48 protein-coding genes, 1 tRNA gene and 1 pseudogene (2 of these 50 cut by a window edge) are annotated in these 57671 nt (G+C 63.8%); 15 read left to right on the top strand and 35 right to left on the bottom strand.

Annotated elements, in window-relative coordinates; translation table 11 throughout:
• Nucleotides 1-1986, bottom strand: the 5' portion of a protein-coding gene (gene carB / locus DMP08_RS01875) for a carbamoyl-phosphate synthase large subunit (protein WP_123191307.1). 1239 nt of this gene lie to the left of the window's left edge; the window shows 1986 of its 3225 coding nt (coding positions 1-1986); the start codon lies at nucleotides 1984-1986; its stop codon lies beyond the left edge, outside the window.
• Nucleotides 1979-3544 carry a glutamine-hydrolyzing carbamoyl-phosphate synthase small subunit gene (gene carA / locus DMP08_RS01880; RefSeq protein WP_123191452.1) on the bottom strand — a complete coding sequence of 522 codons (1566 nt, stop codon included), beginning with the start codon at nucleotides 3542-3544 and terminating at the stop codon, nucleotides 1979-1981. The genes carB and carA overlap by 8 nt, the downstream gene beginning before the upstream one ends.
• 281 nt (nucleotides 3545-3825) lie before the next feature.
• Here carA and DMP08_RS12355 point away from each other — a divergent pair, with 281 nt between their 5' ends.
• Nucleotides 3826-4179, top strand: a complete 354-nt coding sequence (locus DMP08_RS12355) for a hypothetical protein (RefSeq protein ID WP_148042317.1) — start codon at nucleotides 3826-3828, stop codon at nucleotides 4177-4179.
• Here DMP08_RS12355 and DMP08_RS01890 read toward each other — a convergent pair.
• From DMP08_RS01890 to pyrR, 6 genes are all read right to left on the bottom strand, one after another.
• Complete coding sequence (locus DMP08_RS01890; RefSeq protein ID WP_161555397.1) at nucleotides 4097-6730, bottom strand: S8 family serine peptidase; 2634 nt, start codon at nucleotides 6728-6730, stop codon at nucleotides 4097-4099. The two genes, DMP08_RS12355 and DMP08_RS01890, sit on opposite strands and share 83 nt — an antisense overlap.
• Nucleotides 6721-7824, bottom strand: a complete 1104-nt coding sequence (locus DMP08_RS12715) for a S8 family serine peptidase (RefSeq protein ID WP_123191310.1) — start codon at nucleotides 7822-7824, stop codon at nucleotides 6721-6723. The genes DMP08_RS01890 and DMP08_RS12715 overlap by 10 nt, the downstream gene beginning before the upstream one ends.
• A 382-nt stretch (nucleotides 7825-8206) precedes the next feature.
• Nucleotides 8207-9196 (bottom strand): PDDEXK family nuclease, encoded by a 990-nt coding sequence (locus DMP08_RS01900; protein WP_123191311.1) that lies wholly within the window; start codon nucleotides 9194-9196, stop codon nucleotides 8207-8209.
• A gap of 505 nt (nucleotides 9197-9701) precedes the next feature.
• On the bottom strand, nucleotides 9702-10994 hold the full coding sequence (locus DMP08_RS01910; protein ID WP_123191313.1) for a dihydroorotase: 1293 nt from the start codon (nucleotides 10992-10994) through the stop codon (nucleotides 9702-9704).
• On the bottom strand, nucleotides 10978-11922 hold the full coding sequence (locus DMP08_RS01915) for an aspartate carbamoyltransferase catalytic subunit (RefSeq protein ID WP_123191314.1): 945 nt from the start codon (nucleotides 11920-11922) through the stop codon (nucleotides 10978-10980). The genes DMP08_RS01910 and DMP08_RS01915 overlap by 17 nt, the downstream gene beginning before the upstream one ends.
• Nucleotides 11923-11924: 2 nt before the next feature.
• Nucleotides 11925-12512, bottom strand: a complete 588-nt coding sequence (gene pyrR, locus DMP08_RS01920) for a bifunctional pyr operon transcriptional regulator/uracil phosphoribosyltransferase PyrR (RefSeq protein WP_123191315.1) — start codon at nucleotides 12510-12512, stop codon at nucleotides 11925-11927.
• A gap of 482 nt (nucleotides 12513-12994) precedes the next feature.
• Between pyrR and DMP08_RS01925 the strand changes: the two genes are divergently transcribed.
• Nucleotides 12995-14878, top strand: coding sequence for an APC family permease (locus DMP08_RS01925; protein ID WP_123191316.1), 1884 nt, complete (start codon nucleotides 12995-12997; stop codon nucleotides 14876-14878).
• Here DMP08_RS01925 and DMP08_RS01930 read toward each other — a convergent pair.
• Nucleotides 14849-16093 carry a glycosyltransferase family 4 protein gene (locus tag DMP08_RS01930; RefSeq protein WP_161555398.1) on the bottom strand — a complete coding sequence of 415 codons (1245 nt, stop codon included), beginning with the start codon at nucleotides 16091-16093 and terminating at the stop codon, nucleotides 14849-14851. The two genes, DMP08_RS01925 and DMP08_RS01930, sit on opposite strands and share 30 nt — an antisense overlap.
• Nucleotides 16094-16610: 517 nt before the next feature.
• On the opposite strand from DMP08_RS01930, the gene selD reads away from it, so the two are divergent.
• Entirely contained in the window at nucleotides 16611-17666 is a 1056-nt protein-coding gene (gene selD / locus DMP08_RS01935) for a selenide, water dikinase SelD (protein WP_123191318.1), read from the top strand.
• Between the two features lie 41 nt (nucleotides 17667-17707).
• On the opposite strand, the gene DMP08_RS01940 is transcribed toward selD, so the two are convergent.
• Genes DMP08_RS01940 through DMP08_RS01955 form a run of 4 tightly spaced genes read right to left on the bottom strand, consistent with a single transcriptional unit; the run spans nucleotide 17708 to nucleotide 20566 of the window.
• Nucleotides 17708-17947, bottom strand: a complete 240-nt coding sequence (locus DMP08_RS01940; RefSeq protein WP_123191319.1) for a putative Se/S carrier protein — start codon at nucleotides 17945-17947, stop codon at nucleotides 17708-17710.
• Complete coding sequence (locus DMP08_RS01945; protein WP_123191320.1) at nucleotides 17944-19095, bottom strand: aminotransferase class V-fold PLP-dependent enzyme; 1152 nt, start codon at nucleotides 19093-19095, stop codon at nucleotides 17944-17946. The genes DMP08_RS01940 and DMP08_RS01945 overlap by 4 nt, the downstream gene beginning before the upstream one ends.
• Nucleotides 19096-19123: 28 nt before the next feature.
• The gene (gene yedF, locus DMP08_RS01950; RefSeq protein ID WP_123191321.1) at nucleotides 19124-19738 is read right to left on the bottom strand and encodes a sulfurtransferase-like selenium metabolism protein YedF; all 615 of its coding nucleotides are present in this window, start codon (nucleotides 19736-19738) and stop codon (nucleotides 19124-19126) included.
• Nucleotides 19739-20566 carry a formate/nitrite transporter family protein gene (locus DMP08_RS01955; RefSeq protein ID WP_211328368.1) on the bottom strand — a complete coding sequence of 276 codons (828 nt, stop codon included), beginning with the start codon at nucleotides 20564-20566 and terminating at the stop codon, nucleotides 19739-19741.
• A gap of 338 nt (nucleotides 20567-20904) precedes the next feature.
• On the opposite strand from DMP08_RS01955, the gene selA reads away from it, so the two are divergent.
• The 3 genes from selA to DMP08_RS12395 all read left to right on the top strand — a co-directional run bounded on the left by selA (nucleotide 20905) and on the right by DMP08_RS12395 (nucleotide 24491).
• On the top strand, nucleotides 20905-22383 hold the full coding sequence (gene selA / locus DMP08_RS01960) for an L-seryl-tRNA(Sec) selenium transferase (RefSeq protein WP_123191322.1): 1479 nt from the start codon (nucleotides 20905-20907) through the stop codon (nucleotides 22381-22383).
• Complete coding sequence (gene selB / locus DMP08_RS01965) at nucleotides 22380-24308, top strand: selenocysteine-specific translation elongation factor (RefSeq protein ID WP_123191323.1); 1929 nt, start codon at nucleotides 22380-22382, stop codon at nucleotides 24306-24308. The genes selA and selB overlap by 4 nt, the downstream gene beginning before the upstream one ends.
• 86 nt (nucleotides 24309-24394) lie before the next feature.
• A tRNA-Sec gene (locus DMP08_RS12395) sits at nucleotides 24395-24491 on the top strand.
• Nucleotides 24492-24557: 66 nt separating this feature from the next.
• Here DMP08_RS12395 and DMP08_RS01970 read toward each other — a convergent pair.
• From DMP08_RS01970 to DMP08_RS01980, 3 genes are all read right to left on the bottom strand, one after another.
• Nucleotides 24558-25841, bottom strand: a complete 1284-nt coding sequence (locus DMP08_RS01970; RefSeq protein ID WP_161555399.1) for a serine/threonine protein kinase — start codon at nucleotides 25839-25841, stop codon at nucleotides 24558-24560.
• A gap of 62 nt (nucleotides 25842-25903) precedes the next feature.
• The gene (locus tag DMP08_RS01975) at nucleotides 25904-26323 is read right to left on the bottom strand and encodes an XRE family transcriptional regulator (protein ID WP_123191325.1); all 420 of its coding nucleotides are present in this window, start codon (nucleotides 26321-26323) and stop codon (nucleotides 25904-25906) included.
• Between the two features lie 83 nt (nucleotides 26324-26406).
• Nucleotides 26407-27186 carry a DUF4190 domain-containing protein gene (locus DMP08_RS01980; RefSeq protein WP_123191326.1) on the bottom strand — a complete coding sequence of 260 codons (780 nt, stop codon included), beginning with the start codon at nucleotides 27184-27186 and terminating at the stop codon, nucleotides 26407-26409.
• Between the two features lie 422 nt (nucleotides 27187-27608).
• On the opposite strand from DMP08_RS01980, the gene DMP08_RS01985 reads away from it, so the two are divergent.
• The 7 genes from DMP08_RS01985 to DMP08_RS02020 are packed head-to-tail and all read left to right on the top strand — an operon-like array spanning nucleotide 27609 to nucleotide 35952.
• Complete coding sequence (locus DMP08_RS01985) at nucleotides 27609-30539, top strand: YfhO family protein (RefSeq protein WP_161555400.1); 2931 nt, start codon at nucleotides 27609-27611, stop codon at nucleotides 30537-30539.
• Nucleotides 30540-30543: 4 nt separating this feature from the next.
• The gene (locus DMP08_RS01990) at nucleotides 30544-31860 is read left to right on the top strand and encodes an ATP-grasp domain-containing protein (protein WP_123191328.1); all 1317 of its coding nucleotides are present in this window, start codon (nucleotides 30544-30546) and stop codon (nucleotides 31858-31860) included.
• Nucleotides 31857-32810 (top strand): glycosyltransferase family 2 protein, encoded by a 954-nt coding sequence (locus tag DMP08_RS01995; RefSeq protein ID WP_123191329.1) that lies wholly within the window; start codon nucleotides 31857-31859, stop codon nucleotides 32808-32810. The genes DMP08_RS01990 and DMP08_RS01995 overlap by 4 nt, the downstream gene beginning before the upstream one ends.
• The gene (locus DMP08_RS02000; RefSeq protein WP_161555401.1) at nucleotides 32807-34066 is read left to right on the top strand and encodes a type III PLP-dependent enzyme domain-containing protein; all 1260 of its coding nucleotides are present in this window, start codon (nucleotides 32807-32809) and stop codon (nucleotides 34064-34066) included. The genes DMP08_RS01995 and DMP08_RS02000 overlap by 4 nt, the downstream gene beginning before the upstream one ends.
• Nucleotides 34063-35208, top strand: a complete 1146-nt coding sequence (gene rffA, locus DMP08_RS02010; protein WP_123191330.1) for a dTDP-4-amino-4,6-dideoxygalactose transaminase — start codon at nucleotides 34063-34065, stop codon at nucleotides 35206-35208. The genes DMP08_RS02000 and rffA overlap by 4 nt, the downstream gene beginning before the upstream one ends.
• The gene (locus DMP08_RS02015) at nucleotides 35205-35606 is read left to right on the top strand and encodes an EamA family transporter (protein WP_244596744.1); all 402 of its coding nucleotides are present in this window, start codon (nucleotides 35205-35207) and stop codon (nucleotides 35604-35606) included. Before rffA ends, DMP08_RS02015 begins: the two co-directional genes overlap by 4 nt.
• Complete coding sequence (locus tag DMP08_RS02020) at nucleotides 35593-35952, top strand: multidrug ABC transporter (RefSeq protein ID WP_225749241.1); 360 nt, start codon at nucleotides 35593-35595, stop codon at nucleotides 35950-35952. Before DMP08_RS02015 ends, DMP08_RS02020 begins: the two co-directional genes overlap by 14 nt.
• A gap of 120 nt (nucleotides 35953-36072) precedes the next feature.
• Here the strand turns inward: DMP08_RS02020 and DMP08_RS02025 are convergent, their stop codons facing one another.
• The 16 genes and pseudogenes from DMP08_RS02025 to DMP08_RS02100 form a co-directional block, all read right to left on the bottom strand.
• Nucleotides 36073-37746: an AMP-binding protein gene (locus tag DMP08_RS02025; RefSeq protein WP_123191331.1), complete on the bottom strand. Its 1674-nt coding sequence runs from the start codon at nucleotides 37744-37746 to the stop codon at nucleotides 36073-36075.
• Nucleotides 37747-37939: 193 nt separating this feature from the next.
• Nucleotides 37940-38491, bottom strand: coding sequence for a helix-turn-helix domain-containing protein (locus DMP08_RS02030; RefSeq protein WP_123191332.1), 552 nt, complete (start codon nucleotides 38489-38491; stop codon nucleotides 37940-37942).
• Nucleotides 38492-38564: 73 nt separating this feature from the next.
• A complete protein-coding gene (locus DMP08_RS02035) occupies nucleotides 38565-39101 on the bottom strand; it encodes a 2-oxoacid:acceptor oxidoreductase family protein (protein ID WP_114565747.1) in 537 nt (178 codons plus the stop codon).
• Nucleotides 39098-39937: a thiamine pyrophosphate-dependent enzyme gene (locus DMP08_RS02040; RefSeq protein ID WP_114565748.1), complete on the bottom strand. Its 840-nt coding sequence runs from the start codon at nucleotides 39935-39937 to the stop codon at nucleotides 39098-39100. Before DMP08_RS02040 ends, DMP08_RS02035 begins: the two co-directional genes overlap by 4 nt.
• A gap of 1 nt (nucleotide 39938) precedes the next feature.
• The gene (locus DMP08_RS02045) at nucleotides 39939-41003 is read right to left on the bottom strand and encodes a 3-methyl-2-oxobutanoate dehydrogenase subunit VorB (RefSeq protein ID WP_123191333.1); all 1065 of its coding nucleotides are present in this window, start codon (nucleotides 41001-41003) and stop codon (nucleotides 39939-39941) included.
• 2 nt (nucleotides 41004-41005) lie between these two features.
• A complete protein-coding gene (locus DMP08_RS02050; protein ID WP_114565750.1) occupies nucleotides 41006-41212 on the bottom strand; it encodes a 4Fe-4S binding protein in 207 nt (68 codons plus the stop codon).
• Nucleotides 41213-41313: 101 nt separating this feature from the next.
• On the bottom strand, nucleotides 41314-42033 hold the full coding sequence (locus DMP08_RS02055) for a ParA family protein (protein WP_123191334.1): 720 nt from the start codon (nucleotides 42031-42033) through the stop codon (nucleotides 41314-41316).
• Nucleotides 42033-43811, bottom strand: a complete 1779-nt coding sequence (locus DMP08_RS02060) for an AMP-binding protein (protein WP_123191335.1) — start codon at nucleotides 43809-43811, stop codon at nucleotides 42033-42035. The genes DMP08_RS02055 and DMP08_RS02060 overlap by 1 nt, the downstream gene beginning before the upstream one ends.
• A 121-nt stretch (nucleotides 43812-43932) precedes the next feature.
• Nucleotides 43933-44517, bottom strand: coding sequence for a helix-turn-helix domain-containing protein (locus DMP08_RS02065; RefSeq protein WP_114565753.1), 585 nt, complete (start codon nucleotides 44515-44517; stop codon nucleotides 43933-43935).
• 255 nt (nucleotides 44518-44772) lie between these two features.
• A complete protein-coding gene (locus tag DMP08_RS02070; protein WP_123191336.1) occupies nucleotides 44773-45834 on the bottom strand; it encodes a nucleoid-associated protein in 1062 nt (353 codons plus the stop codon).
• Nucleotides 45750-46751, bottom strand: coding sequence for a hypothetical protein (locus DMP08_RS02075; RefSeq protein WP_123191337.1), 1002 nt, complete (start codon nucleotides 46749-46751; stop codon nucleotides 45750-45752). Before DMP08_RS02075 ends, DMP08_RS02070 begins: the two co-directional genes overlap by 85 nt.
• A 660-nt stretch (nucleotides 46752-47411) precedes the next feature.
• Nucleotides 47412-47699, bottom strand: a pseudogene (locus DMP08_RS02080) (peptide chain release factor-like protein); the annotation flags it as partial.
• Between the two features lie 120 nt (nucleotides 47700-47819).
• The gene (gene cydC, locus DMP08_RS02085; protein ID WP_211328369.1) at nucleotides 47820-49586 is read right to left on the bottom strand and encodes a thiol reductant ABC exporter subunit CydC; all 1767 of its coding nucleotides are present in this window, start codon (nucleotides 49584-49586) and stop codon (nucleotides 47820-47822) included.
• Between the two features lie 29 nt (nucleotides 49587-49615).
• Nucleotides 49616-51343: a thiol reductant ABC exporter subunit CydD gene (cydD, locus tag DMP08_RS02090; RefSeq protein ID WP_123191340.1), complete on the bottom strand. Its 1728-nt coding sequence runs from the start codon at nucleotides 51341-51343 to the stop codon at nucleotides 49616-49618.
• A 115-nt stretch (nucleotides 51344-51458) separates the two neighbouring features.
• Complete coding sequence (gene murB, locus DMP08_RS02095) at nucleotides 51459-52385, bottom strand: UDP-N-acetylmuramate dehydrogenase (protein ID WP_123191341.1); 927 nt, start codon at nucleotides 52383-52385, stop codon at nucleotides 51459-51461.
• Between the two features lie 41 nt (nucleotides 52386-52426).
• Nucleotides 52427-53932 (bottom strand): helix-turn-helix transcriptional regulator, encoded by a 1506-nt coding sequence (locus DMP08_RS02100; protein ID WP_244596745.1) that lies wholly within the window; start codon nucleotides 53930-53932, stop codon nucleotides 52427-52429.
• A 238-nt stretch (nucleotides 53933-54170) separates the two neighbouring features.
• Between DMP08_RS02100 and DMP08_RS02105 the strand changes: the two genes are divergently transcribed.
• Nucleotides 54171-55214: a DUF5050 domain-containing protein gene (locus DMP08_RS02105; RefSeq protein WP_123191343.1), complete on the top strand. Its 1044-nt coding sequence runs from the start codon at nucleotides 54171-54173 to the stop codon at nucleotides 55212-55214.
• A 214-nt stretch (nucleotides 55215-55428) separates the two neighbouring features.
• Here DMP08_RS02105 and tatA read toward each other — a convergent pair whose 3' ends face one another.
• The 3 genes from tatA to DMP08_RS12590 form a co-directional block, all read right to left on the bottom strand.
• Nucleotides 55429-55689 carry a twin-arginine translocase TatA/TatE family subunit gene (gene tatA / locus DMP08_RS02110; protein ID WP_123191344.1) on the bottom strand — a complete coding sequence of 87 codons (261 nt, stop codon included), beginning with the start codon at nucleotides 55687-55689 and terminating at the stop codon, nucleotides 55429-55431.
• 180 nt (nucleotides 55690-55869) lie between these two features.
• Nucleotides 55870-56433, bottom strand: coding sequence for an FAD-dependent protein (locus tag DMP08_RS12585; protein ID WP_244596746.1), 564 nt, complete (start codon nucleotides 56431-56433; stop codon nucleotides 55870-55872).
• Between the two features lie 18 nt (nucleotides 56434-56451).
• Nucleotides 56452-57273 (bottom strand): NAD(P)/FAD-dependent oxidoreductase, encoded by an 822-nt coding sequence (locus DMP08_RS12590; RefSeq protein ID WP_244596747.1) that lies wholly within the window; start codon nucleotides 57271-57273, stop codon nucleotides 56452-56454.
• Nucleotides 57274-57497: 224 nt separating this feature from the next.
• Here DMP08_RS12590 and DMP08_RS02120 point away from each other — a divergent pair, with 224 nt between their 5' ends.
• On the top strand, nucleotides 57498-57671 hold the start of the coding sequence (locus DMP08_RS02120) for a cysteine peptidase family C39 domain-containing protein (RefSeq protein ID WP_123191345.1). Its footprint extends 549 nt past the window's final position; only the first 174 of its 723 coding nucleotides appear in the window; it begins with the start codon at nucleotides 57498-57500; its stop codon lies beyond the right edge, outside the window.

Raw genomic sequence — 57671 nt, forward strand, 5'->3', positions numbered from 1 at the left:
CATGATAGGGACGCCGGCCGACGCCAGCGCGCTCGCAAGCTTGAGCGGGGTCTGCCCGCCCAGCGTCACCACCACGCCGTCGGGCTGCTCGACGTCCACGATGTCCATGACGTCTTCGAACGTGAGCGGCTCGAAGTACAGCTTGTCGGACGTGTCGTAGTCGGTGGACACGGTCTCGGGGTTGCAGTTCACCATGATGGTCTCGTAACCCGCTTCCGCCAGCGCGTACGATGCATGCACGCAGCAGTAGTCGAACTCGATGCCCTGACCGATGCGATTCGGGCCCGCACCCAAGATCACCGCGCGCTTGCGAGATTTCGGCGACGCCTCGGTTTCGTCCGCATCGTAGGTTTTGTAGTGGTAGGCCGTCGCGCTGGGGAATTCGGCTGCGCAGGTGTCCACGGTCTTGAACGCGGGCCTCACGCCCAGGAGCTTGCGGCACGTGCGCACGGTGAGCTCGTCGGAGCCCGTAAGGTGCGCGATTTGCGCGTCGGAGAGGCCCATGCGCTTGAGCAGCCGGAACGCGTCGGCGTCCAGCTCGTCGAGATGCATGCCGCGCAGGTTCTCCTGCACGCGCACGATATCGGCCATGCGCGCGACGAAGAAGCAGTCCACGCGGCTCACCGCGCTCGCGCGCTCCACCGTCCATCCGCGGCGCAGCGCCTCGGCGAGGTAGAAGACGCGCTCGGCCGTGGGGCGCGCCACGAGGTCCTCGAGCGCCGCGTCGGACGCGCGGACCTCGTCGCCCTTCCCGTCCGCACCCAGGCCGGCACGGCCGTTCTCCAGCGAGCGCATAGCCTTGCCGAGCGCCTCCTCGAACGTGCGGCCGATGGCCATGACCTCGCCCACGGCCTTCATGCGCGTGGACAGCGTGTCGTCGGTGCCCTGGAACTTCTCGAACGCGAAGCGCGGCGCCTTCACCACGCAGTAGTCGATGGACGGCTCAAAGCACGCCGGGGTGGCCTTCGTGACGTCGTTCACGACCTCGTCGAGCGTGTAGCCCACGGCCAGCTTCGCCGCCGCCTTCGCGATGGGAAAGCCGGTGGCCTTCGACGCGAGCGCCGAGGAGCGCGACACGCGGGGGTTCATCTCGATCACGATCATGCGTCCGTCGTCGGGGTTGACGGCGAACTGCACGTTGGAGCCGCCCGTCTCCACGCCGATCTTCTCCAGGATGGCGAGCGACGCCGCGCGCATGCGCTGGTACTCCACGTCGGAAAGCGTCTGCGCGGGAGCCACCGTGATGGAGTCGCCCGTATGCACGCCCATGGCGTCGAAGTTCTCGATGGAGCACACGATGATGCCGTTGCCGGCATGGTCGCGCATGACCTCCATCTCGTATTCCTTCCAGCCCTCTATGCTCTCCTCCACCAGCACCTCTCCGGCCGGCGACAGCTCCAGGCCCTGTCCCACGATCTCATGCAGCTCGGCCGGATCGTGCGCGATGCCGCCGCCCGCGCCGCCGAGCGTGAACGAGGGGCGCAGCACCACGGGATAGCCGAGCTCGGCAACGATGGCCTCGGCGTCGGCCAACGAGTAGGCGTAGCCGCTTCTCGACGTCTCGATGCCCAAGCCCTCCATGCACTCGTTGAAGAGCTTGCGGTCCTCGCCGCGCTCGATGGCGGCCAGGTCGCAGCCGATCATCTCCACGCCGTACTTGTCGAGGACGCCGGCACGCGCAAGGTCGACAGCCGTGTTGAGGCCGGTCTGGCCGCCGAGCGTGGGCAGAAGCGCGTCGGGGCGCTCCTTCGCGATGACCCGCTCCACGAACTCGGACGTGATGGGCTCCACGTAGGTGCGGTCCGCCAGTCCCGGGTCGGTCATGATGGTGGCGGGGTTGCTGTTCACCAGCACCACGCGGTAGCCGTCGGCCTTCAGCACCTTGCACGCCTGCGCGCCCGAGTAGTCGAACTCGCACGCCTGCCCGATGACGATGGGGCCGGACCCTATGACGAGGATGGTCTTGATGTCCGTGCGCTTAGGCATTGGTCCTCCCCTCCTGCCCGACGGCTTCCTGCTCCTTTGCCGAGACCCCCGCCACGGTGGCTGCCTGCTCGCCGAAGGTCCAGCCGGCGAGGCGGTCGGCGGCGATGTCGATGTCCAGGTAACCGCCCTTTTCATACAGGTCGGGCAGTGTCAGCGAGGGTGCGGCTGGTGCCCCGGATTGCCCTGATGCAAGGCTGGACTGGACTTTGGTCCGTCCAGCCGCAGCAGAAGGGCAAGATGGGGTACCAGCCGTAGCCGCAGCGTCGACCGATCCGCCGTTCGCTAGAACGGCGGAATCCATCAAGCGGCCGAACGCGGTGAACAGGTAATGCGCGTCGGTCGGTCCGGGCGATGCCTCGGGATGGTACTGCACGCTGAACGCGGGCAAATCCAGAAATGCGATGCCCTCCGCCGTGCCGTCGTTGAGGCTCACGTGCGTGAGGCGAATGCGGCCGAAGCGATCGTTCGTCACAACGGGAGCCACCTTCTCGCGCGCCCAGAAGCGCAGGTCGTCCTCGTGGCCTTCGAAACCGCCCGAGAGCTCGGGCACGAGCTCGCCCAGGCTCGGGAACAGAAGGCCGAAGCCGTGGTTCTGGGCCGTGATCTCGACGCGGCCCGTGAGCAGGTTCATCACCGGATGATTGCCGCCGCGGTGCCCGAACTTGAGCTTCTCGATCTGCGCGCCCGCAGCTTTGCAGATCATTTGATGCCCCAGGCAGATACCGAATACCGGCACCCGTCCCAGCAGCTTCTCGACCTGCGAGTACGTGCCCTCCACGGCCTCGGGGTCGCCGGGGCCGTTCGACAGGAACACGCCGTCAGGCTCCATGGCCAGCACCTCTTCCGCCGGCATGTCCCACGGCACGACCGCAAGCTCGCAGCCCGTGCGAACGAGGTTATGCAGGATCGAGCGCTTCGCGCCGCAGTCGTAGGCGACCACGCGATGGCGCGCGGGCGCAGCCGGAGCAACGGCGAACGCATGGCTCGCGGGAAGGTCGTCCACGCCCACAGCGTACGGCTGCGCGCACGATACCGTGGCGGCGAGGTTCTGCCCCACCAGCGACGCGCTCGCACGCACCTTACGCAGAAGGCTCGCCTCGTCGACGTCGACGGTCGAGAGCACCGCGCGCTGCGCGCCGCAATCGCGTACGTGGCGTACGAGCGCGCGGGTGTCCACGCCCTCCACGGCAACCACGCCCCTCTCGCGCAGATAGCCTGCGAGCGGGCCCGCGCTGCGCCAGTTCGACGGCGTCGCGCACATGTCGCGCACCACCAAGCCGCGCAGCGCGGGCTTGCCCGCCTGGGCGTCATCGGGATTCACCCCGTAGTTGCCGATTTGCGGATACGTCATGGTGATTATCTGGCCTGCGTAGGACGGGTCGGTTATCACCTCGAGGTAGCCCTCGAGCGACGTGTTGAAGCAGATCTCGCCGTACACCTCGCCTTCGGCGGCGCATGACGTGCCGCTAAAGGCCGCGCCGTCTTCCAGCACAAGCATCGCCGGCCGGGGTGCCGGCTTCGACGTGCCCTCCAGCAGCTTGTTCGCAATCTCGCTCAAAATCTTCCTTCCGCTTGGGCAGCATATACGAAAAAGGCCTTCGTCGAAGACGAAGGCGCACGTGATCCGAGGGAAAGCCATGCTGCGCACCTTGTCGGTCTCTCCGTACCTCCTTAAAGGTCGAGGGCAAGTATACGACTTTTTAGAAGATTATGAACGTTATTTGCATTATTTTCGATGTTTTGGAAATAAATATGCAGTTTGACGTTGCTACCGACAGCAAAAGGGCTTCATTGGAGAGGCAGCGCTCGCGTACCGCCGTAAGATCGTCGAGCAGGGCTTTGTCGAACAGTTCGTCGACAACGCTGCCGAGGCGACGGCGCGCTACGCCGCCACCGGCAACCGCGACAACCTGCGCGGTGCTTTGGGAAGACGAGCCCTGCACCGCGTCGCAGCGCAGCTATTGCCAATCGCTCGTAGCCGATCTGCGCGCCACGCACGAGGGCGCCGGTACGGGCGGTGCCCTCGCGAAGTCGTGGAACAGCCTGGCGTTCGACCCCGAAGCCCTCGATTGCGGCAGCTACCGCTTCCTCGACGGCGACCCGGAGGCCGTCAACTCCTACCGCGGCGCGTACCTGCCCTCGTACTCGTGGGCCGAGTTCTCGACAGGGCCCTTCCGCTCGCGGCTGCGGTGAGGCACGCGGCGATGGCGGCGAGAAGGAACGGGGGCGCCGCAATCGGGTCGCCCGTGCTGGCGAGCGCCTTGGGCGTCGCGCCGGATGTGTCGGGGATCGGCGGGCTCGCGGGCTTTTCGGGAACCGGTTCGGGTTCGGGAACCGGCTCCGGTTCCGGCGCGATCTCGGCGTCGCCGGGCTGCGCGGGCGTGTCCATGGCCGTCGCGCTGAACACGCGGTACGGCTCGTTCTGCGACGCCGTCAGCACGTAGAACCGCCCCCGGTACGCCGTGGCCGCCGGCGCGAGCAGCGCCTGCTGCGAGGCCTTCTTCCCGTATGCCGTCGCTCGCGACCCCTCGCCGACGGGCAGCAGGTAGGTGTCGCTCGCGCCGTCGTCGCTCGTGGGCCCGACGAGCGCGAACCCGCCCGCGACGGCGCCGGGCGCGTACGACAGCTGCCCCGTCTCGGTCACGAGCGCGGAGAAGTCGACCGGCGCGCTCTCGAGCCATCCCTCGGGCGCCTGTCCGCCGACTGCGGCGTCGAGAGCGCCTTCGCGCGGTCTCAACAGTTCGGCACCGGGGACGCCGCCTCCTTGGAGTTCCAAGGAAACGCCGCCCGACACTGCGAATAAGCCGTTGCCGTACGCCACGAGAGGCTGAATGCGGCCCGTGGATAGCGCGCCCGCCTCCTTGAAGACGCCGGTCTTGAGGTCGGCGCGGTACACGGCCGCGCTGTCGCCGTTCTTGCCGAAGCCGCCGAACAGGTACAGGTGCGCACCGTCGCTTGCCAGCGTGGAGAAGGACAGGGCCTCGCTCTGGTCGGGGAGCTTGAGATCGAGCCCCTCCCACGTGCCGTCGGCGGCATAGCGGACGAAGCAGGGCGCGCCCGTTCCGTTCTTCTTGCCGAGCAGCTGCAGCACGAGCGCTCCGTCGAGCGTGGCTCCCGTCACGTCGGCGGCGCCGCTGGACAAGTCGATGCCGTCGATGGTGCCGGCTGGAAGCGGCACCTCCCCCCAGGCCTCCTCGTCGGGATCGTAGCGCAGCACGTGGTTGTAGGATTTCTCCCCGGCGAACACGGACGCGCGCGGCAGGCAGTACACGTCGCCGCCGAAGCCGACCAGCTGCCAGGATTCCCACTCGTCCAGCTCGCCAGGGATGGGCAGATCAGTCTGGTCGTAGTACGTCGTGTCGGCGCGCTTTCCCAGATCGGCGCGGTGACTGGCCCGCTTGCCGCTCGCCTCCGCCCGCACGATCGCCTGTCCGCCCATGAAGCCCTCGGGCTTCTGCACGGTCAGCTCGGCCTTCCCGTCGCCGAGGTCGGTGCGTGCGGACACCGCAGCCGGCGCTCCATCTACGAGCACCACCGTACCCGCCGGCATGAAGTACCCGCGCACCGCCACGGCGTCGCTGCCGTCGACGACCTCGGTGATGGCCGGGCCGGGGCTCGCCGCGCCGTCCACCGTCGCGCGCCCGGCCGTCGAGCACAGCCCCTCGTAGCGCGCATCGGGCACCGCTGCGCCCTTAACCAGCGCCGCCAGCTTCTCGGCCTTCTTCGCCGGGTCGTTCGAGGACACGCGGTCCAGGCCCTGACCGGCGATCACCGCAGCCGCCCCGGCCACCGCAGGGCACGCCATGGACGTGCCCTGCTGATAGATGTAGGGAACCAGGTCGCTGCCCAGGCCGATGCTGTCCACCACGAGGGTACCGGGCACGCACGACCACAGGTCGTTCGTGCCGCCGACAGCAGAGAAGCTGTTCACGCCGTAGCGTAGCTCCACCTGAAAATGCGCCCAATCGACGTCGTCCGGCAGCTTTCCCGAAAAGCCCGCCCACGAATCTCCGCCGCTGCCGAATTCGTCTCCCTTAGTGGCCGGCTCGGCCCAACCGCCGCCGACCGTCCGCACGGCGATGCCAAAGATGGGCAGGATCGACGCCGAACCGACTTCAGCGGTTGCCGTGAAGCGGATGCTCAGATGCGTAGGCTTCGCGATCTGCCCCGACAGGTCGACCTCGCCGCTTTTGGCGAACATCATCACGCCGTCTTCGGCCGCCTTCGGACTGTAGGAAAGCTCCAGGGCGGCGTCGCCGTCGAAACGGCGACCGCCCTCGACCACCTTGCAGGTCTCGACGGCATCAGGATCGGCGAACCTGGCGAACCCGCTCATGTCGACCCCGTCAGCCGCATGGCTCTTGCCGTCGAAGCTCTCGTACAGCACCGCTGCGGCATCCTCTTCGCCAAGGTAGCGCGGGCCCTCGACGCACCCCTCGGCGTTCGCCTCGCCCGTCGCGTAGGTGGACAGGATGGTTGAGCCCGGCGCCATCACGTCGGTCGACGTCTCGCCGAACTGGGTGAACACGGAGAGATCGCCCGTCGGGTCGATGGAGTCGACCACCACCGCGTACGGGTTGTCGGCCAGCGTGCTCGTCGTGCTGCCCGCCGCGTCGCTGTCGTAGGTGGAGTTGCCCGACCCGAACACGCTCACCGCGCCCTGCCGTCCGATCTCCGTCACAGCCAGATCGATCGAGCGTCCCTGAGCCTGGCCGAGCGTCCACGAGTTGTTCGTCACCCGCACGTCGACGCCTGCGTCGACGTGCGGCTCACGTAATCGAAACATTCCAGTATTGCGGAGAGAGTGTCATCAATACGCACGGACATGATCCTCGCGTTCCCCGCCAAACCCGAGACGCCCCGGCCGTCCCATGCGGCCCCGATGGTGCCCGCCACGTGCGTTCCGTGGTAGATCTCAAGGCCCGTCGTCGACGAGACGCCCGCCTCGGCATCGGCGAGGACGGCGAAGCCGTGCTCGTCCTCCTTGCCCGTCAGCCCCTCGATGCCCGACGTCAGCCCTTCATCCCACATGACCGGCGCCAAGTCGGGGTTCGAGGCGTCCACGCCCGTGTCGATGACGGCCACGACGACCTCTTGCAACTGGGAGGCCGCGCTTTGGTCGTTCCAGTCCGCGTAGCCCATGTCGGCAGCGTCGCTTCCCGCCGTGCCGGCCATGCGCCCGTCGTTGTCGAAGCCCCACACGAAGCTGTTCAGGTCGGCTGCGGGCTCGTCCTCGTCCTGGCCGAACGCAACCGATGCCGAAGGCTCGCCGGGCGCGCCGCCTTCCGCATCGGCTTCGCCGCCCCGTCGAGCCTCGTCCCCGTCGGCCAGGGCCCCCGGCGCAGCTTCGGCGGCGACGGGATCGGGCGCCGCGTCGTCCCCGTCGCCGAATTTCACGATGGCGTTCGGTTCGGCGAACGCCACGCGGGGATCGGCTTCCAGCTCGGCGATGAGCTCTTCGGTGGATCTGCCCTCATCGCGCACGAGCACCAGGCGCCCGGCGGCCTCCGCGCCGCCGCTTGCCGAACGCGATCGGACGGCAGGCGCCCCGACCGCCCCCGCCTCGTCGCCCAGCGTCTCGGCAGCGGTGTCCGCGTCGATGTCCATCAGGCTCTCCGCGCCCGCGAGCACGTCGTCGCCCAGCGAGAAGGCCCGCGCGCCGCCGTCGATCACGTAGGCGATGGCCTCGTGCTCGACGTACGTGCCTGGCACGAGGGCGACGCCCGCGCCGCCGGCCGAAGAACCCGCCATCTCGTCCGCCACCGCCATGCCCGCCGGCACCGGCACGAGCGAACACGCCAGTAGCGCTCCCAGCGCAACCCTTCCGAACCTTCCCATCCGCTTCCCCTCCCTCGCATCCGCGCAGTAGACGAAGGATAGCAAGGCACGTGCAATAAAACAACAGCGCGCAGGGGCGCAAGCGACGTCATCCGACGGTGCGTCTGCCATCCCTTCCGCACCGGTATGGCACACCCCATACCGACCGGCATGCGTCCGCCCGCTCGGGCGCATACGCAGGAGAGCGGACGCCGGATGGCAGGCACCAGGACTGGGCGCCGTATCGCACGATTCCGCCCGAAATGTTGCGTTTTCCGCAAAACCAGCCGAGACGGTAAACGCGCACCGCGGAGAATCGGCAGGTCAGAGACGAGAGGGCGTCGCGGAGCCTCGATGCCCGCCTCCCAAACGCAACATTCGGGGCAAAAACGAGCTCCCAAGCCTACCAGCGATCCACCGGAAGGCCGAGCTGCCTGCGGAGCCTCAGCTTGCGCGCATGGCGATCCGGGACGCCATCCTGCGCGCGCTTTCCCAAATGACGACGAATCGTCTGGGCGATCGCATCGGTCGCAGCGAAGTTCTCCAGCTCTTCGTTCGTGACGTTGATCACGGTCCAGCCCATCGACATCAGCGCGTTCGTCCTCCTCGAATCCCCGATGCGGCTCGCCTCCCCTCCGTGCATCTCCCTGCTCTGGTACTCCACGTCGAGCTTCGCCTCCGGCCAGCACAAATCGCAGCGAAAGCTCCTTTTCCCGGAAATCGCGCGGGCGGCGGCGCTCGCCTTCACCTCATGGTTCATCCGAGGGATGCCCAAGCCGTATCCACCGTACGAAGACGGCAAGCCCAATAGGAGCGCTTGCTTCGTCTCTCGCGGAGACGCCGAGCCTTCCGCCACATACGGCAGGATGCGAACCACGCTCCGAGCGCCCCTGATCGAAGGGTTGAGGAAAACGAAATCGCGCAGGGACCGCGCCGAAGCGAGAGCCGGCACCTGATACGCCGGAGCAGCAGACGTTCGCACGCTGCGATACGTTCCGCACAACTCGTAGGCCAATTCGAGCAGGTCGATCTTGTCCTTCGCCGATGGAGCCACCTGCACGCAGGCAAGCGGCGCGCTGCACACGCCTATGCCGCCCGGCAATCGAAGAAACGGCTTTCCCCGCATTTTCACCGTGGAAACATGCGGGACTCGACGCGAGGTGGAACGGCATCTCGAAGCGGTTCCCAGAATAAAATGGACCGGGCGATCGATCGACAAGCCGGGGCGATCGCCCTCGATGCGCTCGATCAACCCATCGAGCTCCCGTTCGCTCAGCGCTCGGTCGGGAAGGCGCGGCACGGCACCTTTCGTCTCCGCAAGCTCCCGCTCGCAAAGCGCCCGCAGCATCTGAAAAGCAGTTCGGTGGCCGAAGCAAACCCGCATAGGCTTCATGGCAGTCTCCTCGTTCGCCCTAAGCTGCGAGGATCTTGCAGACGTGGTACCGGGAAGCGAGGGCTCGGCCTCCCCTATGGGCTGCTTCGCGAAGCGAAGAGCGCCTGCACTGGCTCGATGAGAAGACGATTCTACCACGCATCGCGCACGCGCGCGCTCGATTCTTCCCTCAATGTTGCGCACGCGCGCGCATCCAGACTCGCGCGCCAAGGACGAGCATCCGCGACCAGGCGAAACGAGCGCGCATATCGATGGCCGGGCGCCCGGCCATCTTCAAAACGCAACATTCGGGGAAGAATCGGGCATTCAGCAGGGCAACCCGCGCGCCGAGGCCGCAGGAACCCCTGCGATCGCAAGAATGCAGGCCGGCCCCGCATCGCTTCGCTGATGCGGGGCCGCAACGACGCCGGAGCCGGGCGATCGCCCGGCTCCGGCTCTGCGAACAAGCGGTCCCTGCGAACCCGCGTCGTTTCGGGGCGCAGCCCCGAAACGATCCTACAGCGTCCTATTCGACGATCGCGCCGTCTTCGAGCGTCGCGTAACCGCCCACATAGACGTCGGTGGCGCGGCCCTTCAGCTCGGCGCCGATGAAGCCGGAGTTCTTCGCCTTCGAAACGAAGCCGTCGGCCTCCACCGTCCAAGCGGCCTCGGGATCGATCACCGTGAGGTCGGCCGTGCTGCCCGCCTCGATCTTGACCGGCTCCACGCGCAGGATGGCGCGCGGGTTGACGGCCATGACCTCGACCAGCTTCGCGTAATCCATCGCGCCGGTTGCCACCAGGTTCGTGATCATGAGCGAAAGCGAGGTTTCCAAGCCGGTCATGCCGAACATGGCGATCTCGAACTCGCAGTCCTTCTCCCATGCGGCATGCGGCGCATGGTCGGTCACGATGGCGTCGATGGAGCCGTCCTTCACGCCCTCGATGAGCGCGGCGGCGTCCTCGGCCGTGCGCAGCGGCGGATTCACCTTGAGGAAGGTGTTGTAGTCGTCGCCGATGGCGTCCTCGGTCAGGAACAAGTGGTGCGGCGTGACCTCGCAGGTCACCGGCAGTCCCTCGGCCTTCGCAGCACGCACCAGGTCGAGGCCGCGAGCCGTGGAAATGTGCTGGATGTGCAGCGGGCAGCCCGTCAGGCGGCACAAAGCGATGTCGCGGGCGATCTGCAGTTCCTCGCCTTCCGCCGGCCAGCCCAGCATGCCCAGGCGCGTGGACGCGACGCCCTCGTTCACCTGGCCGTCGCCCACCAGGCCCTCGTCCTGGCAATGGCTCATGATGACCTTGTCGAACATCGCGCCGTAGTCCATGACGCGGCGCATCATGCCCGCATCCTGCACCCCGCGGCCGTCGTCGGTGAAGGCCACCGCACCGTGGGCCACCATGTCGCCCATTTCGGAAAGCGTCTCGCCCTTGAGCCCTTGGCTGCACGCGCCCGACACGTGCACGCGGCACTTGCCCACGGCTGCAGCGCGCGACTTGACGTACTCGACGCCCAGCGCGTTGTCGATGATGGGCTTGGTGTTGGGCATGCAGCACACCGCCGTGAAGCCACCGTGAGCCGCCGCGCGCGTTCCGGAAGCGATGTCTTCCTTCTGCTCGAAGCCGGGCTCGCGCAGATGCACGTGCATGTCCACCAAGCCCGGAACCACGATCTTGCCGGAAAGGTCGCGCTCGACGCCCTTCTCCATGGTCAGGCTCTGGCCCACCTCGACGATCTTGCCGTCGCGAACCAGGATGTCGGCCGTCTCGTCCAGACCCACCTGCGGGTCGATCACACGGGCGTTCTTAAGCAGCAAAGCCATCTTCGCTCCCTCCGAGAAGAAGATACATTTCAGCCATACGAGTGAGTATTCCGGCGTAGACCTGGTCGAGGATGACCGAGCGGTTCGGATGGTCGGCCATGTAGCTGTCCAGTTCGACGCCGCGGTTGATGGGGCCGGGGTGGCAGATGAGCGCATCGGGCTTCATCAGGTGCTCGCGCTCGCGGGTCAGACCGAACAGCTGGTTGTACTCGCGCAGGCTGGGATACGGCGCGCCTTCCAGGCGCTCGCGCTGGATGCGCAGCATGTACACCACGTCCAGGGTGGGCAGCGCCTCGTCGAGGTTCGTGGTCACGTGGTCGGCGCCCAGAACATCGGGGCGGGCCGGCATGAGCGTGCGCGGCGCCACCACGGTCACCTCGCAGCCCATGATCTTGAGCGCGGGAATCAGGCTTCCGCACACGCGGGAATGGCCGATGTCGCCCACGATGCCCACCTTGAGGCCGTTCAGGTCGCCCTTCTTCTCCCAGATGGAGTACAGGTCCAGAAGCGCCTGAGTGGGATGCTGGTGCTTGCCGTCGCCGGCGTCGATGACGTGGGCGCCGGACACGTCGGCGATCTTGCGGGGCACGCCGGCGTGCTTGTCGCGCACGATGATCATGTCGATCTTGTAGGCGCACAGCGTTTCCACCGTGTCCACCAGGCTCTCGCCCTTCACGAGCGACGTCGAGCTGCCGCCGAAGTTCAAGCTGTTGGCGGAAAGGCGCTTCTCGGCGATCTCGAACGAGGAGCGCGTGCGCGTGGACGGCTCGTTGAACATGTTGACCACGGTCACGCCCTTGAGCGTGGGCACCTGCTTGATGCGGCGCTCGTTGACCTCTTTGAAACGGACCGCCGTTTCCAGAACGGTCATGATATCGTCAGCGGAATACTCCGTAATATCGATCAGATGCTTATGGTTGAAGCCCATCTCTATTCACCCCCCAGCGGTGCCGAACCCGCGCGGGAGCCCGGAGCCATTTCCAGAATCTCAACTTCGGACTTGCCGTCCGCCTCTTCCAGGAACAGGCGCACGTTCTCCTCGGAAGAAGAAGGCACGTTCTTGCCCACGAAGTCGGCGCGGATGGGAAGCTCGCGATGCCCGCGGTCAACCAGAACCGCCAGCTGCACCGCAGCCGGGCGGCCGATATCCATGAGCGCGTCGAGCGCGGCGCGGATGGTGCGGCCCGTGTACAGGACGTCGTCCACCAGCACGACCGTCTTGCCGTCAAGGTCGAAGAAGATGTCGGTGGAATGCACCTCGGGAGAGAGATGCGTCGCGAAGTCGTCGCGATAGAAGCTGATGTCGAGCTTGCCGAGCGGCACCTTGGCGCCCTCGATCTGCTCGATCTTCTCGGCCAGGCGTTTGGCGAGCAGATCGCCGCGCGTCACGATGCCGACGAGCGCGATATCGTTCGCGCCCTTGTTGGTCTCGAGGATCTGATGCGCAATGCGCGTCAACGACCGCTCGATTTCGTCTGCATCCATGCAGACGGTCTTGACCGTTCCTGCGTCGTTCATACACACCCTTTCTTTCGTCGAGTGCGTACAGACGGACCTAGTCCCGCCGGGTTTCGCTTCTTCGGCTCGCGCCGATCCCGCGTCGCCCCCGAGTTGGCGGCGTCTGCGCGAGGGCATGAAAAAAGCCTCCGCGACAGACAAAGGCTCACAGCATGCGCGTTCTTGTTCGGGTGAACGCTGCTAAGTTGTTACCTTGTCGGTCTCTCTGTACCGCTTTTAAAGGACTGGTGGAAGTATATGCGGTTTTCCGCGATTTGGTAACCCCTTTATTCAAGATTTACGGGGAATGTATGCAAAACCAGCTCAAAAGCCTCGCTGAACTGCATGGCGAACGGTGCGCGCTCAGCCGAAAAGATGCCGCACGCGCACCGTTTCGCATCTTGACCGTACGGGGAAATAGGAGTAGACCGTCATCACCTCGAACTGAGGGGTTTCGCCGCCTCGAGCGCAACGTCCCGAGGCGAACCGGTAGGAGGGTCAAGTTGAACGCGAACGCGTTGAAGTATCGGCTCATCGGCAAGCCGCTCAAAAGCTCGGAGATCGAGTCGCAGAAATACGGCGTGGTATGGGGCCTGCCGGTCCTTTCGAGCGACGCGATCTCGTCGGTCGCCTACGCCTGCGAGGAAATCCTCCTGGTCTTGGTTCCCGTGCTCGCCCTGGCAAGCTACACGCCCATGCTCGGCGTGGCCGGAGCCATCATCGCGCTCCTGTTCATGCTGGTGCTGTGCTACCGCCAGGTCATCGACGCCTATCCTCAAGGCGGCGGCGCCTACAGCGTGGCGCGCGAGAACCTGGGGCGCGTCCCGTCGCTCGTGGCGGCTTCGGGCCTCATCCTGGGCTACGTGCTCACCATCGCCGTGAGCTCGTGCTCGGGCGCGGCGGCCGTCACGTCGGCCCTGCCCGCGGCAACCCCTTTCAAAGTCCCCCTGATCGTGGCGTTCGTCGTGCTCATGACGATCGGGAACCTGCACGGCCTGCGCGAGTCGTCGAAGATGTTCGGGCTGCCCACCTATTTCTTCATTGCATCGGTCCTGGTCATGATCGTGACCGGCGTGGTCAAGTCGGCCCTCGGCCTGACCACGCCGGTTCAGCAGGCGGCGGCCCTCTCCCAGACAACGGGCGACCTCACGCTGTTCCTCGTGTTGAGAGCGTTCTCTTCGGGATGCTCCGCGCTCACCGGCGTCGAGGCCATCAGCAACAGCGTGCCGAACTTCGCGGCTCCGGCGCGCCAGCACGCCAAGGCGACCTTGAACCTGCTGGGAATCGTGGTGCTGGTCATCTTCGGCGGCGTGTGCCTGCTCGCGATGCTCTGCCAGGTCACGCCGTCTTCCGAGATGACCGTGGTGGCGCAGATCGCCACCAGCGTGTTCGGGGCGGACAGCATCATGTTCTACGTGATCCAAGCGGCCACGGCGCTCATCCTGCTTCTAGCCGCCAACACCGCCTACAACGGCCTGCCGCAGCTCATGTCCCTGCTCTCCCTCGACGGATTCCTTCCGAAGCGCTTCGCCGACAAGGGATCGCGGCTCGTGTACACGCACGGCATCCTGTTCGCCTCGGCGTTCGCCATCGTTTTGGTGCTGGCGTTCTCCGGGGACACGCACATGCTCATCCCGCTGTACGCGGCCGGCGTGTTCCTGTCGTTCACCATCGCCCAAGGCGGCATGGTCGTCCATTGGCGGCGCAACCGCACGGGTCCCTGGCTTCGTCGCGCCAGCATCAACGGCTTCGGAGCGATTGTCACAGCAGGCGTGTTCGTCGTCATCATCACCACGAACTTCTTCGCCGGGGCATGGATCTCGCTGGTGGCCATCGGCTGCATCGTCGCCGTCATGTCCGTCATCAACAGGCACTACCGCGACGTCAAGCAAAGCCTGGCCATCCACGACGACGAGAAGGCCCGTGCGCTTTTACAGGTGGACATACCCCGCACCCACGTGGTCGTGCCCGCCTACTCCGTCAACCGGCCGTTCATCAAAACGCTCAACTACGCGCGAAGCCTGAGCAACGACATCGAGGTGTACCACGTGAAAGTCAGCGCGGCCGCCACGCGACGATTCAAGGCCGACTATCAAAGGCTGGGGGTCGATGCGCCGCTCGTCATCGAGAAAGCCCCCTACCGCAACGTTCAGGAAGTCCTCATCAACCACATCGATGCACGGCTTGCGCTCCTGGAAAAGCACGAGACGCTCACCATCGTCATGCCCCAGCTGGTGACGAAACCATGGCAGATGCCGCTGCACAATCAGACCACGTTGCTTCTGGAGTCCGAGCTGATAGAGCGCCGCGACGTGGCGCTGATCACGATACCGTACCTGATATACTGCCCGCCCACGTCAGAGAGCTGCCGCATCGACCTGCAATGACGTCGCGGCGGCAAGCTCCAACATGCGCGCTCCGAGCGCATTCCACGAAAGGCGCGCCATGTCGACGGGAGCGTCCTCGCAGCGCGCGGGCTGCAGCGCTTCCTGCGCGCTGCGCTCGATGGCGCGAGCCAGCCGTTGCTCGAACGCGGGAAGGTCCTCCTGCGCCGGCTCGTCGACCCCGACCATGCGCGGAGGATCCACGTACGTCACGGGCGCGCCGGGCACCGATTCGTCCAGCCATGCGCGCACGCCGGGCAGGTCGGTAACCACCACCCGGCACCCGCAGGCAAGCGCCTCGACCACCACGAGCGGCAAGCCCTCGTAAAACGACGGGAGCACGAACAGATGAGCCGCCTGGTAGGTGCGCACCAGCTCGTCCTGGTCCACTTTGCCCGCAAACTCCACGGAAAAGCCGCTGCCTTCGGCGAGCGAGCGCATGCGCGCAAGCTCATCTTCCGTCGAATGGCCTCCCACCAGGCGCAATGCGAGTCGATCCTTCGGAAGGGACATCAGATCCAAGCACCGAAGCAAGCTCTCCACGCCCTTCTTCCGGCTGATCTTGCCCACGTAGGCGATCTGGATGCGGCCCGCCGCGCGAGGGTTCGGCCCTTCGCGAAACACCGTGCAATCGTAGCCCGTCCCCACCACCCGGATACGCTCCGAGGAAATCCCGTACACGTCTTCGATCTCGCGCTTCTGCGCTTCGTGCAGCGAGAACACCAGGTCGAGCGCGCGCACGGCCGACACGATGCGATCGCGTTTCAAACCGTGGCTTCGCATCTGGCGCAGATCGGTGGAATGACACACCGCAGTCACCGGACAAGCCAAGCCCGCCCCCGCCGCGACTGCGGTCACCAGGTACAAATGGTGGCATATGACCAGATCGGGCTTGAACGTACGCGTCACGTCCGCGATGGCCGCCGAGAACGCGGCCTCGAAGCGCGCCACCATGTCCGGCGTCATGTCGCGGTAGCGCGTGGAGACGTAGGGCATCTGATCGCTCATGCCGCACACGGGAAACGGCAGATCGTGCGTGCGATAGCGCACCGGATGGAACAGGACGCCCTCGGCGAGCACGGGAGCGTCGTCCGCATCGACGCCCGCGATCACCGCGACATCATGTCCGGCGGCGCGAAACGCGCGCACGATTTCAGCCAGGTAGACGCCGCTGCCCGTGCTGTCCGGCTTCTGCGCGCTGATCGTCAGTATGTTCATGGAGGCTCCTCCTTGTCGTCGGCCACCCATGATACTACGAGGCTCCACGCCGAAGGAAGGCATCCGGGCAGGCGGCGCCCGAACGCAACCGCCGCAACACCGCCGAAGCTGGCGAACAAGGCGCGCCCGACGAAGTCCGGCGATATTCCAAGAGCGAGCAGCACCGTCGCGTTCTGCCAAAACGGACGAGTTTTGAGGCGATTTTTCGCTCTTGAAGGAACTACCAGCCGAAGGCGTTTTACATCGCACCAGTTCACGAGCTTACAAACACCTATTATCCTGATCCGAGGACCAGCAAAACTCGCCCTTTTTGACAGATTGGCCGGAACCGAGGCGGAACCGAGCTTGAAAGGCTCCCTCGACGCGCGACGCGCGGCGCGCACGGCAAGGGGCATCCCCGTCAGCCCGAAGCCGACGCTCGCCCATCGAGCGCGCCCGCCGACGTCCGAAGCCCATGCTATACTCGATCGAAACGCGCCGCCCGACGCGGCGGCCGATGAGCAGAAAGCGACGCATCATGAGCGAAACCGAGCGCATACGCTTAACCCGCCTGACCGAAAAAGGCGGTTGAGCAGCGAAATGGGGTCCGGTTGACCTCGAAGCCATATTGAAGGACATCGCGCCGCCGCCCGACGCCGATCTGCTGCTGGGATTCGACACGTCCGACGATGCCGCCGTGTACCGTCTCGACGACGAAACGGCCGCCGTGCTCACGCTGGATTTCTTCACGCCCGTCGTGGACGACCCTTACGAATTCGGAGCGATCGCTGCGGCGAACGCGCTCTCGGACGTGTTCGCTATGGGTGGCAAGCCCTTGACGGCGCTCAACATCCTCGCATTTCCCTGCAGCTTAGGCACCGACGTGGTGGGCGACGTGCTGCGAGGAGGCGCCGACAAGGTGCGCGAAGCGGGGGCGTTCGTAGTGGGCGGCCATTCGATCGAGGACGACGAGCCCAAGTACGGCCTCTCGGTCTTCGGCACCGTGCATCCCGACCGCATCGTCCGCAACGGCGGAGCGCTTCCGGGCGACGCGCTGTTCTACACCAAAACGCTGGGATCGGGCATCATGAACGCGGGCTATCGCGCCGGACTGATCGATGAAGCGGGCATGCGGCCCGTCATCGACTCCATGATGGAACTCAATAAGACCGCCGCGGACGCCATGATCCAAGCGAACGTCCACGCCGCCACCGACGTGACCGGCTTCGGATTGGCGGGGCATCTGCACGAAATGCTCCAGGCGAGCGGCGTTTCCGCCCTCCTAGATTGGAACGCGCTGCCCCTGTTCGACGGCGTGTACCAACTGTCTTGCGACTACTGCCGACCCGGAAAGAGCTTCGGGATCATCGAATGGGCCAGCTCATACGTGTCTTCAGAGGACCTGGACGAGGAGGAGTTCGACAACCGCATGGGCGTTCTGTGCGACCCGCAAACCTCGGGCGGCCTGCTGGTGGCCGTCGACCCAGACGAAGCCCACGCGTTCTCGGAAGCGTTCAAGCAAAGGGCGGGACGCGCGCCCTCTCGCATCGGCTGGGTGGAAGCGGGCGAAGCAGGGCGTATCAGGATGGTTTGAGCGCGCGCCGGACGACATCGATCCGAAGCCGCTCGGCGCCCTCAGTACAGATAGACTTCGTGCATGCTCTCGAAAGCCAAGCCGCGCTCCCGCAGCGCGGCTTCGAGCACGTCGCGCTCTGCTGCCGGAACGCACCAGGCAATGCCGCAACCAGCCGCTATCTCCGAAGGCACGGGAATGGCCCGACCGGGAATCCCGCCGCTGCGCGCCTGCGATTCCACGGCTAAAGCATCGCTCGAAGACGCGAACGTCGCAACCGCCTTCGGCGTCTTGCTCCTCATCGACCTTCGACCTCCGACGCTATCTCGGCCACGGCGCGAACCGCCGCGTCCACGTCGGCCTCGGTGTTGAAGGAGCTGAAGCTGAACCGCACCGCACCCTGCTCGCGCGTACCCAACGCCTCGTGCATCAGCGGCGCGCAATGGGCGCCGGCGCGCGTGCAGATGCCGAACTCGGCGTTCAGGATGTCGCCCACGACCGAAGAATCGCACGCTCCCACGTTGAGCGCAACGATCCCGCACCTGCCGGCATCGCCGCCTCCGCCGTACACCCGGACGCCCGCAACGGCGCGCACGCCGCGTTCGAACCGTCGGGCAAGCTGCGTCGCTTGAGCGGCAAGCGACGCGACGCCCCGCTCCTCGATGTAGGCCAAGCCCGCCTCCAGCCCTGCGATTCCATGGGCGTTGAGCGTGCCCGCCTCCAAGCGGTCGGGCATCTCCGCAGGCTGGAATCTGTCGTAGCTGCGCGCGCCCGTGCCGCCAACCTTGAACGGACGGACCTCAACATGCGAGGCCACCGCCAGCCCGCCGGTACCCTGCGGGCCGTACAGGCTCTTGTGCCCGGTGAACGCCGCAACATCGATGCCGTCGCGTTCGATGTCGATGTCGAGCAAACCGGCCGTCTGGGCAACATCCGCCACCAGGAGGGCACCGTGATCGTGGCTGATGCGGGCTAGGCGGGCGATGTCGTAAACGTCCCCGGTCAGATTCGAGGCATGGGTCACCACGGCAAGCTTCGTGTCCGAGCGAAACGCGGCATCGAAAGCATCGTAATCGAGGGAGCCGTCCCGCCCCACGTCAACGACGGACAAGCTGCAATCGCATTCGTCCTGCATGCGGTACAGCGGGCGCAGCGCCGAATTGTGGGAGGCCGCCGTGGTAACCGCATGCGCGCCCGGCTCCAAAAGGCCGAGCACAGCCGCGTTGAGGGCCTCGGTAGCGTTGCAAGTGAAGGCGATCCGCGCTGGCCCCGCCGCGCCCAAGAGACGCGCAAGGCGCTCACGGGCGCGAAAAACCGCCAACCCGGCATCGAGCGAAGCTCCGTGCGCACCCCTGCCCGCACCGCCGAACCCGTCGATGGCGCGGGCGACCGCCTTCGCAACCTCGGACGGCTTGCGCGCGGTCGTAGCAGCGTTGTCCAGGTAGATCATGGCGCGCTTCCTTCCTTGCGGCAGCCGATTACGGCCTGATCACCGTAGTAGCAGCCGCTTGCTTCTCAACGATGGCGTACATGTTGGTAACCTCTCCCACCGCCAAACGCTCGGTCAAGCCGAAGTGCGCCAGACAGGTCCCGCAGCTCATAACCTCGACCCCCGCACGCTGCAACGACGCCAAATCCTCGAGCGAAGCAGACCCTTCGCACGCCAGCTTCACGCCCGAGTTGTACAGCAGCACCGTCGAAGGCAACTGGTCGAGCTGCGTCAGCGCGAACACGAAGCCCTTCATGAGCACCGCGCCCAGCTCGTCGTCACCCGCCCCCATGAACTCGGACGCGATGACGACCACGCTCGCAGCCTCGCCCTCGGAAGCCGCAGCAGGCTCCGCCTCAAGAGCAGCTTGCGAAGCGTCCACGATATCCGCGCCCTTCGACAAGGTCACCGCGAACGTCCCATCGTCACGATCCTCACGGTGCGCCGTGCACTTGAGGGCGCGGGCAAGCGATTCCAAGTTGTCCGCAGCCGTTGCATTGTCCACGAGCACTTCCAGCCGACCGGCGTCCATAGCCGCGAGCGCTTTCTTCGCGCGCACCACCGGCAGCGGACACGCCTGCCCGCGCGCGTCAACTTGTTCCAATTAAGACTCCTTCTTCCGGTAAATGAACCAGTACGCCAACCCCACCAAAACGCCTCCCGCGATGTTGCCAAGGGTAGCCGCCGACAGGTTCGTCAGCATCCCGCCTAGCGTGACCGCATCCGCAGCGCCGAAGCCCATGCCGTTCAGAACGAACCCCAGCGGCAGCAGGAACATGTTCGCCACGCAGTGCTCGAACCCGCAGGCGATGAACGCCGATACGGGAAGAAGCACTCCCAGGACCTTATCGGCAACCGTGCGCGCCGAAAAGCCGATCCATACGGCCAAGCATACCAAGACGTTGCACAAAATACCCTTGAAGAACAGCGTGATCCAGTCGGGCGACACCTTTCCGGCAGCGATGCTCACCATAGCCTCGCCCACCGCGCCACCGTTCATCTGAAACACCTGCGCCATGTACACCATCCCCACGATAACGAGCGCACCCGCCAGGTTTCCGATCCACACCGTGGTCCAATTCTTCAACGTAGCGCTCCAGCTGATCTTGCGCGAAGCCTTAGCGCAGATCAAAAGCGTGTTCCCCGTGAACAGCTCGGCACCGCAGCACAGCACCAGAACCAAACCTAGGCAAAAGCACACACCGCCCACCATTCGCTGCACGGCAAAGGACATGGCGGGATCGCCCAAAAACACGCAGAAATACAGGCCGCCGAGCGCGATGAACGCGCCCGCGAGCATCGCCGAGACGAAGCACTTGCCCAGCGGCATGGCCGCCTTCGTCTTGCCAAGCGTTTCGGCTTTCAACGCCGTCTCCGCAGGAGACAGCGCATCGGGCTTGAGAGCCCTCAAATCCTCGTCGCTCACGTTCATGGAGCCCGTATCCTCTTCTCTCGTCGCCGACAACACGCCGCTCGCCTGCCGAAGGCCGCAGCATCGTTGCCGTTCATCCTTGATTCCTCACCGTCCGAGCCTGTTGCAGGCCCGATCACCGAACAACATCGCATTGTTGCACATTCGTCGCGCCGCGCCTACGGGAAATCCGGCGGAACGGCTTGCGGAAGGTCGTTTCGTGCGCCCTGAAGCCTTCCGAACGGGGCCGCCCCGACCGCCGACGCGGCCCCGCAAGCCGATTCTTGGCGCGGGAGCCACGCACGGGCGCGCCTTGGTATACTCTTACGCGATCTACGCGCGTCGAAGAAAGGCAGTCCATGAAACCCGCTTCCGTTCAAGACATACTCCGAACCCTTCCGCAAGTGGAAGAAACGATCAACGCGCCGCAGCTGCGCGCGCTCGATACGCTGCTGCCCCGACGCATCCTGGCCGACTGCGCCCGCGCATCCATCGACGAAGCGCGCCAAGAGGTGCTGGCGGGCCGTCGAACCGCCGTGGACGCAGACGCCGTCGCGGATAGCGCATGCGCCCGCGCGCTCGCCAACCTCGCACCGTCGCTGCGCCGCGTGATAAACGCCACGGGCGTGGTGGTTCACACGAACCTCGGACGCAGCGCGCTTGCCGAGGAAGCCGTGGAGGCCGTCGTGGAGGCAGCGCGCGGGTACTCCACGCTGGAGTACGACGTGAACGCCCTTGCCCGCGGCAGTCGCCACGATCATGTGGAGCATCTGATCTGCGCCTTGACCGGGGCGGAAGCCGCCATAGCCGTGAACAACAACGCCGCCGCCGTCATGATGGTGCTCACGGAGTTCGCCGCCGGGCACGAGGGCGTGGTCTCGCGCGGGGAGCTTGTGGAGATAGGCGGCTCCTTCCGCATCCCCGACATCATGGCGCTGTCGAACGCGGCCATGGTGGAGGTGGGCACCACGAACAAGACCCATCCGGCCGATTACGAGCGCGCCCTCAGCCCGGACACCGCCATGCTGCTGAAAGTGCATCCCTCGAACTACCGCATGGTCGGGTTCACCGAAAGCGTGGGCATCCGCGAGCTCAGGCGTCTGGCGGACGCCGAAAACGAACGCCGCCGCGCCAACCCGCAGACGCCGCCCCTTCCCGAGGTTATGGTCTACGAAGACCAGGGGTCGGGCGCGCTGCTGCGACTGGACTGCTTCGGCGATTACGCCGAACCCACGGTGGCGGAATCGCTGCAAGCAGGCGTCGACCTGGTCTCGTTTTCCGGGGACAAGCTGCTCGGAGGGCCGCAGGCGGGCATCATAGCGGGCTCGAAGCGTCACGTCGACCGCCTGAAGAAGAACCCGCTCGCGCGTGCGCTTCGCCTGGACAAGATGACGCTTGCCGCGCTCGAGGCGACGCTGCGCCTTTACCTGGACCCCGAGCGAGCCATGCAGGCCGTCCCGACGCTGCGCATGCTTTCGGAGGACGCGGCCGTCGTCCGCACGCGCGCCGAGCACCTGAGCGAACAGGTTTCGAAAACCGTAGCCGATCGCTTTGCCCGCATCGACGTGGTGCCGGAAACCGGACGCGCCGGCGGCGGGGCGCTTCCCATGTGCGACATCGACACCTTCGCCGTGCGCGTCTCGTTCTTGCGGGGCAGCGCGCAAGAATGCGAGGAGCACCTGGTGAAACGGGGTGCCGTCCCGGTGGTGGGCCGCATCAAGAAAGAGTGCGTGCTGCTCGACGCCCGCACCTTGAGCGAAGAGGATCTTCCCGTGATAGCCGAATCCTTAGGCGCTTACTTCAACAACCTGGACGCACGGAAGGAGACACGCTCATGAGCACGCCGTCGCATCCCGATCTGGTGCTGGGCACCGCCGGGCACATCGATCACGGCAAATCGTCGCTCGTGCTCGCGCTTACCGGAACCGATCCCGACCGCCTGTCCGAAGAGAAGAAGCGCGGCATAACCATCGAGCTGGGCTTCGCGCAGCTTTCCCTGCCAGAAGGCTTGACCATGGGCGTGGTGGACGTTCCGGGCCACGAGCGCTTCGTGCGCCAGATGATCGCTGGCGCCACGGGCATCGACCTGGCTCTGCTGTGCATCGCAGCCGACGACGGCATCATGCCCCAAACCGTCGAGCACCTTGCCGTGCTGGAGCTTCTGGGCATTTCATCGGTCGTCGTCGCGTTGACCAAAACCGATCTGGTCGACGACGAATGGGCGACGTTCATGGCCGACGAGATCCGCAGCCGCCTTGAGACCACGCCGTACGCGGACGCACCCGTGGTACGCGTTTCCAGCCGAACGGGGCGCGGACTCGACGCGCTCAAGGACGAGTTGGTTCGCGCTGCGCGCGCCACGTCCCGGGTCAAAAAAGGCGCGCACCTGCGCCTGCCCGTCGACCGGACCTTCACCATCAAAGGCGCGGGCACCGTGGTGACGGGCACGCTTTGGAACGGAGAAGCGTCCGTCGGCGACGAGGTCGAGGTGCTTCCCGGCGGCCTGCGCGCGCGCATCCGCGGCATCCAGGTGCATGGAAGCCCGGTCGAGCGCGCCAAAGCCGGCCATCGCGTGGCCTTGAACCTGAACGCGCTCTCGACGGCCGAGGTGCGTCCGGGCGATTTCCTGGCAACGCCGGGCGCAATGCGCCCGACGGACCGCTTCGATGCCGACCTGACCTATCTGGGAATCCCTGGTCGAGACGCAAAGCCCCTGGAAAGCGGCTCGCGCGTGCACGTGGCCCACGGGACGCGCGAGGTCACGGCGCGCGTACTGCTCATGGAAGGCCGAACGAGCCTCGCGCCCGGAGACCGCGCGCTCGCGCAGATTCGTCTCGACGAGCCCTTGCCCGCCGCATGGCGGGACCGCTTCGTCATACGATCCTACTCTCCGGTGCACGTCATAGGCGGCGGCGTGGTGCTGCGCGCGCACCCCCGCCGCACCACCACGCTGTCCGAGCCCGCCCGCCATCTGCTGGAAGCCCTGCGCGCAGACGACGAGGCGACCGTGGTTCAGGCGGCGTTCTCCCTGGCGACGCTGCCCATCCTGGCTGACGAGCTGGCGGAAACCACGGGGCTGGAAGCGTCACGGGCCACGCGCGAGCTTGAAGCGCTGGCAACCAAGCGCGCGGCCGTGCGCCTGGACGGCCCGCAAACCCGCTACGCGAGCGCGCAGACGCTGCAGAAAGCGCGCTCGACTATAGAGAACGAGCTGCTGAGGTTTCACGCCCAGAACCCCGATTCCACGGGGGTCGCGAAGGACGCCCTGCGACAGAAGAGCCTGCCGCGCGCAGACGCCGCCTGCTTCGACGCGCTGCTGGCCTACGCAGTCGCCCAAGGTGCCGCCGTGGTGGCGGGCGGCGAGGTCAGCCACCCGCGCGCAGGCGCGGGCGCACGCATGAAAGAGGAGCAAGCGGCCAAAAAGCTGGGCGATGCGCTCGCGCAAGCCGCGGGAGCACCGCCGACCATCGCCGATCTTGTGAGCAAAGCAGGCTTGGATTCCTCGCTCGGGTACAAGGCGCTCGGAATCTTGGAAAAGCAAGGGCTTGTACGGCGGGTCGGAAAAGACTTCTGCTTCGACGTAGCGGCGCTCGAAGCCTTCGAGAAAGCCGTGAGGAACCGGCTGGCGCACGGTCCGGCAACCGCCGCCGATCTTAAGGACGCCATGGAGACCAGCAGAAAGTACGCCATCCCCCTGCTCGAGTACTTCGATGCGAACGGCGTGACGCGCCGAGAAGGAGACGTTCGCGTCCTGAACGGGTAGATGTGGGGTTTTCGCCTAAACGTCGGCGTGCTTCGATCAAGTTGCGGTATTATAGCGATGCGCCGGTTCCGGCGCATCTTTCATGCGGAGATGGATGGGTCCTGGTGGGCCCCGCGGCCTTCAAAGCCGTTGTGAGGCGCGCAGAACGTCTCGGGTGTGTTCGATTCGCACGCATCTCCGCCATTCAGACAACGCGCTCGAACAGCTCCGCCTTGCCGCCGACGACGTTCATCGAAACGAGGAAATCGGTCAGCGCATGCTGTCGACAGACGGAAACTGCGACCCCGTCCAAAAGAAAACGATCAAACCGACAGCCACCAAAACAAGGGACACGGCCATATCCCGCTCGATCGTCATGCGTCCGAGAGAAGGGAACGCCGCCCTCAGAGGGCGCCGGTCGCTCAGAGAGAACAAGATCGGCGCCATGATGAGCACGTCCAAGCTTCCGTAAGAAATCGCACGGAGCCACAAAGGCGCTGCTGCATATTGAGCCGAACCCGACGAAGCATCGACGGTCAACGATATGCACATGACGCTCGATGCCGCGAACAAGAGAACCAACGCCACGTCCCACGCAACACCGACCCATAGCGGGATTTTCGACAAGATCCGACCGATGCGCACAACGCCGACGCCCTTCGCACCCGAAGGAGCAAGATCTTCGTTGCCCGAAGGCTCCGCCACCGAGCAAACCGCGGCCGAAGACGGCAGGGGCCGCCCCTCTTCGCCGAATTCCAGCAGCGCGTCCGCAAACGATCGCTTGAGAGCGGCTACGTCGGCATAGCGATCCTCGGGATCGAACGACGCAGCACGTTCGATCACCCGTCGAAACGGCTCGGGGACCGCAGGCGATCGAAAACCCACCTTGCGCACCCGGGCATCGGGGGTCCTCTCGGTCAGGCAGAAATACAAAAGCATGCCCAGAGCGTAAACGTCGCTGCGCACATCGGTTTGCCCGAATCCAAATTGCTCGGGAGGAGCGTAAGCCTTCGTCCCGAAACGACACGTGTCCTCCTCGGCCCCTTCTTTAAACGACCTCGCAATGCCGAAATCGATGATAGTCAGGCTATCTTGAGAGAGCATGATGTTCGAAGGCTTGAGATCACGGTGGATGATGGGAGGATCGAACGCTTCGTGCAGCTCCGCAACCGCATCGCACAACCGCGGAAACACATCGCAAGCAAGCGCAACGGAAGGATCGCAGCGGTACACGACGTCCGAAAGCGTCTCTTTGCCCACGTGCTCCATGATCACGACGAACTCGCCGCCCGCCTCGCAACATTCGAGGATTCGCGGAAGATAGCGGAAACGACGACCCAGCTTCTGCGCATCATGCACGTTGCGGTAAGCAGCGCCCAAGCCAGACGCGCGATCGATCCTCTTCCTGACAAACGGGCCGAGCTCGGAGCCGTTCGCGCCGACGAAGAAAACCCGCTCGGTTACTTCATGAGCAGCGTTCTTCAGAACCGCATCGACGCGGTAGCACTCGTCTCGCTCGAGCGCGTTCAGATGTTCGGCCAATTCGTCATGCATAGCAGAACCCATGGTATCAGATCTCGAAGAGTCGGAAGCAAAACGTCACGGACGGCGCCCCATCAGCAAACGGTCTCTTCACCGAAGCGATACAGTTCTTCGTCGGTTTTCTGGAGACCGTATCCGCGCTCAAGACAGAATATGACTATCGCGTCACGCCGATTCTTGCAGTAAAGCCCGTTCGACCCGGCAGCTTGCAGCAATCTGTTCGCTTCGCGAAGCGTCAAGCGCATGGCGAAGGCGAGCTGCAGCACTTTGTTGCGCGACGCGCCCCGCTGGCCCATGAATATCTGGTAGCCGAACGTCTCGTTCAAACCCGCCTCTCGCACGACGCGCGCCCGCTCAAGGCCTTTTTCATCGAGAAGCTGCTCCAGATAATCGGAGAGGCTGCGCTTGGTGATGCGGTTCTCTTCGGCGAACCGTATCGGATCGGGAGCCTCGAGAAGCTCTTCGAGCAATTCTTCCGTTAAAGGCTCCTTCACGCGGCGTTTCCTTCTCTTTCGCTTTTTTTTCGCCTCCATTGTACCAGCGCCCAGCCCGCACTCCTGCAACACGACGGCCTTTGCTACGAGACGTTCCACGCCACCTGCGAGCTCGAACTGAAAACCGACGAATAGTAGAGGACTTTCGCGATATCGCCGTCGAAGTAGACGTTGCCCGAGACGGTTCCCCCCGCTGCAAGCGTTCCGCTGTTCAGGGCATTCTCGCCATTTGAATAATACGTCGTCGTGCGCTGCGCGCCGCTTCCATCCTGGCCTTTCCAGTCGAACGGATTGAACGATGCTTCGCGCGATCCGTTGTTGGCATAAGTCACCGTAACGCCGGTCACGGGAGAGCCATCGTAGTTGACCAGGCCGGTTTGCACGGAATCAACGCGTACCGTCAGCCCGTTGCGCAGCTCGGCCGCCGAACCGATGGCCAGGGAGCTGTAGTCGACCGCGTCCGCAGGGCTTGCATCCCCCTGAGCGTTCTGCGACGGGGGCGCATCCGAAACGGCCGCCACGCTCGACCCGGAAAACGCCTCTTCAACAGCGGCGCTGTAAGCGCTCTGCGACACGATGACAACGACAAGAGACAACGAGCACAGCACGATGCCGGCTATCGCCAAAGCCTTCCCTCTTTTTTTCTTGCGGCCAGCAGCCACCAATCCGACGATGGAGAACGGCAGGCCGAGCAGCACGAGGAGAAACGCGAAGTTGTTGACAAAGGGAACAGCGGACAGCACGAGCGCGACAATGCCCAAGACAAACCCCGTCACCGCCATGGCGGACAAGGGAAGAGGCATGGCGTGGATCCGCATCCGCCCCATGCCGTCCGGATAGTCGGAGTTTCGATATTCACGCATACGATTCCTTTCCTCATAAGGCCTTCGAAGCCTCCATTGAACAGACGTCGCATATGCTAGGGAAACGCCTCGGCAAAAACATTAGCTCGCGGCTAAGTTCTTGAAACGAACCGCGCGCCAAAAAGACGGAACCGCTGCGAAAGCGGGAACCGCGCGCGTTCGGACGACCGTCGCGATCGTCGTGCTCATCACATTGTCCGCACAGCCGTCCAACGAGCGCGCACCGATCTGGAATATCAACGAAAACACGTTTGAACAGGTATTTCTCGCTCGGTCGCCCGCCGATTGCCTTCAATTCGTTTTCTTTCGGTCAATATTACGAAACAAAAACGGGCCTGTATGCAAGCCTCTTCTTTTAAGAATAATGCGGTAAACTATATGAACGTATGCAAGAATACCGCCCCTATCAGAAGCGAGTGGTTTTGGCGTCTTTTACCAGCACTGATCAGACTGCTTCGAGCCTCGGAAGCAACATCGAACGAAAAAAGCAGGCCGTTCGGGCCTGGGAGGGAAACAACCCGTCCCGCAAGCGACGCGTCTACTTCGGCTGCTACACGGCAGCTTTCATCGTTGTCGCATTCATTACGCTGTTCGTCTACCCGTCCAATGGGCGCGCCCTGATCTGGAACATCGACGGCATCGAGCAGTACTACCCCTTCTTCGTGTACGAAGGCCAGTGGCTGCGGGAAATCGTCGGCAACCTGCTTTCCGGGCAGGGGCTTCAGATTCCGCTTTGGGTGCACGAATTGGGCTACGGCATGGACGTCCCCTCCACGCTCGACACGTTCTTCGACCCGCTCAACCTGCTTTCCGGCCTGTGTCCGGAACGCTATTCGGAATACCTCTTCCAATTCCTCGTGGTGTTTCGCCTGTACCTGGCCGGAGCTGCGTTCTCGCTTCTTGCCCTGCGCTTCAAGATCGGGCGATTCCCCACTTTAATAGGCGCCTTGCTGTACGCGTTATGCGGCACCGCGATGGCGGTTGCCTACTGGCCGGCCGGAGCATGGCCGCTCGTCTTGTTCCCCTTGCTGCTGCTCGGCGTGGAAAAGGTGCTCGCGAAAGAACGTCCCTATACGTTCATCGCGGCAGTCGCCGCATTCTTCATCATATCCTATTATTTCTCGTACATGGCGTGCCTGCTGCTGCTCCCCTACTGCGCGGTACGCGTCTTCCAAACGCAGAAAAGCGTCAACGCGGTGCGTTTCCTTGGCTGGACCCTGCGCTTTTTCGGCTTCCTGGCCATCGGCGTCTTGATCGCCTGCTTCGCGCTGGTGCCTTCGCTTGTCGGTCTGTTCGGGCTTGAACGATTCACCGACAACTCGGTCACCGTCCCGCTGTTCTATTCGCATCACTACTACACCTCGCTCGCATCCGGGTTCCTGAGCATGGCGGGCGTTGGAAGCGACTGCTACATCGGGTTCGGCGGATTGGCCTTTCTCTCCTGCGCCTTGCTCTTTTCGAAGCGCAGGCAGAACACCTCGCTCAAGATCGCGTTCGTCGCAGGCACGATCATGCTTATGATCCCTGCCGTCGGAAGCTTCCTCAACGGGATGAACTACGCCACCAACCGCTGGGTATGGGCTTACGCCCTGGTGGTTTGCTTTATTGTGGCCCGCATGCTTCCGAGCATGCTCCATCTTGACAAACGATCCGTAAAGGTGCTAATCATCGCATCGATCATCTACGGGACCATCGTCTTCGTCGTGGCACCCATGCGCACCGAGGCTATGCTGGCCGCCGGTATCGTCTTGGCGGCCACCCTGTTCGTCGTGGCGCAGCGGGACATGGCGGCCAAGACGCGGCGGATAGCCGTCGTTTGCTGTCTGACGGCGGGCTTGACCGTGAACGCCTTCTATTTCGTATCTCCCGACGAAGGCGGCGTGGGCAAGCTCTCGTCGCCGTTGGGCTACGCCTACCCCCGCATCACGTCCGACTCCCCCAACCACCTGGTCTCAGACCTGCAAGCACCCGGGATATGGCGCTACGACGGAAGCTCGTCGGCCCTTGAGCGCACGCGCAACGACAGCTTGGTGCTGGGTCTCAAAGGCTTCGATTTCTACAACAGCTCGTACAACAGCGCCATCGACGACTTTCACACCGAGCTTGCGCTGAACAGGACCAACATCAACTTCTCGTACAACGATCTGGGAGGGCGCGCAATCCTGGAGTCGCTCATGGGCGTGAAGTACTACCTGAGCACCGAAGCTGGATTCCCCCTGGTGCACCTGTACGACGATCCGAACAAGATCGTGGCAACGGGCGTCGTGCGCGACATCCCGTACCAGGTGCACGAAGGATCCAACGTCTTGCCGTTGGCCTTCGCCTACGACTCGTACGTTCCCCGCAGCGAGTACCTTTCCCTCTCCCCCGCTCAGCGGCAGGAAGCGCTGCTGCAGGGCGTGGTCCTTGACGAGTCGTCGCTCCCCGCAACCGACAGAAAGCAGGAATCCCGCACGGTGCCCTCCGTCGTGTCGGCAAGCAACGGCCTTTCGGTGGAAGACGGCGTGATACGCGTTTTGAAACCGGGAGCAACGCTGACCTTGAGCTTCGAAGGCCTCGCCAACAGCGAGACGTACTTCTACATCGACGGACTGCACTTCAAAGGCGTATCGCCCGTTGAGGAATCCAAACGCAGAGGAGAGTTCGACAACCTTGCCTGGTTCCGCAAAGCGCTGCTACTTCAAAAGGACATGAACTGGACCGAACCTCGGCGCTACAACATTGGGCTCGGCTCCGACAAAGCACCCGGCATGCGCCAGATCGACAACTACACGAACGCCTCCCATCTGTACGGCGGCAAGGACGAATGGCTGGTCAACATGGGGTATTCAAAAGAGCCCCAAACATCCATCACGCTGCACTTCGACCTCAAGGGAGACTATCGCTTCACGAATATGTCGGTGGTTTGCCAGCCTGTGAAAAACATGTCGAACCGCATCGATGCGCTGAAGGCCGACCCGGTAGAAGATTTGAAGTTCGGAACGAACGAGATCACGGCTTCGATCGATGCAAGCAAGCCCAAAGCCCTCTTTTTGAGCGTGCCGTACTCGAAGGGATGGACCGCTACGGTGGACGGAAAGCCCGCCGAAATCAAGCGGGCTAACACCGCGTTCATGGCCTTGGAACTTGAAGCGGGCCATCACGAGATCGAGCTGCGCTACCTGACCCCGGGCCTGCGCGAAGGCATGATCCTGTCGGGAGTCGGCTTGGCCGCGCTTGTTGGGTTGGCGCTCGTGCGTCGCATCCTGCGCAGCCGCGTACGGGGCGCGCAGGCGACCGCATCGGCATCGACGCGCGCGGACGCGCAGTCAAGCGGGCAGCGACAAGAAGAGCACGAACGGAATTCGAGGTAACCCCATGCACGACCAGCGGAAAACCCTTTTGATACTCGGTTCGATGGACGAGTTCGCACTTCTGGTGCAACGCGCCAAGGAACGCGGATGCCGCGTGCTCGTGGCCGACGGCTACGAGCACGGCCCTGCCCGCGCGTTCGCGGATGCCTCGTTCACGATTCCCGTCACGGACACCGAAGCCTTGGCCAACCTCTGCCATGACGAAGATGTCGACGCGCTGATCACCTCGTTTTCCGACGTGCTGTTCGAAGAGGGCTGCCGCGTTGCGCATGCGGCGGGCCTTCCCGCCCCCTGTTCGCTGGACAAGTTGGAATTCCTCAGGAACAAGCAGCTCATGAAGAACATGTTCGACCAGTTGGGCGTGCCCTACCCGAACAGCTGCGTCGCGCCGCTCGATCAGGTCGAACGGGCGTGCGAGTCCCTGCGCTTCCCCTGCGTCATCAAGCCGGTCGATGCCTACGGCTCGTACGGCGTCCGCGTCGTTCGCACCGCAGCCGAAGCGATCGAATCGGCTGCCTCGGTTGCGGAGGAATCGAGGCGCGCGAACAGCGTGGTCCTCGAAGAGTACGACGACGGGCACGAGTTCAACATGATCACCTGGGCGTCGCACGGGCGCGTGTTCCCCGTTTCCGTAGCCGACCGCGAAAAGACCGCGTGCACGTTCGAGGATCTTCCCCATGTCAGCAGGATCGTGTACCCAAGCCGCTTCACCGACGAGGTTCTGTCCGATGCGCTCGCGTACGCACAGCGCATCGTCGAGTTCGCAGGGATCGAGCACGGCCCTTTATGCATGCAGTTCTTCTGGTCCCCCGACTCGGGCATACACGTATGCGAGGTGACGGGCCGCGTGTTCGGCTACGAGCACGAGCTGCTGGAATACGCGTCCGGCCTGTCCGTGGAGGATCTGCTGCTTGACACGGCGCTCGACCATGACGCCCTTGCACGCCGCCTCGAAGCCCACGACGCGCGGTGCATGCCGAATCGCAGCTGCGGGCTGTACTTCCACGCACGCGACGGCATCGTGGCAAGCCTTGAGGCCGCGCAAGCCGCGCTGCAAGGCCCCTGCGTGCAGGAAGCCCTTTTGTACTACGCCGAAGGGCAAACGGTCAAGAACGCGCGCGGCGGGCAGCCCTATGCCGCGCGCGCGTTCCTTGCGGCGAAGTCGTACGACGAGCTGGACACCGCAAGCGCGCGGATGTTCGAAAGCTTCTCCATCGCCGACCCCGACGGCAAGGACCTCGCCGTGCCCAACCGGCTTCCCAGCGCCTGCCGCGCATCCCAAGCGAGCGAAACGACTGCGAAGGAGCAGCCTGTCTCATGAACATATCCGTTGTCATCCCCTGCTACTATTCGGAGCGCATGATCGGCGACGTGGTGCGCATGACCCGCACCGAACTGGTCGATGCCGGCTATGATTACGAGTTCATCCTGGTCAACGACGGATCGAAAGACGGCACGTTCCAGGAGATCTCGAAGCTGTGCGCCGAGGACGAACGCGTGAAGGGCATCGACCTCATGCGCAACTTCGGGCAGCACAACGCCATCATGGCGGGCTTGCGCGAAGCGAGCGGAGACGCGGTCATGCTCATGGACGACGACATGCAGACGCACCCGTCGCAATGCCTCGCGCTCATCGCGGGCCTGGAAGACGGCGTCGACGTGGTGTTCGCCGCTTTTCGCCAGCATCGGGAGAACTGGTACCGCAGGCTGGGCTCGCGCTTCGCCATGTTCACCATCCGCGTGCTGGCTGGATGCCCGAAAGGCGTTACCGACAGCAACTTCTTGATCATGCGCCGCTGCGTGAGCGACGTCATGGTCGAGTACTCAAGCGCCTCGGTGTACGTGCAGGGGCTCATATTCCGCACGACCGACCGCATAGTGAACGTGGAAGTGGAGCATTACGACCGTGCGGAAGGCCAGTCGGGATACACCCTGAAAAGCCTGCTGCGACTGTGGTCGACCATCTTGAACTTCTCGGTAACGCCGCTGCGCATCGCTTCGGTGCTGGGCCTGCTCATGGGCGGTGCGGGCCTCGTGGGCGCGATCTGGCTGTTCTTCGAGCGCTTGCACAACCCCACGATGCCGATGGGCTGGGCCTCGGTCATGGTGACCATCCTGGTGTGCTCGGGCGTCATCATGCTGTTCATGGGCGTGATCGGGGAATACGTCGGCCGCCTGTTCATGACGACCAACAAGAACCCCCAGTTTCTGATCAGGACTCGCTGCAACGTCTCGTCCGAGAGCCAAATCGGCGAAGGAGCCTCTCGATGAACGAATCCCTCTTCCAGCTGGAAACGCCCTGCTTCGTGTTCGACGAAACGGAGCTGGCGGACAACTTCCACGACTTCGCCCGCGCGTTGCATGCGCATTGGAGCCCCGACTCCGAGGTTGCCTACTCGATCAAGACCAACCCTTTGCCCTGGATTCTTCACATGGCGCGTACGTGCGGCTGCATGGCGGAAGCCGTCTCGGACGAGGAGTACGAGTTGGCGCTCGCATGCGGATTCGAACCGCAGCGCATCGTCTTCAACGGGCCCATCAAGGGACGGGCGCGCTTCGAATCTGCGCTTGAGCAGGGAAGCCTGGTCAACCTGGACTCGGCGCGCGAGTTGCGCTGGCTTGCGGAGATCGCGCGCACGACCGATCGCGTGCTTTCCGTCGGACTGCGTGCGAGCATCGACCTCGAGTCGCACTGCCCCGGGCAAACCGTCACGGGAGCTGCGGGCGGTCGCTTCGGCTATTGCTACGAGAACGGCGAGCTGGCGCGCGCCGTGCAGGCCGTCCGCGAGATCGGGTCGAACGTGCGTATCGCAGGGCTGCACATGCACGTGACCACGCGCAGCCGCACGGTCGAAGCGTACCGCGTCCTTGCGCGCCATGCGGCCGCCATCGCCCGCGAACTCGACCTTGACCTGGAATTCGTCGACATCGGCGGAGGCTTCTTCGGCGGAGGCGAAAAGAACCGTGGAGCCTACGACGCTTACGCCCAGGCCATCGCCGCCGAGTTGTCCGTCACGTTCGACCCCGAGCGCACGCGACTGGTGGTGGAGCCGGGCGGGGCCGTGATCTGCACCCCCGGACGCTACGTTGGACGCGTTCTGGACGCGAAGGACACCACCTACGATCGATTCGTGACATGCGATTTGTCTCGCATCAATATCGATCACGAGATGAAAAAGACCTCCTACGCCTACGAAATCGTCCGGCACGATCCCGAAGCCGCCCCGCGCCGCCTGGCGCGCCAAGTGCTCTGCGGCTATACCTGCATGGAGAGCGATCGGCTGTGCGTTCTGGAAAACGAGGTGGAACTCGCAGAAGGCGACTTGATCGACATCAAGTACGCGGGCGCCTATTCGATGTCGTTCACGCCCGGGTTCTTCATCCGCTTCGCCCCGCACGTTTACGCGCGCAAAGCCGACGGAAGCTTCGCGGACGTCGGCGAAGCTTCCTGGCGACCTTCAGGACCCGGCGCCCCAAGCGCCGCCACCTTCGACAACGCATCCGCTGAAAGCGAGGAATCCTCATGATCACCTTCAACGAGCCGCCTCGCGTGCCGCAAGCGTACGACTACATCCGCGACGCCATCGAAAGCGGGAACGTCTGCGGAGACGGCCCTTACACGAAGCGCTGCAGCGAGTGGGTCGAGCAACGATTCGACGTACAGAAATCCCTGCTCACCACAAGCGGCACGGCCGCGCTCGAAATGGCGGCGCTTCTGTGCCGCATCAAGCCGGGCGACGAGGTGATTCTGCCCAGCTACACGTTCTCGTCCACCGCGACCGCCTTTGTGCTGGCGGGCGCCAAGCTTGTGTTCGCGGACATACGCCCCGACACCATGAACATCGACGAGGAACAGGTTGAGCAGGCGATTACCGAGCGCACGCGCGCCATCGTGGTCGTGCATTACGCGGGCGTGGCGTGCAACATGGACGCCATCAACGACATCGCGAGCAGCCGCGGCATCCTGGTGGTCGAAGATGCTGCCCAGGGCGTTATGAGCACCTACAAAGGACGGGCCTTGGGCACCATCGGGGACTTCGGCTGCTTCTCGTTCCATGAGACGAAGAACTACTCGATGGGCGAGGGCGGCGCGTTTTTGACCAAGGACCCCTCCTACAACGAAGCTGCCGAGATCCTGCGTGAAAAAGGCACCGACCGGTCGCGGTTCTTCCGCGGTCAGGTGGACAAGTACAGCTGGGTCGATTACGGCTCGAGCTACCTGCCCAGCGAGCTGAACGCGGCCTATCTATGGGCGCAGCTCGAACGTGCAGACGAGATCAACAACGACCGCCTGGCCACCTGGAACGCCTACTACGAGGCGCCTGCCCCGTACGCCGAGGCAGGCCGCTGCTCGCTGCCCACCATCCCGCCCGACTGCACCCACAACGCGCACATGTTCTACCTCAAGTGCAGGGATCTTGAGCAGCGCAGCGCGTTCATCGCGCACATGCGGGAACAGGGAGTTCTCTGCGTGTTCCATTACGTTCCGCTGCATTCCTCCGTTGCGGGCAAGAAGTTCGGAAGGTTCTTCGGAGAAGATCGCTACACCACGAAGGAAAGCGAGCGCCTGGTGCGCCTGCCTTTGTACTACGCGCTTTCCGAAGAGGACCGTGCGCACGTCATCGAAGCTGCGTGCGGCTTCTTCGCTTCTGCGGGTCGGCAATCGTGAAGCACGTCAACCTCAAGTCGTTCGTCTCGCTGCACCTGCTGTTCGTGCTGTACTCGCTCACGGATCTGTTCGGCAAGATGGCCGCTTCGTACGCTTTCGACGACGTGCGGTTCTACCTGCTCTACGCTGCCGTGTTGGCGGTGCTGTTCCTGTACGCTATCGGATGGCAGCAGGTCATAAAGCGTCTGCCGCTCACCACCGCGTTCTCGAACAGGGCCATCACCGTGTTCTGGGGGCTTGTTTGGGGGGTTCTTTTCTTCCAAGAAGAGTTGAACGTGCTGAAGGTTCTCGGAGCCGCCATCGTGGTGGCGGGCGTGGTGCTGTACTCACGCGCCGACGCAGCCGACGCGGATCAGCCCGAACCGGCGAAGGAGGCGGTCGACCATGCCCTTCGCTGAGATGATCCCTTACATTGCCATCGGCGCGCTCGGCGTGTTCGTCAGCTCCATCGCGCAGGTCATGCTCAAGAAAGAAGCGGTGAAACCGCATGGCAGCTTCATGCAGGAATACCTCAACCCGCTGGTAATCGGCGGATACGTGCTCATGTTGGCGTCCACGTTCATGCTGGTGGTGTCGTTTCGCGGTATCCCGCTGTCCATGGCGCCGGTGCTCGAGGCGACCAGCTACCTCTACGTCACCGTGTTCGGCGTCTTCATCTTCAAGGAGCGGGTCAGCCGTCCCAAAGCGATCGCGCTCGCGGTCATCATGCTGGGCATCCTCGTATACGCAGCCGGCTTGTGGTAGAAACGATTGTCGCCCGAAACGTACGGTTTCCAAGCGAAAACCGTACGTTTCGGGCGACAATCTTTCCGAGAGCGCCGTTGAAGCCGTTCGGGCCGGGAAACGAGACCGGCCCGATCGCCGCTAGTCCTCGATGCCGTCGTTGTTGCGGATCAGCTTGCGCTTGATCTTGCCGCCGATGGTCTTGGGAAGCTCGTCGACGAACTCCACGATGCGCGGGTACTTGTACGGAGCAGTTACATGCTTCACGTGGTTCTGCAGCTCCTTCACCAGCTCGTCGGAGGGCTCGTAGCCGCGAGCCAGCACGATCGTGGCCTTGACCACCTTGCCGCGGATCGGATCGGGCGCAGCCGTCACGGCGCATTCGACCACCGCCGGATGCTCGATGAGCGCGCTTTCCACCTCAAAGGGACCGATACGGTACCCCGAGCACTTGATGACATCGTCGTTGCGACCGACGAAGAAGCAGTACCCGTCCGAGTCGCGCCACGCCATGTCGTGCAGGTTGTAGTACGCGCCGCCCACAGCTTCGCGCGTACGCTCTTCGTCCTGATAGTAGCCTACGAACAGGCCCGGCGGGTACGCTTCCTTCAGGCCCGTGACGCAGATCGCGCCCTCTTCGCCATCGGGAACCTCCACGCCGTCGTCATCGAGCAGCTTGACGTTCAAAAGCGGGGACGGCTTGCCCATGGAACCGGGGCGCGGATCGATCCACGGGAACGTCGCCAGCAGCACCGGACCCTCCGTCTGGCCGAAGCCCTCGCGGATCTTCTTGCCCGTCAGCCGCTCCCACGCAAGCGTCACCTCGGCGTTGAGCGGCTCCCCTGCCGTGGCGAACGTGTGCACGCTGGACAGGTCGTAGGCGCTCACGTCTTCCTGCAGCATGAAACGGTACATGGTGGGCGGCGCGCAGAACGTGGCCAGCTTATGGTCTTGAATCTTCTGCAGCAGCTTTTCCGGCACGAACTTGTCCATGTCGTAGGCGAACACGGTGGCGCCGGCAATCCACTGCCCGTAGATCTTGCCCCAGCCGAACTTCGCCCAGCCGCTGTCGGTCACGCTCATGTGCAGCGCGTTCTCCTCCACCTGCTGCCAGTACTTCGCGGTGATGATGTGGCCCAGCGGATGCGCGAAGTTGTGGCACACGGCCTTCGCCATGCCGGTAGTGCCCGACGTGAAGTAGATGAGCATGATGTCCTTGCTGGTGACGCCGGCTTCGCCTACAGGACGCTCGAACTCGTCGGACTCGCCCTCGATCAGCTGGTCGAACGTGGTCCAACCGTCACGCTGACCAGCCACGATGATACGATTTTCGATAGACGGCGACTCGGGCAGCGCCTCTTCCATCTGCCCGCATACGTACTCGTCGTTCACGCACACGACGGCCTTCACCTGGGCGCTGGCCGCGCGGTACACGATATCCTTCTTCGTTAGCTGCAACGACGCCGGAATGATGGTGGCGCCCAGCTTGCACAGCGCCACGGCGCACACCCAGTACTCCCAGCGGCGGCGCAGAATCATCATGACCACGTCGCCCTTGCCGATGCCTAGCCGTGCAAAGCCGTGAGCGGCACGGTTCGACAAGCGCGCCAGATCCGAGAACGTGAACTCGCGTTCATCGCCATGATCGTCGCACCACACGAGCGCCTGCTTGCCCGGCTCCACGCGCGCCCATTCGTCCACTACGTCGAAACCGAAGTTGAACGCCTCGGGCACGTCGATCTGAAAGTTCTTGTAAAAGTCCTCGTACGAATCGAACTCGATGCGCGGACAGTATTTCTTCAAGATGTGATTCACGGGCGCAGCTTTCCTTTCTCACGCCTTATCGGTCCAGCAAGGTCAGCGAGAAGCGTTGTGGCAGCACAGATTGCCGTGAAAGCCCGAGGAAGCGTACCGTGGGTACGCGACGAGGGCTTGGAGCGGCAAGATGGGCCGCCACAGCGCTTCGCAGCGTCAAGCGGATCCGCCGTTCGGAGAACGGCGGATCGGGTCACTCCGCGATGATGGTGACGAACTTGGCAGGCACGTCGCTTCCGCAGCGCTGACCGTGCGGGTGCTCCGGGTTGAAATAGATGCTGTCGCCGGCGTGCAGCTCGAATTCCTTGTCCTCCCACGTCACGACGACCGTACCCTCGAGGACCAGGTTGAACTCCTGGCCGGTATGCGTAACCAGTTTCGCCGGCTCGTCGGAAGGGTCGAGCACCACCAGCAAAGGCTGCATGATCTTGCCCGTGTAGCGCCAAGCAAGATCCTCGAAGTGGTAACCGGGATAGCGATCGACCTCGCGGCCCTCCCCCTTCTTCACCACCTGGTACGTATTCAGCTTCGCCGCAGTCCCGGTCAGGATCTCGGTGAATTCCACGCCGAAGGTGTGCGCCAGGTGGTAAATGGCGGAAATAGGCACGTCAGCGCCCGTTTCCTCCCATTCGAGGTACTTCTCCAGCGGCACTTCAAGCTCGGCGGCCATGTCCTCGGGCGCGACGTCGCACGCCTCGCGCAGGCCCTTGATGCGCAGGCCGATCTCGGCCAGTTCAGCTACCATGTGGCTCCCTCCACCTCACTCACCCGCGCCGCGCGCGGGCGGGGCGCTCTTGCGATGCGCCCCTCGGCACAACCTACGACTTCATTCCCAGCTCAAGCGCGGCAAGGTTCGCCGGGAGCTTCGCGATTTTCTTCGCGGGCACGCACTTCTCGACAGCCGCCTTAAGCGTCTCCTCGGAGCAGAACCCGGTTTCAGCGAACAGCTTGCCTACCAGGATCACGTTCGCCAGACCCTTGTAGCCGTTCTCTTCGGCCAGCTGCGTGGCCGGAACGGCGAACACGTTCACGCCGGGAAGCTCGGGGATGCGCTGCACCAGCGTGGAATCCACCACCACGGTGCCGCCTTCCTGCACGCTGCCCTCGAACTTGTCGAGCGAAGGCTGGTTCATGACCACCAGCACGTCGGGCGTCAGCACGAGCGGGCTGCCGATGGGGTCGTCGGCCAGGCACACGCTGCAATTCGCGGTGCCGCCGCGCATCTCGGGACCGTAGGAAGGCAGCCACGAAACCTCGCGGTCCTCGATCAGGCCGGCAATGGCGATGATCTTGCCGGCGAACAGGATGCCCTGGCCGCCGAAGCCCGCCAGAACGGCGTTCATGGTGCGGCTCATCGCGCACCCCCTTCCGTCACCGGATGCGCCACCGGGCAATCGGCGTTGCGCGCCGACGCAGCCTCGGCCGCATTGGCGAACCCGTCGGCCACCACGTCTTTGTACACGCCCAGCGGATAGTACGGCAGCATGTTCTCGCGCATCCATGCGAACGAGTCCTGCGGCGTGAGTCCCCAGTTCGTCGGGCACGTGGACACCACTTCGATCAGCGAATACCCCACACCGTCGATCTGGTTCTGGAACGCCTTCTTGATGGCCTTCTTCGCCTTGCGCACGTTCTTGGGGCTGTCCACCGTCACGCGCTCCAGGTACGCCACGCCGTCAAGCGTGCTCAGCATCTCGCACACGCGCACCGGGTAGCCCGCCGTGGACACGTCGCGGCCGTACGGCGAGGTCTGCGTCACCTGGTTCGGCAAGCTGGTGGGAGCCATCTGGCCGCCCGTCATGCCGTAGATGGCGTTGTTGATGAAGATGACGGTGATGTGCTCGCCGCGCGTTGCCGCGTGGATGGTCTCGGCCATGCCGATGGAAGCCAGGTCGCCGTCGCCCTGGTAGGAGAACACCACGCTGTCGGGGAGCACGCGCTTCACCGCGGTGGCCACCGCCGGCGCGCGGCCGTGCGCGGCCTGGACCATGTCGCAGGAGAAGAAGTCAGGGTTGGTGACGGCGCAGCCGACCGGTGCGACGCCGATCGTATCGCCTTCGACGCCCAGTTCGTCGATGGTTTCAGCCACCAAGCGATGCACGATGCCGTGCGGGCAGCCCGGACAGTAATTGGTGATGACGGGAAGGAGCGCATGCGGACGCTCGAACACGATCTTCTCTTCGGCGCTCATGCTACGCACCTACCTTTCCCTGCAGCTCCTCGATCTTGGCAAGCACTTCCACCGGCGTGGGGATGATGCCGCCCGTACGGCCGAAGAACTCGACCGGAACGCGGCCTGCGGCCGCCAAGCGAATGTCGTCGACCATCTGGCCCATGTTCATCTCGACCGACAGGAACGTCTTGGCGGTGCCCATGACGTGCTCCAGCGCGTCGGTCGGGAACGGCCACAGCGTGATCGGACGGATGAGGCCGGCCTTGATGCCCTTCTCGCGAGCCGACACGACCGCGCTGCGCGCGATGCGGGCGGAGGCGCCGAACGCGACCAGCACGATGTCAGCGTCATCAGCCATGAAGGATTCGGCGCGCTGCTCGTTCGCCTTGATGACGTCGTAGCGTTCGAACCGCTCGCGGTTGAGGCGCTCGAGATCTTCCGCCTTGAGGTACAGCGAGTCCATGATGTTGTGGGCACGGGCGTTCTTGTGGCCCGTGGTTGCCCAGGGCTTCTCGGGAAGCTGCTCTTTGCGCTCGGGAAGGACCACCGGCTCCATCATCTGGCCAAGCATGCCGTCAGCCAAGATCATGACGGGAATGCGGTATTCGTCGGCCTTGTCGAAGGCCAGGTAGGCGCAGTCGGCCATCTCCTGCACGGTCGAAGGCGCATACACCATGATCTGGAAGTCGCCGTGCCCGGTTGCGCGCGTGGCCTGCCAGTAATCGGACTGCGACGGCTGAATGCCGCCGAGGCCCGGACCGCCGCGCTGCACGTTCACGATAACGCCCGGCAAGTCGCAGCCGGCCATGTAGGAGATGCCCTCGCCCTTGAGCGAGATTCCCGGCGACGAGGAGGACGTCATGACGCGCGCGCCCGCGGACGCGGCGCCGTACACCATGTTGATGGCCGCAACTTCGCTTTCCGCCTGCAGATACGTGCCGTTTTCCTTCGGCAAGCGCTTGGACATGTACGCGGCAAGCTCGGTCTGCGGCGTGATGGGGTATCCGAAGAAGAAGCGGCACCCGGCGCGGATCGCGCTCTCGGCCATCGCCTCGTTGCCCTTCATGAGCACTTTCTCTGCCATAGCTACCTCACCACCGTAATCGCGACGTCGGGACACATGAGCGCGCAGGACATGCAGCCCGTGCAACGCTCGGCATCGATCAGGCGCGCCGGATGATAGCCCTTCGCGGTGATGCGCTCGTGATCGAGTTCGATGATGTGCGTCGGGCACGCATCGACGCACAGGCCGCACCCTTTGCAAAAATGATCGTCTACCAGTATTCTCGGCATGATGGAACCTTCCTCGTCTTGTAGGCTCCTGCGCCGCGCCGCGGGCACAGAAGCTCAACGCGCATCAGACGGACAAACCCTCTGAAACGCGTACTCTCGCATTATTCCCAAGGAGTACGTACATATACTTGCACAGGATAGAGCGTTTGCCGACCGTCATTCAGTCCAAAGAGGGCAGTTTTCCGGTCTGCGAGGCTTATCGGGACCGTCGTGCACGCCAAAGGCAGGCCCGCCTGCTCCGCAACCGCTTGCGCGAAGGGCACGCCCTGCTTCACCGTAGCTTCGTCGGTGTCCTGCTTGAGGTGCGTGTTGTTCACGATGGCCGTGGCGCGCAGGTGGCATTTCTCCTCCACTTCGCGCAGCACGTCGACCGCCTCGGCCGGGTCCTGCGTAAGGTTGCGGCTGCGATTCACCACGTACAGCATCTCGTAGGGAGCCGCCGCAACCGAACCGGCGAACCGACCGAGCGCCGTCGCGCCCACGTCGTCGCCCCCGGCGTCGATGACGAGCAGGCGCTCGCGTCCGTCGTCCTTGCGAGCCGACTCGACAGCCGGGCCGACGGCCCCGGACAAGCTGGGGCTGTCGAGCGTGGTTCCCGCCATCACCGGAGCGATCACTGAGATTCCCCGTTCTTCCAGCAGCCCGCGGTAGTCGCTCGAACGGAAGTAGGGATTCACCACGTCCAAATCGACCAAGGTCACGTCCACGCCGCGCTCGCGCGCGTCAAGGACCAGGTTGAGCGAGAAGTTCGTCTTCCCCACGCCGTAGTGGCCGCACACGACCACCACCGACGCATCGGGGACGTAGCGCTGCGCGCTCATCACACAAGCCCTTCCACGGGCTTCGCGCTCTCGTCCACCTCGCGGATAGCCGCACGACGGATCTTGCCGTTCACGGTTTTCGGCAGCGAATCAACGTACTCCACGATGCGCGGATACTTGTACGGAGCCGTGCGATGCTTGACCCAGGTTTGCAGCTCGCGCGTGAGCGCCTCCGTACCAGCGAAGCCTTCCGCAAGCACCACGGTCGCCTTGACGGCCTTGCCGCGCACCGGGTCGGGCACGCCCGTGACGGCGCATTCCCGCACGGCCTCATGTTCGAGCATCACGCTTTCGATCTCGAAGGGGCCGATGCGGTAACCGCTCGACTTGATGACGTCGTCGTTGCGGCCGACGTACCAAAAGTAGCCGTCCTCGTCGCGCCAGGCCGTGTCGCCCGTATGGTACCAACCGTCATGCATGGCGGCAGCCGTCTTCACAGGATCGCGGAAATACTCCAGCATGATGCCCGGCGCCTTCTCGCTCACATCGATGCACACCTCGCCCGTCTCGCCCGTCTCGCACCGCGAACCGTCCTCGCGCAGGATCTGCGTGTTGTACAACGGGATGGGCTTGCCCATCGAGCCGGGGCGCGGCGAGGACCCCGTCAGGTTCGCGATGGTGAGCGGCGTTTCGGTCTGCCCGAACCCTTCGAAGATGGTAAGCCCCGTGTGCTCCTTCCAGAAATCGAACAGGTCGGGGTTGAGCGCCTCGCCCGCCGTGGTGGAGTACGCAAGCGTGGACAGGTCGAACGAATCGATGTCCTCGGCCATCATCATGCGGTACATGGTGGGCGGGCAGCACAACGTGGTGATGCCGTAACGCCCGATGAGCGAAAGGATCTCGGACGGATGGAACCGGTCGAAGTCGTACGTGAACACGCACGCCTCCATAAGCCATTGTCCGTAGTACTTGCCCCACACGGCCTTGCCCCAACCCGTGTCCGCGATGGTGAAGTGCACGCCTTCGGGATCCACGTTGTGCCAGTGCTTGGCCGTGACCAGATGCGCGATGGCGTACTCGGAATCGTGCAGCACCATCTTCGGATTGCCCGACGTGCCGGACGAGAAGTACATGAGCATGGGATCGGCAGCGGCGGTCTCGCGGCGCGCGAAGTCCTCGGAAGCGGCGCGCACGCCCGTATTGAAATCGAGCCAGCCCTCGCGCACGGCGGGAGCCGCGCACACGCCCTCCGGCCCGGACAGGGCGGGGCCGATGAGCTCGCCTTCGGGCAGCACGATCGCGCCCGTCTCGTCTTCGGGCGTCAGTCCGCCGCCCGCACCGTTCACCAGGATCTTCGCCGTAAGCGACGGGCACGACGCCTCCACGGCGTCGGTCACCTCGGCGATGTCGCCCAACGACGTGGCGATCATAGCCTTGATGGAAGCGCCGTTCAGGCGGTACTCCAGGTCGTGCTCCTTGAGCATGAAGGTGGCGGGCACCATGACCGCCCCCAGCTTCGCGAGCGCCGTGGCCACGAACCAGAACTGGTAGTGGCGACGCAGGATGACCATGACGTAATCGCCCCTGCCGATTCCGGCGTCCGCTAGGAAGTTGGCGGTCTTGTCCGACCAGCGCTTCATGTCGCCGAACGTGAACACATGCTCTTCGCCTTCGGGGTTGCACCACACCATGGCGCGGCGATCGGGGTCGTTTCGCGCGATGTCGTCCACCACGTCGTAGCCAAAGTTGAAGGCTTCGGGGCATTTGACCTGGAAATCGGACAGTTTTCCTTCACAGTCGTAGGTTTCGTTCACGTAACGGAGGTTGATGTTTCTCATAGGTATTCTTCCTTGCAGGATATGCGGCGGCCAGTCCGCCGCGAGACGGATACGATCATCGAATTGAAGGCGCTGTCAGGCGCGCGATCGCCCGCAGTGCGCGAGCGGCGGTCGGCAGCGCCTAGATAATCGTTTCCCCGTGGGGCTTCATGACAATGGCCAGAAACGTGCACGGCTCGCCCCCGGTGGCGATCATGCCGTGGCCGCGGCCGGAATCGTACATAAGCAGATCGCCGGCTTCCAGCTCTTCAACATGGTCCTCGTACGCGAAGCGCATGCGTCCCGAGATGATGTAGTCGAGCTCTTGGCCCACGTGATAAGACAAGTGAATGGGACGGTCCTGCTCCTCTTCCAGATAAGGGGCGGTTACCAGGAACGGCTCCGCCAGCTTGTTCTTGAAGTGAGGAGCCTTGTGCAGGTACTCGAAGCCTGCGCGGCGCTTGATGGACAGGCCATCGGCAGCGCGCGTGAGCGAGTAGCCAGACAGATGAGGGTTCTCGCCGGTCAGGAGTTCAATGACGTCGACGCCCAACCGCTCGGCGCACTTGTACAGAAACGTGAACGACAGGTCCTGATCGCCGGATTCCTGCGCGGCGTACTCCGCCACGGAACGTCCGGTAGCATCCGCCATTTCCTGCATGGTGATGTCGAGGTCTTCGCGTAGCGCCCGAATGCGCCCTGCCACCTCTTCGATGTTCGGCTCCATAGTCGCTAGACCTCCTTCTGGCGAATCGCAGCATCGTCGCCAGAGAGCGTGGTCGGCGGTGCCTGTCGGATGAAAAGTTAATCTATTGTATAGCAACTTGATCGGAAAGAAAGGAGGAAGCTGGAAAACTCTACCAGCGGCGCAGGGACGGATGGACAAAATCCCAGAACCGACCGGGCAGGGCGCAGCAACGGGGCACGCCTCCGCTTCGCCACGACCCGATCGGCCCCTCTCCCCTCCCGAAGCCGCAGGCGCTTAGCGGTTCTCGATATGCCCGATGTTTTTCAGCTCGATGGAGATCAGACCGTTCGGCGCGCTGACGAACTCGATGAACTCGGGGCTTTGCGAGTATTCGGCCGGAAACTTCACCTCGATGCCCGTATCGGTAACGATCTTGTGGCTCTTCGCAACGCGCTGCGCCACCGCCTTCTCCACCACCACGCGCTCGGGAAGCGCCTCTTCGGCCAATGCTTCCTCGAAACGCTTCTGCAAGGGTTCGTCGTCGAACACCTCGTCAGCCAGATCCCATGGCGCCAGCTCGTCGGATTCCTCTGCATTCTCGGCTACGTAGGCCTTCGCCTTCGATACGGCCATGGCCGAGTTAGCCCCGTACTCTTCGGCAACTTCCTCCACGATTCGGGCTACCGTATCGAACATCTCCTTGCTCGAGGCCTCCATGGAGCACTGCAGAAGGCCGTCGGGGATAAGCCAGCGATCCTCCCCCGCAATGGTGCGCTTCTTGTCGCAAAACGACACGGCAAGCGATCGAGCCTCGACAAGGGCGAACGAGGCGACCTTCTGCGAGGGGCTCGGCAAGATGGCATGATGCCGCGCCACGTCCACGCGCGTACCGCCCTCTTCGCCGCGACCCACTTCGTGCATGAACGCCTGCTTGCTCTCCAGAAGCAGGAGCGCGAAGTAACGCTTGCCCTCTCCGCGATAAGCGGCTTCGGCCTCCTCTTCGGTCATGTCCCGCACGACGGAGTTCGTATCGTCCTCGAAGTCGATGACCAAAAGGTCGGTGGACTCCGTTTTCTCCATGCGGCCCAGCTCGGTCGCCACGAACTCCGCCACCTGTACGGACAAGTCGATGAAGTCGCGCTTCCCCAGGAAGTACGCGCGCAGCTCCTCGGCGAACATGCTGTCGTCGGCGAACTCGCCGCGCTTGCTGTCCAAGTTGTTGAGCGCCTTCTTCGCATGGCTCGTCACGTAGCGCTTGGCGTTCTTGCTCTCTAGGTCAAGCTCCTCCTGAGAGAACACGTTGACGCACGAAACGAAATCGAAAACGTGCAGTACGGCATGGTGTATCTTGAGCATGGTTGGTTTCCTCGCCGAATGATCGTAGGTTCTTGAATGCGAACGACTAGGATACCGGAGCCAACCCGATAAAGCGCAAAGTTCCAAGAATCACCAAACGCGCCGAAACGAGACGATGCGCACTCGGACGCGGCACACGAGCGCCGGGCCTTGTCCCGCGAACGCTTCCGAAGCCTGAGCACGGCGTAGCCCGCCCCCAGTGCCAGGTACGTCCATTCGGTCGCCACCTGCTGCGCAAAGGTTGCAAGCCATTCCACCGGATTCTGCATCAGCACCATCATGACCGAACCATCGAACGGATACCCGTACAGCGCATGACCAAGCGCCAGCAGGAACCCTTGAGCCACCATAAGGAACATGAACGGGTACACCAGCTTCTGGGTGCGCTTCCACATCTTCGCCGACATACGGGCGCGCACGAAAGGAAACGACGTAATCCACGGCACGACGAACGTCGCCGTCAACGGCAAACCCACCAGCACCGCCGCGGCGAACATGAGCTCAGCTGCCGGATGACCCCAGATCTGGCCCCACTGAGGCGTGAACGACATTGCAAGAAGCCCGAACACGCGCACCAGATGGCCCATGACCAGGATGCCGCCGATAATGGAAAGCTCCGATCTCACCGAAAGAACGCGCTTGACCAAAGGCGTGCGATCGAAAGCGCCCACGAACATGACCACCAAGTAAAAGCTCACGCCCACATACGACGAGGCCAAAAGCTGGATCACCTTGTCGAATGCAGGCAATGCGCTCGCCAGCCCGCCCCAGGTGGCAAGCACGACCACCGCCGTCCAACCCAGATAAAACGGAAGCGGATTGCTGCGAAGGGCTTTCGCGCACAGAACCGAAAATGCTGCAACGAACGGCAGCACTTGCAAGATGCTGGGAATGATAGGCAAAAGCGTGATGGACATGCAAACTCCTTGCTTGAGCGATTGAGCGGACATCGCCTTCGGATGCTATACGGTTTCGTGCGGCTGATCCGTTGTGTATCCAACAAACGATGATTGATTTGCGAACTATTTGCATGCGACGGAAATCACTCGAAGCCCTGGTCGTTGGCCCCGGCATGGCACCCGGACAACGTGCCCAGATGCCGCGCCCGACCGGAAACCGCCCCGATAACGGCAGCGGCGCTCCTTCGCCCTCGGGACGGATGAACGCACGCCCGGCCGAACCGGTACCTTGAGCAAACGCCACGGATCCATCGCAATCAGCCCGGCTCTCGCCAGCAACGATATATTCGCAACAAGCTCGTTTCTGCTGAAAAATTACGTTTGCGAATGATCTTTTATGAGAATAAATAGAAGCGCGCTAATCTGACCTGGTATTTTATAAACTGACTTATTTACTTTTATTGAAAAGACCGCTCGAAATCGTTCGCAAACGTATTTTTTCAGCAGAAACCGGGGGTCCGCATGATTTTCCATGCTCGCCGCTAGGAAAGCCACCTGCTCAACGAGCGAACGTCGGCGAAACAACGGCGCGAGCGAGCTGCCAGCCGGGCGACATCCTCGAGCGCATCGACGGCGAGCCGGAGCAGGCATAGCGAACCTGCGCGCCGACCCTTGCGCTCAGTCCCCTTCCACGCGCCCGCGCCGCGCCTTCACCTGGGCGCGGCGATGCTTGTCGGCCAGGCGCGCCTCGCGCGCTCTTCGGGAGGGCTTCGTGGCATGGCGAACCTTCGGGGGCATCGCCGCGCGCTCGAACGCGGCATGCAGCTTCTGCAAGCACAGCCGCCTGTTGCGAAACTGGCTGCGCGACTCGCGCGAAACCACGACGATCCCGCTCGGGCGGTGCTCCATGCGCACCGCCGAGTCCGTCGTGTTCACGCACTGCCCGCCCGGCCCGCTGGCCCGAAACGCCTGCACCTCGCAATCGCGCTCGACCTCGTCAAGCGGCTGACGTGCCCATACGGCAAAGTCACGGTATGTCGGGCGGTCTTGATCCATGACTCCATAGTAGCAGAAACCGCAAGCGCCTCAGCCCTCGCGCGGCCCGTCGACGTCTTGCGGCCGCCGTCCCCGGTCGAACGCGAGCAAGCCACGGTAGCGCGAACTGGTTCGTTCAAGCTCGCACGGAGCTCCGTCAAGGACCGCGCGCCCGTCCTCCACGAACACCACCCGATCGCAAGCCGAAGCGCCCAGCAGATGATGCGTGATCATGATGACGGTGCGGTCGGCCAGCGTCTTGAAGAGCGTGGACAGCAAGGCTTGCTCGGTCAAAGGGTCCAGCCCGACGCACGGTTCGTCCAAGATCACAACGGGCGCATCCTGCAAAAGCACGCGCGCAAGCGCGATGCGCTGCCTCTCGCCGCCCGAGAACCGCAGGCCGGCCTCGTCGACCATCGTGTGCAGCCCATCGGGGAGCCGGTCGACCATCTCGCGCAAACCGACCTGCGCAAGGACGTTTCGCACCTCGTGAACGGACGCGTCGGGCCGTCCGATGCGCACGTTCTCCAAAAGCGTCATGTTGAACAGATAGACGCGCTGCTGGATCACGCCGATGTACGCGCACACGTCGTCGCCCAGGTCGCATGTCGGCACGCCGCCGAGCGTAACCCGCCCCTCGTCAGGGGCGAGATCGCCGCGCATGAGCGACGCGAGCGTGCTCTTCCCCGCACCGCTTCGTCCCAGGATCGCGACCTTCTGGCCTGCAGGAACCTCAAGCTGCATCCCCTTGAGCACGGGCCGCGCAGACCCCGGATACGCATACGTTACGCCCTCCACCAGCATGTCCAGGGGCGTGCGCGGGCGTGCGGCTTGCTTCGAGGCCCGTTCGTCCGCATCCGGAAGCTCGTTCAAGCGCTCGAGCGAGTCGCCGTACGAGAACGCATCGACCGCCGACGCGGACAGCGGCGCGAACGCGTCGATGAGCGGGAAGAAGCCCAGCACGAACGCAGCGATCCAGTTCGCCGTATCGGCACCCCGCCCGCCGAAGTGCGAGCCCGCCCAGACAAGCAGCAGCGCGGCCGTCACGGCAAACAGAACCTGCAGCGCCACGTCTCGACGGCGAGCGAAGCGTTCCTCGGCGGCGGCAAGCTCCCTCATGGACCGTTCGGCTGCTCGATAGCGCGTCAGGTACTCGTCGCCGCGCTGGGAGAACACCCAGTCGGACACGCCCAGCACGTTGTCGGTCAGCTCGGCGTACAGATCGTTTCGCAACGCTTTGTAGCGCATGCGGCGCGCACCGCACGCCAGCACCGAAACCGCGGGCAGCAGCAGGACCGCCGACCCCAGCATGACAAGCAGCATGCACGCCAGAAACGGCGAGAAGAACCCCGCAGCGGCCACCAGGGCGAACCACAGCGTCCAGGCGATCACCGTTGGAAACACCGTTCTCAAATACAGGTTCTGCAAATGCCCGATATCCTCGGACAGAAGGCCCAGCACATCGCCCGTACGATGCGTCGCGCGGAAGAACAGCGCATCCTTCTCAAGCGACCGGTACAACTTCAAACGCAGGTCGGATGTCATGCGCAGCACCCAGTCGTGACTGCACAGCCGCTCCAGGTAATGAAGCAGCGGCTTGCCTATGCCGAATATGCGCACGAAGATGAGCGGCAGGTTGAGGGCCAAGATGGACTCGGGCACGCCGGCAGCGCCGCTTATCAGAAAGCCGGAGGTGAACATAAGGCCCGCCGCGAAAGCGAACGTCGCGAAGCCCAGAAACAGCGCAAGCGCGAGCACCTTGCGGTACCGCTTGAAGAACGGCACGACCCAGCGGTCCTCGCGCCATGTCCTGCGCATAGTCCTCGCCCCCTTCGCATCCACGCCGCTCATGCGACATCACCGCTCAACCGAGACGCAAGCCGCGCATACGGCCCGTCGTGCGCTGCCAGCTCTTCGGGACGGCCCGCCTCCACCACGCGCCCTCCGTCAACCACCAGCACGTAGTCCATATCGGACATCCAATGCAACCGATGGGTGGCGAAAAACACCAGACGCCCCTCCATAAGGGGCAGCATGCGCTCCTTGAGCTCCCATTCCGTCTCGATATCCAAGTGCGCCGTCGGTTCGTCGAACAAGAGAATCCGCCGATCAGGATCGAGAAACGCGCGCGCAAGGGCTATCCTTTGCGCCTGCCCGCCCGAAAGGGACCGAGCCCCCTCGCCGATAACCGTGTCCAAGCCGTCGGGAAGCTGGGAAACCAGATCGGCAAGGCCCATCGCCTCGACTGCGTGGGAGACGTCCGCCTCGTCGGCATCGGGGCGGTAAAACGCGATGTTCTCGCGCAGCGTGGCGTGGAACACGTACGGGTTCTGGGGAATGTAGACCGTCTGCCGCTGCCAATCGACCCGATGCAATCCAGCCGCGGTCACGCCTCCTGCGCGAAACGACCCCGCACTCGGATCGGCGAAACCGCCCAGCAGGTTGACCAGGGTGCTCTTGCCGGCGCCGCTCGCACCGACGATGCCCACGCGCGCAAAGCCGCGCACCTCGAACCGCACGTCTTCGAGCGCCTTGAAACCCGGGTACGAGAAACCCACGCCACAGGCGGAAAACGAGCAATCCGGCCCCCAAGCCGGCACGGGATCCGGCGCATCGTCGAAGGGCGCGGCCTGCGGCTCGTCGACGATGCCGAGAATCGAAACCAGCGCGTTCTTGCCGTCGAGCGAGGCGTGGTAGTCGGCGGCGAACTCGCGTACCGGCTTGAAGTACTCTGGAACCATCACCAGCACCACGAGCGCAGGGAAAAAGGCAAGCGTGCCATCCACCAGGCGAAATCCCAGCATGATCGCCACAGCCGCCAGCGACCCGGTTGCAAAAAGGTCCAGCACGGTGCTCGACAGCGTGGCTACGCGCAGGGTTTTCATGGTCGCTTCGCGAAAGCGCTCGCTCGCCGCGTAAATGCTGCTGCCATAGGAGCGCCCGCGACCGAACAGCTTGAGCGTGTCGATGCCGCGCAGCGCGTCGATGAACGTGTTCGACAGCATCTGGAACGTCGCGTGCTGCTTGGCGGCCTCGTCCTGCGCCGTATGGCCCAAGATGACCATGTACAGGATAATGAAGGGAAACGCCACCAGCGCGATCACGCCCGAAACCCAATCGAGCGGGAATATCCAGCACAGCAGCACCAGAGGGATAACCACGACGCCCACGGCTTTCGGCAGAATCAGGCGAATATAAGTCTCCACCTGGTCGATGCCCTCCAAAACAAGGGTGGTCACGTTGCCCGTCCCGTGCTTCTGCACCACCGCCGCGCCCGTTTCGAACACGCGCGAGAGCAGCCGCTGGCGCAGCTCGTCGGCCCGCGCAGCCGCGTAACGATCGAGATACGTTTCCTGCGCGTACACAAGAACCTGCCGCGCAACGAAGCACGCCACGAACAGCCCTATCCAGAAAACCTGGTCGGACACCGAAGCGCCCTTCCACAAATCCACGATCGCAGCAGCAAGGGCCCAAGCCTGCCCCACCACGGCGAATGCTCGCGCGCAGGCACATGCGACCAATACGACAAGCGCCGCGCGCACGCCCTGTAGCGCGAAGATAGCTTTGTCTATCAACGCCCGCCCCCTCGTCTGCGAAGCCTCGTCGCCCTCGATTATTTGTTACTTCTTTTATATCATATAGAGACGGACAGGCGCAAGCGCTTCGACGGCATGCCGCTCGCGGCGTTCGTCAGCGCCGCTCCTCCCGAAAGCCCCACATCCGCACCTCGGGCTGCAGCCTGACGCCCGCGCTCTCTTGGACGCGATCTTGCACGTCCGCTATCACGCGACGCACGTCCGCAGCGCTCGCGCCGTCCACGTTCACCACGAAGCCGCAATGCTTGGTCGAAACCTGCGCCCCGCCCACGCGGTATCCCCGCAAGCCGGCATCCTGCACCAGCTTTCCCGCGAAGTAGCCCTCCGGGCGCTTGAAGGTGCTGCCGGCGCTGGGCAGCTCGAGCGGCTGCTTCTCCGCCCGGCGCCGCTCCAGATCCTCCATGCGCTCCGCAATGGCCGCAGGATCGTCGAAAGCAAGCTCCAAAACCGCGGAAAGCACCACGTAGCCCTCGTGGTCCATCATGCTGTGACGGTACGACCAGTCCGCCTCCTCGGCGCTCACTTCCACGATGCGGCCGTCCGGCGTCAGGCAGCGCAACGACCTTGCCACGTCGCGGAACTCGCCCCCGTAAGCGCCGGCGTTCATGATGGCGGCGCCTCCGACAGTGCCCGGAATGCCGCTGGCGAATTCGTAACCGGCCAGCCCGGCCTCGCACGCTGCGCGCGCGACCTTCGCGTTCGAGGCGCCCGCGCAGGCTCGCACGGTACTGCCCGAAACGCTCACGTCCGACAAGTTGTCGGCGATGCGCACCACAACGCAGCGCAGGCCCTCGTCGCTTACCAGCAGGTCGCTGCCCAGACCCACGATGCGCGCCTCGATGCCCGCATTGCGGCACGCCTGCAGCGCAAAGACGAGGCTCTCTTCGTCGCGAGGCTCCACCAGGCAGTCCACCGGGCCCCCGACGCGAAACGTCGTGAGCTGCGCCATGGGCACATCGAACCGCACCGCTTCGTCGCCCAAACGGCGAAGCAGCGCGTTCTTCAATTCTTCGTCAACCATGCAATCCTCCTTGCACGCCGGGGCGCAAGCCCCGTAGCGCGCTACTTGCCGCCAAGGCGGCGCACCGTACGCTCGCCCAGGTCAATGAGTTCCTGGCGCCCATGGGTGCCCGTCTTCGCGTACATGCGCCGCAAATGCGTGTCCACCGTGCTCTTCGAGATGAACAGCTCGCCCGCTATGCGCTCGCCGGTGCGGCCGCGCAGCGCAAGCGGCAGGATCTCCGACTCGCGCTTCGAAAGACCGTGATCCTGGGATATGGCCCGGCATGCCTCGTCGAACCGGTCGGCGTCGCGCACGATCACCGAGAGCGCGCGGAAGTCGCGCTCGGTGAACAGGAACAGGTACGCGTACAAAGCCGCAAGGCCCGCGAAGGCGGCGATAGCGTACGGAGCCTGCTCGACGGGCTCGAACAGCTCGATGGCATTGCCCAAAGCGATGCCGGCCATCTCGCCCAGGTAGAGCATGGCGAAGCCCCGCGCAAACGACAGAGCCGCATCCTGGCCGGTCAGCTTCGCCATCACCAGGAACAGGGAAACCAGCACGTACGTAAGTCCCAGATAGCCTGCCAGCATGATGGACTCGCCCGGAACCCCGAACGATCCCAGGACCGGCACGAACAGAAAGCCGGCCATCATCACCAGCACGGCAAGGCGGTACACGCCGTCAAGAGGGCCTTGCTGGTCAGCGGAATCCGAGCCTGCCGAGGCACCGCCCGAGATCAGCTGCAACGCCGCCGCGCAGAACAGGACCAGCAGCAGCAAGCTGGCCGAGAACGCCGGCGTCGAGGCCATGCCCGGATCCGACGCGAACGTCTCCATGAAACCCGCGGTCAGGCCGAACAGCCCGGTTCCCGCGATGATCTTCTTCGACAGGCGCGCCGTTTCGTCGTGCTGCTCGCGCGTGGCGACCAGATCGCCGAACCTGAAGCTCTGCGGCCCGGCGGACGGCCCTTTACGCGATGAGGACCCGCCTTCGCGCGCGAAAGGCTCCAAGCCGCGCAGGGCGAAGGCGCTTCCCAGCGGCAGCAGCTTGAGGACGAGCAGCGCATGCTCGATCGGGACAAGCGAGAACGCCAGGCACAGCCCTGCGGCGACCGCTGCGGCAACGAACACCTCGGGCACGCAGCGATCAACCGGGCGAACGCCGAATGCGCGGCCCCAAGCGGCCAGCATGAGTCCGGCGGGCACGCCCACGAGCATCCCTTCCACGACGATGCCCCACGCGCCTGTCCCAGCCAAAGACGACACGACCGATCCCAGCACCAGCAGCCCCGCATAGCACCAGAGCAGCGTACGGGACAGCAGCGCGTCGCGCGCGCGAGGAGACGCGTTGCGCAGCAGCGCGAACGAAAGCACCATGAACGCCAGGGTCAGAAGCAAGTCGGCCCGCTCGAAAGCGAACTCCCCTTCCCCAAAGGCGCGGTTGGCGCCCAGGTAGAATAGGGAGAACACGAACCCTTGATTGCAGGCGAACCCCAAGATGGCCCGCACCGCGGACGGCTCGGTTATCCGGTCGAATCGCAAGCCAAGCTGCACTGGCCCCTCCATTCCATTCCATTCGATACGCAGTACGAATCCATGATAGCAGGAGATGAGAACCGCTCGCAGGAACCGCCCGAACTCCCGCGAGTCTCCGAAGTTCAAAAGCGCAACCGCAGCCTTCCGAGGCGCAACCCGGCGCACGACGTCGCACGACGGCAAGGAAAGCCCTGCCGTTCCCGTAATAACGGGCTGTTCAGTATGATATTTTGGATTCGGCGCGCTTTCCGCAATCAAAGGATTGGCTATGAAACGAGCTTCTGCACTTTTCCTCATCGGCACGTTGGTCTTTGCGGCTATCGGCGTTTGCGGTTGCGCTTTGGATAGCAGGAAGGACGCTTCCCCGAATGCCTCTATCGGCATCATCGAAACGCGAGGGACGGCTAAAACGAGCAGAGTCGTCCTGTACGATAGGGAGCTAAACGAGGTGGCGGAGCTTCCTTTGAACTACGCAACGGTCGGCAACGCTTTTTGCAATCCCCTGGTTTACGACGGCAGCCTTTTCACCATATCCCAGGGAAGGAGCAAGACCAAAGACGGCAACGTCGTCCTCCAAGTTGATCTGGACTCCCTCTCCACCAAGGCATACGCCATCGACCAGCCGGCCGTGAACGACGTGGCCGCGAGCGACGAGTACGTCTTCACTTGCAATGCGACGAACCATGCAACTCGCATCAATCGCTGCCGAGCCGACGGCGGGAGCGTATCGAGCGTATCCGTCGAAGGGGTTTACGTGTCGAAGCTCGTTTGGCACGAAGACAGCCTGTACGCTTTCGCATCGTCCCTCGACGACGGCTCTTCGACGATCTTGCATTTCGACGAAAATCTAGCTCTCCAAGAAACGATCGATTGCAGCACGTACGATTCGGACGTCTACCGGACGGTTGCGCATAACGGAAGCATCTACTATTGCGGCACCGGATTGACGGGAAGGCAGATCGGCGTGCTCGATACCGAAGACAACACGGCGGGCACCATCCAATTGAGCAAGGGCGGCGCTTCGAGCGTGGCCTTCGCGAACGACAAGCTTTACGTCGCCCGCTACAACGTCGTCCAAGGGCAGGACGATAGCGCGCTCAGCATCGTGGATCTAGCGACGGGAGCTATCGAGGAGCACTTCTTCGATCATGGAGCGATGCAGATGGTTGCGACCGAAGGTTCGCTGTACATACTCGGAAATTGGGCGATATACCGATACGATGCCGAGAGCATGGAATTCATCGGAAGCAAGCCGATCGAGGGCATGCCTGGCAACCATAGCTATCTTTCAGGGTTGTTCTCTGCGAACTGACGCGATGCCAAGACAACTTGCACGGATCAAGGACGCTTTGCCGAGCGATACGAAGGGCAAGCCGTTTCCCGTCGAATACCAACGATGGAGGAACCGCCCGAACTCCCGCGAGTCTCCCCGCTCCCGGAAACGCAACGCCCCGCGGCACGAATGCGACGGGGCGTTGCGGGCGCGAGGGAGGGAGGGTTCGCGCCGGAAATAGAGAGTAGGTACGTTACGCGTTCTGCGGGGCCTTTTTGGCGCGCACCGTCTTCTTAGCGGGCTGTGCAGGCTCTTCGTCCTCCACATCGTCCTCAACGGCCAGCTCCACGGCTTCTGCGGCTTCTTCCTTGCCGCCGCCCATGCCCTCGCGCAGGTTCTTCACGGTCTTGCCCAAAGAAGCACCCAGCTTCGGGAGGTTCTTCGGCCCGAAGATGAGCAGGATCACGGCCAAGATGATGACGAGTTCGGGAACACCCATTCCAAGAATCTTCATGTAAAGCGCCTCCTACAGCGTGTTTTCAGTACGCGCCACCTTATTGGGCCGCACCGGTTTCGATGGCGTTCACTATGCCCCATCCCCGCGCCTCAGGCTATCATGCAAACCCGTGATTTCGTACTCAATGCCTAGCTTTTCTTTGTCATGCAAATGGAGTACATTATGCGTATTCCCTGTTCAGAGGCTTTCGACAATATACCTTCCTGCACGATGTCCCATCACGCTGGCCATCATGAGGCCGCGCGTCCAACCGCTGGAATCCCCCAGGCAGAACAGGGAGTCGACGTTCGTTCGGAGCCGCTCGTCCATGGAAACGCGGTTGCTGTAGAACTTGAGTTCGGGAGAATAGAGCAACGTCTCCTGAGCAGCAAGCCCCGGAACCACCTGATCCATCGCAAGAATGAAGTTCAGGATGTTCGTCATGGCTCGGTACGGCATGGCCGCCGTGATGTCGCCGGCTACGGCATCGGTCAACGTAGGCACCACGTTCGAGCGGGCCAGCTCCTCCTCCCATGTGCGCTTGCCGTCCAAAATATCGCCGAAGCGCTGCACCAAGATGCGCCCCGCGCCCAGCATGTTGGTCAGTTCCCCCACCTTCTGCGCATACGCGATAGGCTGATCGAAGGGCACGCGGAAGCTTTGCGAGCACAGGATGGCCAGATTCGTGTTCGGCGATTTGCGCTCTTTGTACGAATGGCCGTTCACCACGGCCAACCCTTCGTCGTAGTTCTCCTGGCTCACGAAGCCGCCCGGGTTCTGTCAGAACGTGCGCACCTTGTTCCTGAAAGGCTGCGGATACCCGATGAGCTTGCTTTCGTACAGCACGTCGTTCACCGTTTCCATCACTTCGTTGCGCACTTCCACGCGCACGCCTATATCGACCGGGCCCGGCGCATGCGCGATTCCATGCTCGCGGCACATGCGCTCGAACCATTCGGCGCCGCGGCGGCCCGTGGCCACCACCGTGCAGCGTGCGCGCACCTCCTGCGTGCCCTGCGGCCCCGCGACCGATACGCCCCGGCAAGCGCCGTCCTCTACCAGCACCTGCACGCACTCGGTCCCGAAGCGCAGGTCAACGCCCGCTTCGTGCAGATATTCCTCGACCCGCGCATACAGATCCCGCGCCCGCTCGGTACCCAGATGGCGCAATGGACAGTCGACCAGCTTGAGGCCCGCCTTGATGGCGCGGCGGCGAATGTCGTCCACCTCGGGACGACGGGCGCCTCCCTCCACGCGCTCATCCGCGCCGAACGACAGGTATATGCCGTCGACCTCGTCTATGGATGCCTGGGCTTCGTCGCGCCCGATCAGATCGGGAAGATCCCCGCCGACTTCCGCAGAAAGCGAGAGTTTTCCGTCGGAAAACGCGCCTGCACCCGAAAACCCCGTGGTGATCCGGCAGGGCGCGCATCCAACGCATGGCCCGCCGGCCTGCTTCGGGCAAAGCCGGTCCCCTATGGCAAGCCCTTTGTCCACCATGACGATGCGTCCTGAAAACCCCTGATCAAGCAGGCTCAGCACGCAGAAGATACCCGCCGGCCCGGCACCCACCACCACGATATCGGCATCTGCGCTTCGCACAACGCCCTCCCATCCCCTTGCACTGTTCGTGAAACGCCTTTCATTCTACCCGTCCGAAACGGCTCGCCAAGCAACTGTGAAGGATTCGAGAACTGCTTGTGGCGGTTCGTCGGGTATTCGACACCCCCGCGATATGCGACGTTGCCGTTTTGTTACCATTTCGCCCCGCGGCCGTAACCATACCAGAACAACGAACCCTACGCGGCCGAGGAAAGGATGCTTGCATGGCATCGAGCTCTACCCGTTTTTCATGCGCAGTCGGAACCGCGCTGGCCGTCGCGCTGAGCGCCGCATGCGCACCGGCCGCTTTCGCAGCCGAATCGCGCTCCCCATTTGCGCAGACCGCCGAATCTCTCCCGTTGAGCCAAGCGGCTTTTGTCGACCTTTTGCCATTCGCC

It is taken from the genome of Paraeggerthella hongkongensis, assembly GCF_003726035.1.
In the GTDB taxonomy this organism is placed as follows: domain Bacteria; phylum Actinomycetota; class Coriobacteriia; order Coriobacteriales; family Eggerthellaceae; genus Paraeggerthella; species Paraeggerthella hongkongensis.

Bases quoted from the DNA above. Each gene is read 5' to 3' on its own strand.
- DMP08_RS01955 (WP_211328368.1), bottom strand. From the start codon at position 20,566: ATGAACGTGAGCGACGAGGATTTGAGGGCTCTCAAGCCCGATGCGCTG.
- DMP08_RS01970 (WP_161555399.1), bottom strand. From the start codon at position 25,841: ATGCATGACGAATTGGCCGAACATCTGAACGCGCTCGAGCGAGACGAG.
- DMP08_RS02065 (WP_114565753.1), bottom strand. From the start codon at position 44,517: ATGGAGCCGAACATCGAAGAGGTGGCAGGGCGCATTCGGGCGCTACGC.
- DMP08_RS02035 (WP_114565747.1), bottom strand. From the start codon at position 39,101: ATGAGCCGCACCATGAACGCCGTTCTGGCGGGCTTCGGCGGCCAGGGC.
- DMP08_RS02100 (WP_244596745.1), bottom strand. From the start codon at position 53,932: ATGGAGGGGCCAGTGCAGCTTGGCTTGCGATTCGACCGGATAACCGAG.
- DMP08_RS02000 (WP_161555401.1), top strand. From the start codon at position 32,807: ATGAACGAATCCCTCTTCCAGCTGGAAACGCCCTGCTTCGTGTTCGAC.
- selA (WP_123191322.1), top strand. From the start codon at position 20,905: ATGAAACCCGCTTCCGTTCAAGACATACTCCGAACCCTTCCGCAAGTG.
- murB (WP_123191341.1), bottom strand. From the start codon at position 52,385: ATGGTTGACGAAGAATTGAAGAACGCGCTGCTTCGCCGTTTGGGCGAC.
- DMP08_RS01945 (WP_123191320.1), bottom strand. From the start codon at position 19,095: ATGATCTACCTGGACAACGCTGCTACGACCGCGCGCAAGCCGTCCGAG.
- DMP08_RS01995 (WP_123191329.1), top strand. From the start codon at position 31,857: ATGAACATATCCGTTGTCATCCCCTGCTACTATTCGGAGCGCATGATC.
- DMP08_RS02070 (WP_123191336.1), bottom strand. From the start codon at position 45,834: ATGCTCAAGATACACCATGCCGTACTGCACGTTTTCGATTTCGTTTCG.
- DMP08_RS02055 (WP_123191334.1), bottom strand. From the start codon at position 42,033: ATGAGCGCGCAGCGCTACGTCCCCGATGCGTCGGTGGTGGTCGTGTGC.
- DMP08_RS02105 (WP_123191343.1), top strand. From the start codon at position 54,171: ATGAAACGAGCTTCTGCACTTTTCCTCATCGGCACGTTGGTCTTTGCG.
- DMP08_RS01990 (WP_123191328.1), top strand. From the start codon at position 30,544: ATGCACGACCAGCGGAAAACCCTTTTGATACTCGGTTCGATGGACGAG.
- DMP08_RS02060 (WP_123191335.1), bottom strand. From the start codon at position 43,811: ATGAGAAACATCAACCTCCGTTACGTGAACGAAACCTACGACTGTGAA.
- selB (WP_123191323.1), top strand. From the start codon at position 22,380: ATGAGCACGCCGTCGCATCCCGATCTGGTGCTGGGCACCGCCGGGCAC.
- DMP08_RS02045 (WP_123191333.1), bottom strand. From the start codon at position 41,003: ATGGCAGAGAAAGTGCTCATGAAGGGCAACGAGGCGATGGCCGAGAGC.
- DMP08_RS02075 (WP_123191337.1), bottom strand. From the start codon at position 46,751: ATGTCCATCACGCTTTTGCCTATCATTCCCAGCATCTTGCAAGTGCTG.
- rffA (WP_123191330.1), top strand. From the start codon at position 34,063: ATGATCACCTTCAACGAGCCGCCTCGCGTGCCGCAAGCGTACGACTAC.
- cydC (WP_211328369.1), bottom strand. From the start codon at position 49,586: ATGCGCAGGACATGGCGCGAGGACCGCTGGGTCGTGCCGTTCTTCAAG.
- pyrR (WP_123191315.1), bottom strand. From the start codon at position 12,512: ATGAACGACGCAGGAACGGTCAAGACCGTCTGCATGGATGCAGACGAA.
- DMP08_RS01980 (WP_123191326.1), bottom strand. From the start codon at position 27,186: ATGCGTGAATATCGAAACTCCGACTATCCGGACGGCATGGGGCGGATG.
- DMP08_RS02030 (WP_123191332.1), bottom strand. From the start codon at position 38,491: ATGGTAGCTGAACTGGCCGAGATCGGCCTGCGCATCAAGGGCCTGCGC.
- DMP08_RS01900 (WP_123191311.1), bottom strand. From the start codon at position 9,196: ATGAAGCCTATGCGGGTTTGCTTCGGCCACCGAACTGCTTTTCAGATG.
- DMP08_RS01930 (WP_161555398.1), bottom strand. From the start codon at position 16,093: ATGAACATACTGACGATCAGCGCGCAGAAGCCGGACAGCACGGGCAGC.
- tatA (WP_123191344.1), bottom strand. From the start codon at position 55,689: ATGAAGATTCTTGGAATGGGTGTTCCCGAACTCGTCATCATCTTGGCC.
- DMP08_RS02050 (WP_114565750.1), bottom strand. From the start codon at position 41,212: ATGCCGAGAATACTGGTAGACGATCATTTTTGCAAAGGGTGCGGCCTG.
- DMP08_RS02040 (WP_114565748.1), bottom strand. From the start codon at position 39,937: ATGAGCGCCGAAGAGAAGATCGTGTTCGAGCGTCCGCATGCGCTCCTT.
- DMP08_RS02020 (WP_225749241.1), top strand. From the start codon at position 35,593: ATGCCCTTCGCTGAGATGATCCCTTACATTGCCATCGGCGCGCTCGGC.
- DMP08_RS01915 (WP_123191314.1), bottom strand. From the start codon at position 11,922: ATGGGCTTCAACCATAAGCATCTGATCGATATTACGGAGTATTCCGCT.
- DMP08_RS12715 (WP_123191310.1), bottom strand. From the start codon at position 7,824: ATGGGAAGGTTCGGAAGGGTTGCGCTGGGAGCGCTACTGGCGTGTTCG.
- DMP08_RS01940 (WP_123191319.1), bottom strand. From the start codon at position 17,947: ATGAGGAGCAAGACGCCGAAGGCGGTTGCGACGTTCGCGTCTTCGAGC.
- DMP08_RS01910 (WP_123191313.1), bottom strand. From the start codon at position 10,994: ATGGCTTTGCTGCTTAAGAACGCCCGTGTGATCGACCCGCAGGTGGGT.